Annotated in this window: 56 protein-coding genes, 1 tRNA gene, 2 pseudogenes and 1 riboswitch (2 of these 60 cut by a window edge); of the genes and pseudogenes, 26 read left to right on the top strand and 33 right to left on the bottom strand. The window is 58.5% G+C overall.

What is annotated here, in order from left to right:
• The 3 genes in view from ACOI6Z_RS08200 to ACOI6Z_RS08190 are tightly spaced (at most 21 nt apart) and all read right to left on the bottom strand, a layout consistent with a single transcriptional unit that may run on beyond the window.
• Window positions 1–235 carry the 5' portion of a glycerol dehydratase reactivase beta/small subunit family protein gene (locus tag ACOI6Z_RS08200; protein WP_023291062.1) on the bottom strand. The gene continues 119 nt to the left of window position 1, outside the view, so 235 of the gene's 354 nt are visible here — the first part of the coding sequence; the start codon lies at window positions 233–235; the stop codon falls past the left edge of the window.
• 20 nt (window positions 236–255) lie between these two features.
• A complete protein-coding gene (gene dhaT, locus ACOI6Z_RS08195; protein ID WP_065812755.1) occupies window positions 256–1,419 on the bottom strand; it encodes a 1,3-propanediol dehydrogenase in 1,164 nt (387 codons plus the stop codon).
• A 21-nt stretch (window positions 1,420–1,440) separates the two neighbouring features.
• On the bottom strand, window positions 1,441–1,869 hold the full coding sequence (locus ACOI6Z_RS08190) for a GlcG/HbpS family heme-binding protein (protein ID WP_023291060.1): 429 nt from the start codon (window positions 1,867–1,869) through the stop codon (window positions 1,441–1,443).
• A gap of 415 nt (window positions 1,870–2,284) precedes the next feature.
• On the opposite strand from ACOI6Z_RS08190, the gene ACOI6Z_RS08185 reads away from it, so the two are divergent.
• Genes ACOI6Z_RS08185 through ACOI6Z_RS08165 form a run of 5 tightly spaced genes read left to right on the top strand, consistent with a single transcriptional unit; the run spans window position 2,285 to window position 7,670 of the window.
• Window positions 2,285–3,952, top strand: coding sequence for a propanediol/glycerol family dehydratase large subunit (locus tag ACOI6Z_RS08185; RefSeq protein WP_065812754.1), 1,668 nt, complete (start codon window positions 2,285–2,287; stop codon window positions 3,950–3,952).
• A gap of 12 nt (window positions 3,953–3,964) precedes the next feature.
• Complete coding sequence (locus tag ACOI6Z_RS08180) at window positions 3,965–4,549, top strand: propanediol/glycerol family dehydratase medium subunit (RefSeq protein WP_050533722.1); 585 nt, start codon at window positions 3,965–3,967, stop codon at window positions 4,547–4,549.
• Window positions 4,550–4,551: 2 nt separating this feature from the next.
• Window positions 4,552–4,977, top strand: a complete 426-nt coding sequence (locus ACOI6Z_RS08175; protein WP_065812753.1) for a glycerol dehydratase small subunit DhaB3 — start codon at window positions 4,552–4,554, stop codon at window positions 4,975–4,977.
• 12 nt (window positions 4,978–4,989) lie between these two features.
• The gene (locus tag ACOI6Z_RS08170; RefSeq protein WP_060590413.1) at window positions 4,990–6,813 is read left to right on the top strand and encodes a diol dehydratase reactivase subunit alpha; all 1,824 of its coding nucleotides are present in this window, start codon (window positions 4,990–4,992) and stop codon (window positions 6,811–6,813) included.
• Between the two features lie 53 nt (window positions 6,814–6,866).
• Window positions 6,867–7,670, top strand: a complete 804-nt coding sequence (locus ACOI6Z_RS08165; protein WP_130952677.1) for an MIP/aquaporin family protein — start codon at window positions 6,867–6,869, stop codon at window positions 7,668–7,670.
• A gap of 68 nt (window positions 7,671–7,738) precedes the next feature.
• On the opposite strand, the gene hdeB is transcribed toward ACOI6Z_RS08165, so the two are convergent.
• Window positions 7,739–8,044, bottom strand: a complete 306-nt coding sequence (hdeB, locus tag ACOI6Z_RS08160) for an acid-activated periplasmic chaperone HdeB (protein ID WP_023291054.1) — start codon at window positions 8,042–8,044, stop codon at window positions 7,739–7,741.
• Window positions 8,045–8,070: 26 nt separating this feature from the next.
• On the bottom strand, window positions 8,071–8,646 hold the full coding sequence (locus ACOI6Z_RS08155; protein WP_064155339.1) for an HdeD family acid-resistance protein: 576 nt from the start codon (window positions 8,644–8,646) through the stop codon (window positions 8,071–8,073).
• A gap of 240 nt (window positions 8,647–8,886) precedes the next feature.
• Between ACOI6Z_RS08155 and ACOI6Z_RS08150 the strand changes: the two genes are divergently transcribed.
• Window positions 8,887–9,549 (top strand): YfdX family protein, encoded by a 663-nt coding sequence (locus ACOI6Z_RS08150; RefSeq protein ID WP_072096602.1) that lies wholly within the window; start codon window positions 8,887–8,889, stop codon window positions 9,547–9,549.
• A 90-nt stretch (window positions 9,550–9,639) separates the two neighbouring features.
• Here ACOI6Z_RS08150 and ACOI6Z_RS08145 read toward each other — a convergent pair whose 3' ends face one another.
• Together ACOI6Z_RS08145 and evgA are read right to left on the bottom strand one after the other, a co-directional pair.
• On the bottom strand, window positions 9,640–12,882 hold the full coding sequence (locus tag ACOI6Z_RS08145; RefSeq protein ID WP_420687177.1) for an ATP-binding protein: 3,243 nt from the start codon (window positions 12,880–12,882) through the stop codon (window positions 9,640–9,642).
• Between the two features lie 4 nt (window positions 12,883–12,886).
• Complete coding sequence (evgA, locus tag ACOI6Z_RS08140; RefSeq protein ID WP_420687175.1) at window positions 12,887–13,501, bottom strand: acid-sensing system DNA-binding response regulator EvgA; 615 nt, start codon at window positions 13,499–13,501, stop codon at window positions 12,887–12,889.
• A gap of 301 nt (window positions 13,502–13,802) precedes the next feature.
• On the opposite strand from evgA, the gene ACOI6Z_RS08135 reads away from it, so the two are divergent.
• The gene (locus tag ACOI6Z_RS08135; RefSeq protein ID WP_165455249.1) at window positions 13,803–14,168 is read left to right on the top strand and encodes an HdeA/HdeB family chaperone; all 366 of its coding nucleotides are present in this window, start codon (window positions 13,803–13,805) and stop codon (window positions 14,166–14,168) included.
• On the opposite strand, the gene ACOI6Z_RS08130 is transcribed toward ACOI6Z_RS08135, so the two are convergent.
• Window positions 14,165–14,332, bottom strand: a complete 168-nt coding sequence (locus ACOI6Z_RS08130) for a hypothetical protein (RefSeq protein ID WP_156835173.1) — start codon at window positions 14,330–14,332, stop codon at window positions 14,165–14,167. The genes ACOI6Z_RS08135 and ACOI6Z_RS08130 overlap by 4 nt on opposite strands.
• Window positions 14,333–14,348: 16 nt before the next feature.
• A complete protein-coding gene (locus ACOI6Z_RS08125; RefSeq protein WP_102005898.1) occupies window positions 14,349–15,194 on the bottom strand; it encodes an MBL fold metallo-hydrolase in 846 nt (281 codons plus the stop codon).
• Between the two features lie 750 nt (window positions 15,195–15,944).
• Here ACOI6Z_RS08125 and ACOI6Z_RS08120 point away from each other — a divergent pair.
• The 3 genes from ACOI6Z_RS08120 to ACOI6Z_RS08110 are packed head-to-tail and all read left to right on the top strand — an operon-like array spanning window position 15,945 to window position 18,263.
• Entirely contained in the window at window positions 15,945–16,865 is a 921-nt protein-coding gene (locus tag ACOI6Z_RS08120; protein WP_130952680.1) for a TauD/TfdA family dioxygenase, read from the top strand.
• Between the two features lie 11 nt (window positions 16,866–16,876).
• Entirely contained in the window at window positions 16,877–17,689 is an 813-nt protein-coding gene (locus ACOI6Z_RS08115) for a sulfite exporter TauE/SafE family protein (RefSeq protein ID WP_224359670.1), read from the top strand.
• A gap of 1 nt (window position 17,690) precedes the next feature.
• A complete protein-coding gene (locus ACOI6Z_RS08110) occupies window positions 17,691–18,263 on the top strand; it encodes a GNAT family N-acetyltransferase (RefSeq protein ID WP_064155335.1) in 573 nt (190 codons plus the stop codon).
• Window positions 18,264–18,423: 160 nt separating this feature from the next.
• Here ACOI6Z_RS08110 and ACOI6Z_RS08105 read toward each other — a convergent pair.
• A tRNA-Ile gene (locus ACOI6Z_RS08105) sits at window positions 18,424–18,499 on the bottom strand.
• A 124-nt stretch (window positions 18,500–18,623) separates the two neighbouring features.
• On the opposite strand from ACOI6Z_RS08105, the gene mug reads away from it, so the two are divergent.
• Window positions 18,624–19,130, top strand: a complete 507-nt coding sequence (mug, locus tag ACOI6Z_RS08100; RefSeq protein WP_032418352.1) for a G/U mismatch-specific DNA glycosylase — start codon at window positions 18,624–18,626, stop codon at window positions 19,128–19,130.
• A gap of 86 nt (window positions 19,131–19,216) precedes the next feature.
• Here mug and rpoD read toward each other — a convergent pair whose 3' ends face one another.
• From rpoD to rpsU, 3 genes are all read right to left on the bottom strand, one after another.
• The gene (gene rpoD / locus ACOI6Z_RS08095; protein WP_004174339.1) at window positions 19,217–21,058 is read right to left on the bottom strand and encodes an RNA polymerase sigma factor RpoD; all 1,842 of its coding nucleotides are present in this window, start codon (window positions 21,056–21,058) and stop codon (window positions 19,217–19,219) included.
• Between the two features lie 219 nt (window positions 21,059–21,277).
• Window positions 21,278–23,023, bottom strand: a complete 1,746-nt coding sequence (gene dnaG / locus ACOI6Z_RS08090; protein WP_017899733.1) for a DNA primase — start codon at window positions 23,021–23,023, stop codon at window positions 21,278–21,280.
• A gap of 111 nt (window positions 23,024–23,134) precedes the next feature.
• Window positions 23,135–23,350, bottom strand: coding sequence for a 30S ribosomal protein S21 (rpsU, locus tag ACOI6Z_RS08085; protein WP_001144069.1), 216 nt, complete (start codon window positions 23,348–23,350; stop codon window positions 23,135–23,137).
• A gap of 237 nt (window positions 23,351–23,587) precedes the next feature.
• On the opposite strand from rpsU, the gene tsaD reads away from it, so the two are divergent.
• A complete protein-coding gene (gene tsaD, locus ACOI6Z_RS08080) occupies window positions 23,588–24,601 on the top strand; it encodes a tRNA (adenosine(37)-N6)-threonylcarbamoyltransferase complex transferase subunit TsaD (protein WP_002916879.1) in 1,014 nt (337 codons plus the stop codon).
• 44 nt (window positions 24,602–24,645) lie between these two features.
• Here the strand turns inward: tsaD and ACOI6Z_RS08075 are convergent, their stop codons facing one another.
• The 8 genes from ACOI6Z_RS08075 to ACOI6Z_RS08040 all read right to left on the bottom strand — a co-directional run bounded on the left by ACOI6Z_RS08075 (window position 24,646) and on the right by ACOI6Z_RS08040 (window position 31,356).
• On the bottom strand, window positions 24,646–26,253 hold the full coding sequence (locus tag ACOI6Z_RS08075) for a purine-cytosine permease family protein (protein WP_072413563.1): 1,608 nt from the start codon (window positions 26,251–26,253) through the stop codon (window positions 24,646–24,648).
• Between the two features lie 152 nt (window positions 26,254–26,405).
• Window positions 26,406–27,023, bottom strand: a complete 618-nt coding sequence (gene ureG, locus ACOI6Z_RS08070; RefSeq protein ID WP_023291043.1) for an urease accessory protein UreG — start codon at window positions 27,021–27,023, stop codon at window positions 26,406–26,408.
• 8 nt (window positions 27,024–27,031) lie between these two features.
• Window positions 27,032–27,706 (bottom strand): urease accessory protein UreF, encoded by a 675-nt coding sequence (locus ACOI6Z_RS08065; protein WP_064157985.1) that lies wholly within the window; start codon window positions 27,704–27,706, stop codon window positions 27,032–27,034.
• A 1-nt stretch (window position 27,707) separates the two neighbouring features.
• A complete protein-coding gene (ureE, locus tag ACOI6Z_RS08060; protein WP_017899736.1) occupies window positions 27,708–28,184 on the bottom strand; it encodes an urease accessory protein UreE in 477 nt (158 codons plus the stop codon).
• A gap of 9 nt (window positions 28,185–28,193) precedes the next feature.
• The gene (gene ureC, locus ACOI6Z_RS08055; RefSeq protein WP_023291041.1) at window positions 28,194–29,897 is read right to left on the bottom strand and encodes an urease subunit alpha; all 1,704 of its coding nucleotides are present in this window, start codon (window positions 29,895–29,897) and stop codon (window positions 28,194–28,196) included.
• Entirely contained in the window at window positions 29,890–30,210 is a 321-nt protein-coding gene (locus ACOI6Z_RS08050; protein ID WP_023291040.1) for an urease subunit beta, read from the bottom strand. Before ACOI6Z_RS08050 ends, ureC begins: the two co-directional genes overlap by 8 nt.
• A 9-nt stretch (window positions 30,211–30,219) precedes the next feature.
• The gene (locus ACOI6Z_RS08045) at window positions 30,220–30,522 is read right to left on the bottom strand and encodes an urease subunit gamma (RefSeq protein ID WP_002916871.1); all 303 of its coding nucleotides are present in this window, start codon (window positions 30,520–30,522) and stop codon (window positions 30,220–30,222) included.
• A 9-nt stretch (window positions 30,523–30,531) separates the two neighbouring features.
• Window positions 30,532–31,356 carry an urease accessory protein UreD gene (locus ACOI6Z_RS08040; protein ID WP_032454085.1) on the bottom strand — a complete coding sequence of 275 codons (825 nt, stop codon included), beginning with the start codon at window positions 31,354–31,356 and terminating at the stop codon, window positions 30,532–30,534.
• Here ACOI6Z_RS08040 and ACOI6Z_RS08035 point away from each other — a divergent pair.
• Window positions 31,346–31,492 carry a hypothetical protein gene (locus ACOI6Z_RS08035; protein ID WP_032428993.1) on the top strand — a complete coding sequence of 49 codons (147 nt, stop codon included), beginning with the start codon at window positions 31,346–31,348 and terminating at the stop codon, window positions 31,490–31,492. The genes ACOI6Z_RS08040 and ACOI6Z_RS08035 overlap by 11 nt on opposite strands.
• A gap of 10 nt (window positions 31,493–31,502) precedes the next feature.
• Here ACOI6Z_RS08035 and ACOI6Z_RS08030 read toward each other — a convergent pair.
• Together ACOI6Z_RS08030 and plsY are read right to left on the bottom strand one after the other, a co-directional pair.
• A pseudogene (locus tag ACOI6Z_RS08030) lies at window positions 31,503–31,604 on the bottom strand (hypothetical protein); the annotation flags it as partial.
• A gap of 149 nt (window positions 31,605–31,753) precedes the next feature.
• Window positions 31,754–32,371, bottom strand: a complete 618-nt coding sequence (plsY, locus tag ACOI6Z_RS08025) for a glycerol-3-phosphate 1-O-acyltransferase PlsY (RefSeq protein WP_004205257.1) — start codon at window positions 32,369–32,371, stop codon at window positions 31,754–31,756.
• Window positions 32,372–32,478: 107 nt separating this feature from the next.
• Here plsY and folB point away from each other — a divergent pair, with 107 nt between their 5' ends.
• Window positions 32,479–32,862: a bifunctional dihydroneopterin aldolase/7,8-dihydroneopterin epimerase gene (gene folB, locus ACOI6Z_RS08020; protein WP_004150923.1), complete on the top strand. Its 384-nt coding sequence runs from the start codon at window positions 32,479–32,481 to the stop codon at window positions 32,860–32,862.
• A gap of 198 nt (window positions 32,863–33,060) precedes the next feature.
• Complete coding sequence (bacA, locus tag ACOI6Z_RS08015; RefSeq protein ID WP_023291038.1) at window positions 33,061–33,882, top strand: undecaprenyl-diphosphate phosphatase; 822 nt, start codon at window positions 33,061–33,063, stop codon at window positions 33,880–33,882.
• Between the two features lie 11 nt (window positions 33,883–33,893).
• Here the strand turns inward: bacA and ACOI6Z_RS08010 are convergent, their stop codons facing one another.
• On the bottom strand, window positions 33,894–35,135 hold the full coding sequence (locus tag ACOI6Z_RS08010; protein WP_064155331.1) for a multifunctional CCA addition/repair protein: 1,242 nt from the start codon (window positions 35,133–35,135) through the stop codon (window positions 33,894–33,896).
• A 61-nt stretch (window positions 35,136–35,196) separates the two neighbouring features.
• Window positions 35,197–35,817, bottom strand: a complete 621-nt coding sequence (locus tag ACOI6Z_RS08005) for a TIGR04211 family SH3 domain-containing protein (RefSeq protein ID WP_023291036.1) — start codon at window positions 35,815–35,817, stop codon at window positions 35,197–35,199.
• Between the two features lie 214 nt (window positions 35,818–36,031).
• Here ACOI6Z_RS08005 and ACOI6Z_RS08000 point away from each other — a divergent pair, with 214 nt between their 5' ends.
• From ACOI6Z_RS08000 to hldE, 3 genes are read left to right on the top strand one after another with little or no spacing between them, the layout of a single operon-like run.
• On the top strand, window positions 36,032–37,330 hold the full coding sequence (locus tag ACOI6Z_RS08000) for an inorganic triphosphatase (RefSeq protein WP_044524736.1): 1,299 nt from the start codon (window positions 36,032–36,034) through the stop codon (window positions 37,328–37,330).
• A 20-nt stretch (window positions 37,331–37,350) separates the two neighbouring features.
• Window positions 37,351–40,188, top strand: a complete 2,838-nt coding sequence (gene glnE, locus ACOI6Z_RS07995; protein ID WP_074423639.1) for a bifunctional [glutamate--ammonia ligase]-adenylyl-L-tyrosine phosphorylase/[glutamate--ammonia-ligase] adenylyltransferase — start codon at window positions 37,351–37,353, stop codon at window positions 40,186–40,188.
• Window positions 40,189–40,246: 58 nt separating this feature from the next.
• On the top strand, window positions 40,247–41,680 hold the full coding sequence (hldE, locus tag ACOI6Z_RS07990) for a bifunctional D-glycero-beta-D-manno-heptose-7-phosphate kinase/D-glycero-beta-D-manno-heptose 1-phosphate adenylyltransferase HldE (protein ID WP_048295604.1): 1,434 nt from the start codon (window positions 40,247–40,249) through the stop codon (window positions 41,678–41,680).
• A gap of 80 nt (window positions 41,681–41,760) precedes the next feature.
• On the opposite strand, the pseudogene ACOI6Z_RS07985 reads toward hldE, so the two are convergent.
• Window positions 41,761–41,907, bottom strand: a pseudogene (locus tag ACOI6Z_RS07985) (hypothetical protein); the annotation flags it as partial.
• Between ACOI6Z_RS07985 and glgS the strand changes: the two are divergent.
• Entirely contained in the window at window positions 41,899–42,096 is a 198-nt protein-coding gene (gene glgS, locus ACOI6Z_RS07980) for a cell surface composition regulator GlgS (protein ID WP_004205248.1), read from the top strand. The pseudogene ACOI6Z_RS07985 and the gene glgS overlap by 9 nt on opposite strands.
• 34 nt (window positions 42,097–42,130) lie before the next feature.
• Here the strand turns inward: glgS and ubiK are convergent, their stop codons facing one another.
• Window positions 42,131–42,403 (bottom strand): ubiquinone biosynthesis accessory factor UbiK, encoded by a 273-nt coding sequence (gene ubiK, locus ACOI6Z_RS07975; protein ID WP_004174355.1) that lies wholly within the window; start codon window positions 42,401–42,403, stop codon window positions 42,131–42,133.
• A gap of 120 nt (window positions 42,404–42,523) precedes the next feature.
• A riboswitch (FMN riboswitch) is annotated at window positions 42,524–42,675 on the top strand.
• Between the two features lie 105 nt (window positions 42,676–42,780).
• Here ubiK and ribB point away from each other — a divergent pair.
• Window positions 42,781–43,434, top strand: coding sequence for a 3,4-dihydroxy-2-butanone-4-phosphate synthase (gene ribB / locus ACOI6Z_RS07970; protein ID WP_004205247.1), 654 nt, complete (start codon window positions 42,781–42,783; stop codon window positions 43,432–43,434).
• 63 nt (window positions 43,435–43,497) lie between these two features.
• Here the strand turns inward: ribB and zupT are convergent, their stop codons facing one another.
• Window positions 43,498–44,268, bottom strand: a complete 771-nt coding sequence (gene zupT / locus ACOI6Z_RS07965) for a zinc transporter ZupT (RefSeq protein ID WP_017899746.1) — start codon at window positions 44,266–44,268, stop codon at window positions 43,498–43,500.
• A gap of 186 nt (window positions 44,269–44,454) precedes the next feature.
• Between zupT and ygiD the strand changes: the two genes are divergently transcribed.
• Window positions 44,455–45,246, top strand: coding sequence for a 4,5-DOPA dioxygenase extradiol (gene ygiD / locus ACOI6Z_RS07960; RefSeq protein ID WP_004205244.1), 792 nt, complete (start codon window positions 44,455–44,457; stop codon window positions 45,244–45,246).
• Window positions 45,247–45,290: 44 nt separating this feature from the next.
• On the opposite strand, the gene ACOI6Z_RS07955 is transcribed toward ygiD, so the two are convergent.
• From ACOI6Z_RS07955 to tolC, 3 genes are all read right to left on the bottom strand, one after another.
• Window positions 45,291–46,451, bottom strand: a complete 1,161-nt coding sequence (locus ACOI6Z_RS07955; protein ID WP_017899748.1) for a glutathionylspermidine synthase family protein — start codon at window positions 46,449–46,451, stop codon at window positions 45,291–45,293.
• 5 nt (window positions 46,452–46,456) lie between these two features.
• Window positions 46,457–47,128 (bottom strand): DUF1190 family protein, encoded by a 672-nt coding sequence (locus ACOI6Z_RS07950; RefSeq protein ID WP_002916849.1) that lies wholly within the window; start codon window positions 47,126–47,128, stop codon window positions 46,457–46,459.
• 167 nt (window positions 47,129–47,295) lie between these two features.
• Window positions 47,296–48,756, bottom strand: coding sequence for an outer membrane channel protein TolC (gene tolC, locus ACOI6Z_RS07945; RefSeq protein WP_032454074.1), 1,461 nt, complete (start codon window positions 48,754–48,756; stop codon window positions 47,296–47,298).
• Between the two features lie 196 nt (window positions 48,757–48,952).
• On the opposite strand from tolC, the gene nudF reads away from it, so the two are divergent.
• The 5 genes from nudF to parE are packed head-to-tail and all read left to right on the top strand — an operon-like array spanning window position 48,953 to window position 53,357.
• Window positions 48,953–49,585 (top strand): ADP-ribose diphosphatase, encoded by a 633-nt coding sequence (gene nudF / locus ACOI6Z_RS07940; protein WP_004205241.1) that lies wholly within the window; start codon window positions 48,953–48,955, stop codon window positions 49,583–49,585.
• On the top strand, window positions 49,582–50,004 hold the full coding sequence (locus ACOI6Z_RS07935) for a DUF1249 family protein (protein WP_004205239.1): 423 nt from the start codon (window positions 49,582–49,584) through the stop codon (window positions 50,002–50,004). The genes nudF and ACOI6Z_RS07935 overlap by 4 nt, the downstream gene beginning before the upstream one ends.
• A gap of 24 nt (window positions 50,005–50,028) precedes the next feature.
• Window positions 50,029–50,856: a 3',5'-cyclic-AMP phosphodiesterase gene (gene cpdA / locus ACOI6Z_RS07930; protein WP_004205237.1), complete on the top strand. Its 828-nt coding sequence runs from the start codon at window positions 50,029–50,031 to the stop codon at window positions 50,854–50,856.
• Window positions 50,856–51,431: an esterase YqiA gene (gene yqiA / locus ACOI6Z_RS07925; protein ID WP_065812815.1), complete on the top strand. Its 576-nt coding sequence runs from the start codon at window positions 50,856–50,858 to the stop codon at window positions 51,429–51,431. Before cpdA ends, yqiA begins: the two co-directional genes overlap by 1 nt.
• Window positions 51,432–51,461: 30 nt before the next feature.
• Window positions 51,462–53,357 carry a DNA topoisomerase IV subunit B gene (parE, locus tag ACOI6Z_RS07920; protein WP_004205235.1) on the top strand — a complete coding sequence of 632 codons (1,896 nt, stop codon included), beginning with the start codon at window positions 51,462–51,464 and terminating at the stop codon, window positions 53,355–53,357.
• A gap of 73 nt (window positions 53,358–53,430) precedes the next feature.
• Here parE and ACOI6Z_RS07915 read toward each other — a convergent pair whose 3' ends face one another.
• Both ACOI6Z_RS07915 and ACOI6Z_RS07910 read right to left on the bottom strand, forming a co-directional pair.
• Window positions 53,431–53,745: a putative quinol monooxygenase gene (locus tag ACOI6Z_RS07915; protein WP_023291029.1), complete on the bottom strand. Its 315-nt coding sequence runs from the start codon at window positions 53,743–53,745 to the stop codon at window positions 53,431–53,433.
• A gap of 81 nt (window positions 53,746–53,826) precedes the next feature.
• A protein-coding gene (locus tag ACOI6Z_RS07910) for an NAD(P)H-dependent oxidoreductase (RefSeq protein ID WP_023291028.1) crosses the window boundary here: on the bottom strand, window positions 53,827–54,222 show its 3' portion. The gene runs 186 nt beyond the window's last position; only the last 396 of its 582 coding nucleotides appear in the window; the start codon falls outside the window, past its right edge; its stop codon occupies window positions 53,827–53,829.

The following is a 54,222-nucleotide window of genomic DNA, read 5'->3' as shown; positions in this document are numbered from 1 at the left end:
GCTGGGCATGGGTTAGCGCGATCTCGCCGGCGGCGCTGAGCCCAATGCCCACCCGCAGCGTCGAGCTTCTGGCCGCCAGGGCGCTCAGCGTATCGGCGTCACCGCCTTCGTCGCAGGATACGGTCTGGCAGGGGACCCCCTGCTCCTCCAGCCCCCAGCACAGCTCATTGATGGCGCAGGCATGGTGCCCGCGCGGATCGTAAAACAGGCGTACGCCCGGCGGTGAAAGCGACATGACGGTCCCCTCGTTAACACTCAGAATGCCTGGCGGAAAATCGCGGCAATCTCCTGCTCGTTGCCCTTACGCGGGTTCGAGAACGCGTTGCCGTCTTTCAGGGCCATCTCCGCCATGTACGGGAAGTCGGCCTCTTTCACCCCCAGATCGCGCAGATGCTGCGGAATCCCGATATCCATCGACAGACGCGCGATGGCGGCGATAGCTTTTTCCGCCGCGTCGAGGGTCGACAGTCCGGCGATATTTTCGCCCATCAGTTCGGCGATATCGGCGAATTTTTCCGGGTTGGCTATCAGGTTATAGCGAGCCACGTGCGGCAGCAGGACGGCGTTGGCCACGCCGTGCGGCATGTCGTACAGCCCGCCCAGCTGATGCGCCATGGCGTGCACATAACCGAGGTTGGCGTTATTGAAGGCCATCCCGGCCAGCAGAGAGGCGTAGGCCATGTTTTCCCGCGCCTGAAGATTGCTGCCGAGGGCGACGGCCTGGCGCAGGTTGCGGGCGATGAGGCGGATCGCCTGCATGGCGGCGGCGTCAGTCACCGGGTTGGCGTCTTTAGAGATATAGGCCTCTACGGCGTGGGTCAGGGCATCCATCCCGGTCGCCGCGGTCAGGGCGGCCGGTTTGCCGATCATCAGCAGCGGATCGTTGATGGAGACCGACGGCAGGTTGCGCCAGCTGACGATCACAAACTTCACTTTGGTTTGGGTGTTGGTCAGGACGCAGTGGCGGGTGACCTCGCTGGCGGTGCCGGCGGTGGTGTTGACCGCGACGATGGGCGGCAGCGGGTTGGTCAGGGTCTCAATCCCGGCATACTGATAAAGATCGCCCTCATGGGTGGCGGCGATGCCGATGCCTTTGCCGCAGTCGTGCGGGCTGCCGCCGCCCACGGTGACGATAAGGTCGCACTGCTCGCGGCGAAACACGGCGAGACCGTCGCGCACGTTGGTGTCTTTCGGGTTCGACTCGACGCCGTCAAAGATCGCCACCTCGATACCGGCCTCTCGCAGATAATGCAGAGTTTTATCCACCGCGCCATCTTTTATCGCCCGCAGGCCTTTGTCGGTAACCAGCAGGGCTTTTTTACCCCCCAGCAGCTTGCAGCGTTCACCGACCACGGAAATAGCGTTGGGACCAAAAAAGTTAACGTTTGGCACCAGATAATCAAACATACGATAGCTCATAATATACCTTCTCGCTTCAGGTTATAATGCGGAAAAACAATCCAGGGCGCACTGGGCTAATAATTGATCCTGCTCGACCGTACCGCCGCTAACGCCGACGGCACCAATTACCTGCTGATTTAAAATAACCGGCAGGCCGCCGCCAAAAATAATGATTCGCTGTTGATTGGTCAGCTGCAGACCATACAGAGATTGTCCGGGCTGGACCGCTGGCGTAATTTCATGGGTGCCTTGTTTCAGGCTGCAGGCGCTCCAGGCTTTATTCAGCGAAATATCGCAACTGGAGACAAAGGCTTCGTCCATCCGCTGGACAAGCAGCGTGTTGCCGCCGCGGTCAACCACGGAAAATACCACCGCTACGTTGATCTCATTAGCTTTTTTCTCCACTGCTGCCGCCATTTTCTGGGCGGCGGCCAGGGTGATAGTCTGAATGTGTTGGCTCTTGTTCATGATTATCTCCCGCGCCAGGGTAATGCTGACGCGAATAGTCAGTAGGGGGCGAAAGTAAAAAAACTATCGCCACGCGGTTGGCTTAATTTATTTTTCTCAGCGTTATTTTGTCGCCCGCCATGATTTAGTCAACAGGTCTAAAAAGGCTTCGGAAAAACGCGGTGGCGGGCTTTTTTTATTAATTGATTTATATCAATGCTGGCGATCACATTTTTTATTTTAGCCGTCGCGGCGGGGTTTCATAGTGAAACTGTTTGCCGATTTAACGTGCCAGATTGAAACAAAATTAATTTTATTTTTTTCACCAGTGGCTCCTTTAAAGTTCCGCTATTGCCGGTAATGGCCGGGCGGGCAGCGACGCTGGCCCGGCGTGTTCGCTACCGTCTGCGGATTTCACCTTTTGAGCCCATGAACAATGAAAAGATCAAAACGATTTGCAGTACTGGCCCAGCGCCCCGTCAATCAGGACGGGCTGATTGGCGAGTGGCCTGAAGAGGGACTGATCGCCATGGAAAGCCCCTTTGACCCGGTCTCGTCGGTCAAAGTGGAAAACGGTCGGATCGTCGAGCTGGACGGCAAGCGCCGGGACCAGTTTGACATGATCGACCGGTTTATCGCCGACTACGCGATCAACATTGAGCGCACGGAGCAGGCGATGCGTCTGAAGGCGCTGGAGATAGCCCGCATGCTGGTGGATATCCACGTCAGCCGGGAGGAGATCATCGCCATCACCACCGCCATCACGCCGGCCAAAGCGGTTGAAGTCATGGCGCAGATGAACGTGGTGGAGATGATGATGGCGCTGCAAAAGATGCGCGCCCGCCGAACGCCCTCCAACCAGTGCCATGTCACCAACCTGAAGGATAATCCGGTGCAGATTGCCGCCGACGCCGCCGAGGCCGGGATCCGCGGTTTCTCCGAGCAGGAGACCACGGTCGGTATCGCGCGCTATGCCCCGTTCAACGCCCTGGCGCTGCTGGTCGGCTCGCAGTGCGGCCGCCCCGGCGTGTTGACGCAATGCTCGGTGGAAGAGGCCACCGAGCTGGAGCTGGGCATGCGTGGCTTAACCAGTTACGCCGAGACGGTGTCAGTCTACGGCACCGAGGCGGTATTTACCGACGGCGATGACACCCCATGGTCAAAGGCGTTCCTCGCCTCGGCCTACGCCTCCCGGGGGCTGAAAATGCGCTACACCTCCGGCACCGGCTCCGAAGCGCTGATGGGCTATTCGGAGAGCAAGTCGATGCTCTACCTCGAATCGCGTTGCATCTTCATTACCAAAGGCGCCGGGGTGCAGGGTCTACAGAACGGGGCGGTGAGCTGCATCGGCATGACCGGCGCCGTGCCCTCGGGCATTCGGGCGGTGCTGGCGGAAAATCTGATCGCCTCCATGCTCGACCTCGAAGTGGCCTCGGCCAACGACCAGACCTTCTCCCACTCGGATATCCGCCGCACCGCGCGCACCCTGATGCAGATGCTGCCGGGCACCGACTTTATTTTCTCCGGCTACAGCGCGGTGCCGAACTACGACAACATGTTCGCCGGCTCGAACTTCGATGCGGAAGATTTTGATGATTACAACATCCTGCAGCGCGACCTGATGGTTGACGGTGGACTGCGTCCAGTGACCGAGGCGGAAACCATCGCCATTCGCCAGAAAGCGGCGCGGGCGATCCAGGCGGTCTTTCGCGAGCTGGGGCTGCCGCCGATCGCCGACGAGGAGGTGGAGGCCGCCACCTACGCGCACGGCAGCAACGAGATGCCGCCGCGTAACGTGGTGGAGGACCTGAGCGCGGTGGAAGAGATGATGAAGCGCAATATTACCGGCCTCGATATTGTCGGCGCGCTGAGCCGCAGCGGCTTTGAGGATATCGCCAGCAATATTCTCAATATGCTGCGCCAGCGGGTCACCGGCGATTACCTGCAGACCTCGGCCATTCTCGATCGACAGTTCGAGGTGGTGAGCGCGGTCAACGACATCAATGACTATCAGGGGCCGGGCACCGGCTATCGCATCTCCGCCGAACGCTGGGCTGAGATCAAAAATATTCCGGGCGTGGTCCAGCCCGACACCATTGAATAAGGCGGTATTCCTGTGCAACAGACAACCCAAATTCAGCCCTCTTTTACCCTGAAAACCCGCGAGGGCGGGGCGGCTTCTGCCGAGGAACGCGCCGATGAAGTGGTGATCGGCGTCGGCCCCGCCTTCGATAAACACCAGCATCACACCCTGATCGATATGCCCCATGGCGCGATCCTTAAAGAGCTGATTGCCGGGGTGGAGGAAGAGGGACTTCACGCCCGAGTGGTGCGCATTTTGCGCACGTCCGACGTCTCCTTTATGGCCTGGGATGCGGCGAACCTGAGCGGCTCGGGGATCGGCATCGGTATCCAGTCGAAGGGGACCACGGTCATCCATCAGCGCGATCTGCTGCCGCTCAGCAACCTGGAGCTGTTCTCCCAGGCGCCGCTGCTGACGCTGGAGACCTACCGGCAGATTGGCAAAAACGCCGCGCGCTATGCGCGCAACGAGTCACCTTCACCGGTGCCGGTGGTGAACGACCAGATGGTGCGGCCGAAATTTATGGCCAAAGCCGCCCTGTTTCATATCAAAGAGACCAAACATGTGGTGCAGGACGCCGAGCCCGTCACCCTGCACGTCGACTTAGTAAGGGAGTGACCATGAGCGAGAAAACCATGCGCGTGCTGGATTATCCGTTAGCCACCCGCTGCCCGGAGCATATCCTGACGCCCACCGGCAAACCATTGACCGACATCACCCTCGAGAAAGTGCTCTCTGGCGAGGTGGGCCCGCAGGATGTGCGGATCTCCCGGCAAACCCTTGAGTACCAGGCGCAGATTGCCGAGCAGATGCAGCGCCATGCGGTGGCGCGCAATTTTCGCCGCGCGGCGGAGCTTATCGCCATCCCTGACGAGCGCATTCTGGCTATCTATAACGCGCTGCGCCCGTTCCGCTCCTCGCTGGCGGAGCTGCTGGCGATCGCCGACGAGCTGGAGCACACCTGGCATGCGACGGTGAATGCCGCCTTTGTCCGGGAGGCGGCGGAAGTGTATCAGCAGCGGCATAAGCTGCGTAAAGGAAGCTAAGCGGAGGTCAGCATGCCGTTAATAGCCGGGATTGATATCGGCAACGCCACCACCGAGGTGGCGCTGGCGTCCGACGACCCGCAGGCGAGGACGTTTGTTGCCAGCGGGATCGTCGCGACGACGGGCATGAAAGGGACGCGGGACAATATCGCCGGGACCCTCGCCGCGCTGGAGCAGGCTCTGGCGAAAACGCCATGGTCAATGCGCGATGTGTCTCGCATCTATCTTAACGAAGCCGCGCCGGTCATTGGCGATGTGGCGATGGAGACCATCACCGAGACCATTATCACCGAGTCAACCATGATCGGTCATAACCCGCAGACCCCGGGCGGGGTGGGCGTCGGCGTGGGGACGACCATCGCCCTCGGCCGGCTGGCGACGCTGCCGGCGGCGCAGTATGCCGAGGGGTGGATCGCGCTGATTGACGACGCTGTCGATTTCCTTGACGCCGTGTGGTGGCTCAATGAGGCGATCGACCGCGGGATCAACGTGGTGGCGGCGATCCTCAAAAAGGACGACGGCGTGCTGGTGAACAACCGCCTGCGCAAAACCCTGCCGGTGGTGGATGAAGTGACGCTCCTGGAGCACGTGCCCGAGGGGGTGATGGCGGCGGTGGAGGTGGCCGCGCCGGGGCAGGTGGTGCGGATCCTGTCGAATCCCTACGGCATCGCCACCTTCTTTGGGCTGAGCCCGGAGGAGACCCAGGCCATCGTCCCCATCGCCCGCGCGCTGATTGGCAACCGCTCAGCGGTGGTGCTCAAGACCCCCCAGGGCGATGTGCAGTCGCGGGTGATCCCGGCGGGCAAGATCTACATCAGCGGCGAAAAGCGCCGTGGAGAAGCCGATGTCGCCGAGGGCGCGGAGGCGATCATGCAGGCGATAAGCGCCTGCGCTCCGGTACGCGACATCCGCGGCGAACCGGGCACCCACGCCGGCGGCATGCTCGAGCGGGTGCGCAAGGTGATGGCGTCCCTGACCGGCCATGAGATGAGCGCGATCTACATCCAGGATCTGCTGGCGGTGGATACATTTGTTCCGCGCAAGGTGCAGGGCGGGATGGCTGGGGAGTGCGCCATGGAGAATGCCGTCGGGATAGCGGCGATGGTGAAATCGGATCGTCTGCAGATGCAGGTTATCGCCCGCGAGCTGAGCGCCCGACTCCAGACTGAGGTGGTCGTGGGCGGCGTTGAAGCCAACATGGCCATCGCCGGGGCGTTAACCACGCCGGGCTGTGCGGCGCCGCTGGCGATCCTCGACCTCGGCGCCGGTTCGACGGATGCGGCGATCGTCAGCGCGGAGGGGCAGATCGCCGCGGTGCATCTCGCCGGGGCGGGAAATATGGTCAGCCTGCTGATTAAAACCGAGCTGGGTCTCGAGGATCTTTCGCAGGCGGAAGCGATAAAAAAATACCCGCTGGCCAAAGTGGAAAGCCTGTTCAGTATCCGCCACGAGAATGGCGCAGTGGAGTTCTTCCGGGAAGCCCTCAGCCCGGCGGTGTTCGCCAAAGTGGTGTACATCAAGGAGGGCGAACTGGTGCCGATCGATAACGCCAGCCCGCTGGAAAAAATTCGTCTTGTGCGCCGCCAGGCGAAGGAGAAAGTGTTTGTTACCAACTGTCTGCGCGCGCTGCGCCAGGTCTCCCCCGGCGGTTCCATTCGCGATATCGCCTTTGTGGTGCTGGTGGGCGGCTCATCGCTGGATTTTGAAATCCCGCAGCTGATCACCGACGCCCTGTCGCACTACGGCGTGGTCGCCGGGCAGGGCAACATTCGGGGAACAGAAGGGCCGCGCAATGCGGTCGCCACCGGGCTGGTGCTGGCCGGACATGCCGATTAAGCCGGCGCTCGCGCCAGCCTCTCTCTATAACGTGCTATTTCAGGATGCCAATGATGAACCAGACTTCTAGCTTAACCGGGCAGTGCGTGGCCGAGTTTCTTGGCACCGGACTGCTCATTTTCTTCGGCGCGGGCTGTGTCGCTGCGCTGCGGGTCGCCGGAGCCAGCTTTGGCCAGTGGGAAATCAGTATTATCTGGGGCCTCGGCGTCGCCATGGCCATCTATCTGACGGCTGGCGTCTCCGGCGCGCACCTTAATCCGGCCGTCACCATTGCCCTGTGGCTGTTCGCCTGTTTTGAACGCCGTAAAGTACTGCCGTTTATTGTCGCCCAGACGGCCGGGGCATTCTGCGCCGCCGCCCTGGTGTACGTGCTCTATCGTCAGCTGTTTCTCGATCTTGAACAGAGCCAGCATATCGTTCGCGGTACCGTCGCCAGCCTTAACCTGGCCGGGGTCTTTTCCACCTACCCGCATCCGCATATCACCTTTTGGCAGGCGTTTGCCGTAGAGACCACCATCACGGCGATCCTGATGGCGATGATCATGGCTCTGACCGACGACGGCAATGGCATCCCGCGCGGGCCGCTGGCACCGTTGCTGATTGGCTTGCTGATCGCCGTGATCGGCGCGTCGATGGGGCCGCTAACCGGCTTTGCGCTGAATCCGGCGCGTGATTTTGGCCCTAAACTGTTTACCAGTCTGGCCGGCTGGGGCGCGATGGCCTTTACCGGCGGGCAGTCGATACCCTACTTTTGGGTGCCGCTGCTGGCGCCGGTGGTGGGGGCGATTATGGGAGCGTTTTTATACCGCAAGCTTATCGGCCACCATCTGCCGTGCGAATGCGCTAGCGATGAGTGAGACGGGGCCCGCCGCATCACGGCGGGCAACGAGGTTAACTTCCCCCGGCGAGTCGCCGGGGATCAGGGTTATTTCTTGATGACCGCATTGAGCTCGCCGAGTTTGGCGGCGGGGTTCTTGTGGCACTGCTGCAACATTTTCGGCACCGAAACGGTCTCGACTTCATGCCAGTCGACGTAGTCCCCGCCGCTGAAGTCGGTGTTGCGGTTCACCACCCAGAAGGCCACCGGGGTCATGCTTTTTGGGTTCATATCCATAAACTCCTGACAGGTCATATTCTGCGGTGTGGTTTCCAGAACCGCGAACGCCGGGCTGGTCATCAGACAGAATGTGGTGGCCGCTACGGTCAGTACGAGTGCTTTAGGCAAATTCATTTTCTTCTCCAGTGACAAAATAGGGCTTAAGCCTGGGCGTGCTTCATTTTATTGCGCAGGACCAGCAAGCCGATGGCGCTAAATATCATTTCAACGCCGATAAAGGCGGTAATAAATATCCAGCTTTGCTGCGGATTCATGGCCAGCCACAGACAGGCGATAAGTAAATCCAACAGGCCGATAAAAATATTCCAGCCGGCGCCGCTTTGTTTTCGGGTTTGACATCCGTTGACGATGCGGGAAATACCGCCGAGAACAAATAAAAAGCCGAATAAGAGGGCCAGGCTGCTCATGCCGTTAAGAGGATTAACGACAAAGCTCAGGCCGAGCACGATCCAGGCGATGGCGAAGATCAGCGCCACCAGGCGTGATTTCCAGTGCTGCTGGCGGAAGACGATCAGGCTGTACAGTGAGTAGAAGCCGCAGATCATCAACAACATGCCGGTCACCGTGGCGAGATACCAGCCGGCGACCAGCGGCCAGGCCAGGCAACAGGCCCCGCAGATAAACAGCAGCGCGGCCATCAAGCCGGCATGCCGTTTATATCGAATCAAGACGCGTGGGTTAAACGCATTTAAGGTGTAATGGCTAAACATAAACATAATTGCTCCGCAGATCCCGGTTGCCGGCCTGACGCTGAATAAAATGCGTCATGCTTTATTCAGCGGGCCAAAAGAAAGGTCTGAGGAAAATAGTAGGCCGCGCTATCGGCAGGCGTAAATAAGAGCGCTGAGGTGACTTTATACGCCTTGTCTGACAGCTGTCAGACAAGGCCCGCAATATTCCTTCCGGGCTCTGATTCTCAATGCCCATGATATTTTTTAAGCTGGCTGCGTTTGGTGATGCTTACCGATTTTAATCAGGAGTTAACGATGAAAAAAGTCATTCTGGCGAGCCTGCTGGCAACCATGATGGGTACCTCTCCGGTGTGGGCAGCAGATAGCGCGACGGCAGCGCCAGCCGCGGCAGCCACAGCGCAGGTGCAGAAAGAAGCCGCCGATGTGCTGCAGGTGGCAGTGCAGGGCGCGAACGCGATGCGCGACGTCCAGTTCGCCCGTCTGGCGCTGTTCCATGGCCAGCCGGATAGCGCGAAAAAACTGACTGACGACGCCGCCGCGCTGCTGGCCGCCGATGACGCCAGCTGGGCGAAGTTTGTGAAAACCGATGCTAAAGCCAAAATGATCGCCGATCGCTATGTGGTCATTAACGCCTCTATCGCTCTGTCTGAAGACTATGTAGCCACGCCGGAAAAAGAGAGTGCCATTAAATCCGCTAACGAAAAACTGGCGAAAGGCGATCAGAAAGGGGCTATCGATACCCTCCGTCTGGCCGGTATTGGCGTAATTGAGAACCAGTATCTGATGCCGCTCAACCAGACCCGTAAGGCGGTGGCGCAGGCGCAAGACCTGCTGAAAGCTGGAAAATATTACGAAGCGAATCTGGTGCTGAAAGGCGCTGAAGAGGGCATCGTGGTGGACAGCGAGATGCTGGTGGCAGGCAACTGATACCTGTTCCACCCTGAGAGAGCGCAGAGGGAGAAACTGACAAGGATGTCCCCTTAACGGTCGGGCAGGCGGACTGCCCGACCGGAACGGCTAGCGACCGATCAGGGCGTCGATTTCGCCATCGATCTCGCGCATGACGCCGGTGATGCGCTGTACCACCTCCAGACAGCTTGCCGGCGTTAGCGAGTCAGGCCGCTTCGCCTCAAAAGGGGCGCACAGCGCTTGCAGCGCAGTAATCCCCAGAATTTGCGCTGAACCGTGCAGACGGTGCAGCGCTCGCAGAAAGATCTGCGGCTTATGCCGGGCGATTGCCTGTCCGGCAGCCTGTAAATCCGCGGCCGACGCATCGCGGAACGTCTCCAGCATCTCAGTCATCAGCGCCTGGTCTCCCCCGGTATTTTCGGTCAGCACGCTGAGCCGCAGGTGTCGGGTGACGTTTGGCGATGCGTGGCCCACCGCTAAACGGCTGAGCTCGTGGCTCAGCGTCTGAACCGACACCGGCTTAAACAGACACATATTCATGCCGCTGGCCAGACAGGCCTCCCGCGACTGCGGCAGCGCGCTGGCGGTCACCCCCCAAATCATCAGGTCCGGGTAGCGCCGACGTAGCGACGCCGCCAGCGCCAGGCCATCTTTCTTCGGCATATTGAGGTCCGTGATCAGCAGATCGTAATGTTTGCCAGCGAGCTTATTCTCCGCCTCTTCACCGTCGCAGGCTTCATCGACGCTATAGCCGATAGTGCTGAGCTGGCGCTTGAGCAGCAGCCGGTTGGTGGGATGGTCGTCGGCTATCAATATCGACAGCCCGGGCAAGGCCTGCTGCCTGGCCGGCAACACCTTCGGCGCGCGAACGGCGCAGCGACTCACCTTGACTGGCAGGGTGATGGTGAAGGTGGTCCCCACGCCAGGATGGCTAACCATCTCCAGTCGGCCCTGCATGAGTGCGACCAGCTCCTGGCAAATGACCAGACCCAGGCCGGAACCGGTCTGTTTGCGCCCCTGGCGCGCCTGCGCATAACGGTGAAAGAGAGTGGTCTGCTCTTCTTCACCGATCCCGCAGCCGCTGTCGCTAATGATGAGGGTCAGCTCCCCCTGCGTCTCATCCGCTTGCGTCAGCCGGCAGTCGACCTGAATCGCGCCCTCGGTGGTAAACTTCAGCGCATTGCCGATGAGATTATTGAGGATTTGCCGCAGCGCCTGCGGGTCGATCCACAGCATGGTCCCTTCCTGTAGCGCGTTATGGTCGTGGAGCGCGATCCCCTTTTGCTGCGCCAGCGCGCCGAAGGTGTGACACTGCTGCGACACGACCTGTGCGACATCGCTCCACTGCGGGGTGATCTGGTATTTTCCCGACTCAATCTTGTCGATATCGAGAATATTACCGATCAGCCCCAGCAGGGTTTGCGCCGTCGACCCCGCCAGCTCGATCGCCTCTTTACGCTGACCGACGTTCAGCTCCGGTTTCGCCAGCAGTTCCAGAAAGCCGACGATGGCGCTCACCGGCGTGCGCAGCTCGTGGCTCATGCTGGCCAGAAAGCGACTCTTGGCTTTTGTCGCCTGAATCGCTTTGTCTTTTTCCCGCTCCAGGGCGCAGGAGAGGGCCTCCTTCTGCGCCAGCTCCTCCTCCAGCCGCTGCTGAGAGTCTTTACGTTTGCGCACTTCCCGGCACAGGGAGAGTCCCCACCCGAGGCTGATGGCGATCAGCACCAGCGCGAAGGCGATCAGCTGGTAAAACTGGCGGCTGTACTGGCTCCAGTTCTCTATTTGCTGGCTGGAAATTTTCGACCACTTCTCGGTCATCTGCAGAATATCCCGCGGCGGAATGGCCTGCAGCGCTTTGCTGAGGATGGCGGCCAGCACCGGCTCATCGCGCGGGATCGCCAGCCGAATGGCGGCGACCGGGAGTCCGTCGATGCGGGCGTAGTGCAGACCCTGTGGATAATAGTGGTCGATCATATAGCGGGCGGAAAGCTCCGACGCTACCGCGGCATCCACCTCGCCTTCCTCCACCATCTTCATCGCGACGCCAACGTTATCCGTCTCCACCCAGTCAACCTGTGGAAAGCGCGCTTTCAGGTCGTGGGCGGCGATTGGCCCCACTGGCAGGGCGATCCGCGCCGGGCGGGCCAGCAGATGTGGGTCGGGGGCGCTGCCGCGGGCGACCAGCACAAAAGCGACGTTAATCAGCGGGTCGCTGAGGGTGACGTAGGCCTGCGGCTGTGGGGTCAGGGTCGCGGCGGGCATGATCGCCCAGTCCTCTTTTTCCATCCGCTTTGCCAGATCCTGACGGTTGCGCACCAGGATGGGGTCAAACTGCAGCCCGGTCTGTAGCGAGAAAATATTCAGCATATCGGCCATAATGCCGCGCAGCTCGTCCTCGTCATCCACCAGAGTAAAAGGCGGAAAGTAGGGGTTGACCAGCAGGCGGACGCGACGATGCTTCTGTAGCCAGCGCTGCTCTTCGGCGCTAAAGGATAGCGGCGTATTGAGAAATGACAGATCGCCGCGGTTGAGCCAGTTTTGCATGATCCGCATCGCGGTATCGCTGTCGATAGCGTGGATAAAATGGTCAAGGAGCTGGTGCAGCGCCGGTCGATCCTCGCGGGTGACAAAGCGGTTGTGCTGCTCCTGCTGACGAAAATAGTGCGCGATGACCAGCGATTGCGAGAAATATTTCGAGATGCAGTGGCCGGTGGTGATGTTGTTGCCGATGAAATACTGATTCTCGCCGCTGACCACCGAGGCGAGAGCCTGATAGTCGCTATCGTAAAGGGTGATTTTGGCGTTGGGAAACGCCTGCTGAATGATATCGAAAAAGGCGCAATCGCGGGTGCAGGCCAGCGTGACGCGGCGGTCGGTGGTCAGCGGCGGCAGGGGGGATTTTAGCGAGGTGACCAGCGTCGGCCAGGTTTTGATCAGCGGTGCGGTGTGCGTCAGTCCCGGGGCGAGCGCATCCCGGTGCGCCACCTGAGTGAGCAGGGTATCCACCTGGCGGTCGGCCAGGGCGGCCAGCGCCTGCTGCTCGGTGTCATATTGGCGGATAACCACCTTCAACCCGAGGCTGTGCGCCATTAGCGCCAGATAGTCGGCGTTAATCCCCTGATAGCTCTCCTCGTCGCTGTCGTAGACGATAGGCGTCATCTCAGGCAGCCAGGTGCCGACGGTCAGCGTCGGCCGGGCGGCCAGCCAGACCTTTTCCGTATCGTTAAGCGGAATGTCGATTGCCGCAATGTGGGCATGGCTTTTCAGCTCCAGTTGCTTCATGGCAAACGCGGCGGGGGAGTGGCTTAGCGCCAGTCCGACAATCAGGGATAAAATAAGACGAACAACCATGGCATCACCCTATTTTATTGCGTTGCGCAAAGTCATAAAGCTCAAGCAGGGAGCTGCAGCCTAATTTATCCATCAGACGGACCTTATAGGTGCTGACCGTCTTATTGCTGATATTCATTTTGCTGCCGATGGTGGTGTAGTCGACGCCGCTGAGGATATAGCGGAAGACTTTCATCTCCTGCGTTGACAGCGTATCCAGCCGGTCCTGATCGGTGATGCCGTGGGTGCAGAAGCGCTCCAGTGAAAAGGGGAAATAGCTGTAGCCATTATTGGCCGCCTCGATCGCGGCGAGGATATTATTCATTCCCTCTTTTTTACTCACAAAACCATTGGCCCCGCAGTCGGCGCTGCGTTTGCCGTAGAACCGTTCATTTTTGGCGGAAATGACGATAATTTTTCCCTGGTAGCGGCGTTTGCGCAGCTGCTCAAGAACGTCGATGCCGCTGAGCTCCGGAATATCGACGTCAACGATCAGCAGGTCAGGCTGCATCGTTTCGGCGGCCTGCACCGCATGAGCGCCGCTGTCGAGCTCTGCCGCGACGGTAATACTGTTGGTATCGAGTAGGTTGCGAATGGCGATACGTGCCAATGGATGATCGTCAATGATTATCGCATTCATGGGGGCGTAAATCCTGATATGAAAAAGAAGGGCGATGTCTGGTGCAGGTGCGGCGGGGGTTATTTTTATCGATGCCGTAATAAGGCGCAATTGTAACACAAATCGTTTTCGCCCGGGGAAGATATTCTGGGCGAACCCTCGCTGAATATATTTGCATATCTGGATGACAGCTGTAGGAACAGGCGTTCGCTTACTTCAGCGCTGTCTGGTATTAAAAAAAATGCAAACGATTAATCTGCTCTTTTTAAGGTGAGTTGCCGGGAATATCGTCCGGTGACAACTGGCAGGTAAAATAATAACAATGGCAAAAGTGAAGCTCGCCCTTTGGCAAAAATGGGTTTGGAAACGTCTAATGGCAGGAATAATACTCTTGGCAATGAGTAGCGCCGCGGTGGGAAAGGACGCCTCGCCCGCTGAGGCGCGGACGCGCGATATGATGCGCTGTCAGGATTATCTGCAGATGGATCCGCGCACCTGGACGCCGATGGTGATCTGGCTGATGAACGATCCTTTTTCCCTGCAGCCGCCGGAGTGGACCGACTTCCATGAAGCCGAGCTGGTGCTGACGCCGATCCTCACCGAAATCTGCCGTCAGGAGCCAGATGCCTGGCTGACTTCGCTGCGTGAACGGCTCAATTCCTACCAGCAGGTGCGGTCGCTAAATTAAGCGACCGCGATAAAGCGGCAGAAAAAGTGACTAAATGTGCAGTTAGCAGCCCATTCCTGCGCCGGGGATCGGCAGCGGTCCGCTTTTTGCGACAGGGCGTCGCAGGCCTTGCTCGCTGGCGTCGGGTTGGCGCCGGCGCAGATGGCATCCAGAGGCGCTGTCATCTGCGCGCTTTCACATTTATTTCCCGGCGGCAGAAAAATTCAGCGTTAATCCAACGCCGACCTCGTTAATTTTGATAAAACGCGCCAGGCTAACCTTCGCCGCAAGATCGGTACAATGGCATGGATAGACGGAGCCCGGTGACAATGCTTTAAGGTAATCCCCTGTCTGTGTGAGGCGATCTTCATCAGCATTTTGCAAATGGAACCCGCCAATGACCGAAACAATGTGATGTTCTCCGGTAACCTGTTTCGCATATTCAATAATGTTAGCTATTCCCGCGTGAGAACAGCCTGTGACTACCACCAGTCCATCTTCTGTCTTTATTGCCAGCGCAGAATCATCCATAACGTAATCATCAGTCATTTCGCCTTTCTCATCCACCGTTTGGCCTACCGGTGTCAGCATCTCGAATTTATTGTCCCTTGGTATTTGACCAAGGAAGATGATGTTTTCAGTGAGTGGATAAGGTTTTTGGCTGCAAATTTTGTTGAAGAAGAGATCATTTTTATCGAATCTGTAGTTTATCCCTATAGATTTTTCATCAAAATACTTTGGGCTTAATGCATCTGGATGGCAGATTAAGTTTATCTTTTTCTCGGGAGTGAAGTTGAGTCGATCATAATATTGGGTTAAATGATTGAGGCCCCAGGTATGATCGTTATGGCCATGGGATAACACGATACTATCGATACTGGTCAAATCTATTTTCAACATTTGCGCATTTTGCAGGAAAACATCTGAATATCCCGTATCGAAAAGGATTTTTTGACCATCATACTCAATCAGATAAGACACACCAGGTTCACCGATAAGGTACCTGTCAATGAATGTATTATTATCAACCAGAACCGTTAATTGCATCAATAAATCCTCGATGTGGCGCCAACAATATAAAAAACGACATCTTTCTATTCTGGACTGGTGTTATGCCACAGTCATTGCGGATAAGCAATTCACCAACATTTGTCATGCATGCCAGGGCTGACCAGATGCCGCCGGGAAAAAGGATGAGCTTAACTAAAAAATTTGCATCGTGCCGTTTCTCGCTTGCGTTAGCCATGTATGCAATCGCGGCCATGCTCATCGCAAGGGAGATGGTAGTTATGCAATCGCTGTTTTTTATCCCTGACAACACAACCGGTCTATGGGGATACCGATATCGCGCCACGCCCTGATGGTCGACCAATCGAACGCTACCGTAAAGTCGGGCCGTTCGACATGAACGATCCTGAGGGCAGCAGGGATAGGAATGCGCAGTTGCCCGCATCGCTGACCTGACTTGAGAAACGTCGTATCCAGTAGAATTGCTAATATTGATATATCTTATTTCTATTTGTTATTAATGAATCATTGACAGTATTTAGCTGAACTGATTCAGCTAATGGCTCACAGGATAATATTTTGTAAAAATTATGTGATTAAAATTTAAAGGTTTGTAGTCAGCGCTAAAGATAGAAAGATCGTCTGGATTTTATCCGCTACCTTGAAGGGATTAATAAATCTGCGTTATAAATTAACCGCACTATTTAGAATGAAATGGAAATATCTGAATGAACAATTCAGAGAAATAGTGAAATAAATCTTATTATACTGGTAGCTTCAGGACAGGGTATGTTTATGAAGAATGGAATTATTCTATCAATCGCCGACCGTATCAAAGATGCGCTTCCCATACCAACAGACGAATTCAGGAAAAGGCTTGAAGAGGACTGTTATGTAATATGGAAACTGCCACACTTTGGTGCACAAGAAATCACTCAAACCCCCGTCGTTCCCTCTTATGCTGATTATGTCGAGTCAAAAAATGCAGCGTTACATGGCGCTTATCTTTCTGCACATTTTCAGGCCGGCCTATGGCCCGTCGTCTATCAGGGCGAAAATAACGGACATCTTATAAGGCATGTCTGCCCGATGCTCCAGGCAGAAGAGAAAATAAGTTCTCAGGGGGCTAAGTATGACTTTTACCCGCATGTCGATAATCCCGATCTGTACATTACCGGCGAGACGCCGTCTAACCGACTTGGCGGCTGTCCTGACACTCTGAGTTTGTTGTGTCTCAGGAAAGAGGAAGGCGTTCACACCAGTCTGTTAAAACTGGATCAGATTCTGAAGAGACTTTCTGATAAGGATATCGCTATTCTTGCCAGCCCCGCCTTCAGGATTAAACGGCCAGCCAGCTTTACAGAGGGATCCAGTATTGAGAAGGTGCCGATTATTGTGAGCGACAACGGTGTCTGGTATTCACGATTTGACTGGCACAATACTCAAGGTATGACTCTCGAAGCCGAAGCCGCGCTGGAAAAAATGCGATTTATCACCCTGGAACATGACCTGTGGTTCAATGTTCCGCTGGAGCCAGGCTATGCAGTGACTTTTTTAAACCAAAGAACAATGCATACCAGAAATGCTTTTGAACCTCGTTTTGATGGCACGGACAGGTGGTTATTGCGGGTTTTTGCTATGAAACACAGACCAACTGATACGCAGCTTGTCGATTCTTCACTTTGTCTCCACCACCTGCGCACACTATAACGGAACAAAAAATGTCAGATTTAGTTAATCACTCAATGTTCATTGAGGGAAGCGTTATTGCTCATTACCTTATTCTCGGGGTGATCCTGCTGGTTATTGCATCATTTATCGCGGGCTATATTGATGCGATTGCGGGCGGTGCTGGACTCGTGTTAATTCCAGCCTTTATCCTGACAGGGCTACCACCTCAGCTTGCGCTGGGACAGGAAAAACTGGTCAGTACTATAGGCACCATCGCTGCCATTAAGAACTTTGTTAAAAATAAGTCTGTTATCTGGCGCGTTATCCCTGCGGGATTAATTTCTGCCCTGGCGGGAGCCTATGTGGGCGCGAAGGTGATATTACTTTTGCCTGTGGAGACCTTATCGATCGTCATTGTGGTGCTATTACCCGTTGGTTTACTCGCAGCAACGATTAAGGGAAAAATTAAAGAGTCCGCAGACGACTCTGCCAGGACTCACTTTCTGGCAATCTTTGTAGTGTGTTTTATCGTGGGTTTTTATGATGGTTTTTTTGGCCCTGGGACCGGTAGCCTTTTCATCATTGCATTAACGGTTATTAATAAGTTTGGACTGCTGCAGGCATCCGCGACCAGCAAAATCTTTAATTTTGCATCCAATATAGGGGCGTTTGTTGCCTTTGCGATTGCCGGTAAGATGGCCTATTTAATCGGCATTCCGATGATTATTGCCAGCCTGGCTGGTAATCACATTGGAAGTCTGCATGCCATTAAAACCAATGGTGAAATTATCCGCAAAGTTCTCTTTGTCACCGTGGGTGCGATGATGGTGACGCTTTCAGTAAAATATTTTACAGGAGTGTGAAATGGCAATGGGCAATGAAAATATCGTCGTGCGGCTGGCGCAAGACTCTGACATTCCAGAGGTGAAACAACTGCTGGAGCGCTATCACGCAAAAAATCTTGCGGGAGAGCAACGGGCGAATGGATTTGTCACCACCGATATGACGGAGCAGCAGTTAAATGAACTGCGTTCAGCCGAAAGTGGTGTGGTGATTGCGGTTGATAGTACATGCGACAAGGTCATTGGCCTGTTGCTTGGTGGATCGTGGGAATTTCTCAGCCCCTGGCCCATGTTTAAATACATGGCAAGTATTCTCAATGAATATCACTACCAGGGAAAAAATCTGGATGCGGTTAGCTCATACCAGTATGGCCCCATCTGTGTCGCAGAAGAGTATCGTGGCCAGGGCGTAGGCGAGATGCTGCTTGAGTATCAACGCAAGGTGTTTGCACCGCGTTATCCCGTCATCGTTACCTTTGTCAATGTGCTGAACCCGCGCTCGTATGCATTTCATACCCGCAACCAGTTTGAGGACGTCGGTTTCTTTCACTTCAATGGCAATAAGTACCACATGATGGCGTTACCGACCTCCTGAGAGGTGGGCTGATACATTGCGGCAGACCCGGCGGGCGTCTTCGGCGCCTGCCGGCATAAGCGAAGGTCCGGGTTTGGCCGGTGGCTAACCGAATTCTGCTCTTTTCAGAGGCGTCTGGAAAAGGAAAAGGGCCTACGTTTTCACGTAAGCCCTTGATATCTGGTGGCCCCTGTTGGGTTTGAACCAACGACCAAGCGATTATGAGTCGCCTGCTCTAACCACTGAGCTAAGGGGCCGTGGCGAGGGATTATAAAGTAACTGACGGTTGCAATCCAGCGTAAAGCGCGCAGCTGCTGTTTTTATAAACAATGCATTTTCAATCCTTTATAATCATGTTTTAGCCATACAGCCGGAGAAAACATGATTAGCGATATCCTTGCGCCGGGCCTGCGCGTTGTCTTTTGCGGTATCAACCCGGGGAAGTCCTCCGCCCATACCGGCTTTCATTTTGCCCATCCTGGCAATCGCTTCTGGAAGGTCATCCATCAGGCCGGGTTTACCGACCGACAGCTCAGGCCGGAAGAGGAGCTGCAGCTGCTGGATACGCGCTGCGGCATCACCATGCTGGTTGAGCGTCCGACGGTGCAGGCCAGCGAGGTCGCCCTGCAGGAACTGCGCAGCGGCGGCCGTGAGCTGGTGAGGAAGATTGAGGAGTATCAGCCGCAGGCGCTGGCGGTGCTTGGCAAGCAGGCCTTCGAGCTGGCCTTTAACCAGCGCGGCGCGAAGTGGGGGAAACAGGCCATGAGCATCGGCACGACCCAGGTGTGGGTGCTGCCCAATCCCAGCGGCTTAAACCGGGCGACGCTCGACAAGCTGGTGGCGGCCTATCGTGAACTGGATGATGCCCTGGCGACCCGCGGCCAGTAGCGGAGAGGGGCGACTTTCCCCGAGCGACCAGCGAAACGCCATAAAAAAAGCTCCCCGCAGGGAGCTTTTTAATCGGCTGGCGACGATTAATCGTCGAGGAAGCTACGCAGCACTTCAGAACGGCTCGGGTGGCGCAATTTACGCAGCGCCTTCGCTTCGATCTGACGGATACGTTCGCGAGTCACGTCGAACTGTTTACCCACTTCTTCCAGCGTGTGGTCGGTGTTCATGTCGATACCGAAACGCATACGCAGGACTTTCGCTTCACGAGCGGTAAGGCCGGCCAGCACGTCGTGCGTTGCCGCGCGCAGGCTCTCGGTGGTCGCGGAATCCAGCGGCAGCTCGAGGGTGGTATCCTCGATGAAATCCCCCAGATGCGAATCTTCATCGTCGCCGATCGGCGTTTCCATGGAGATAGGCTCTTTGGCGATCTTCAGCACTTTACGGATCTTGTCTTCCGGCATCAGCATGCGCTCAGCCAGCTCTTCCGGGGTCGGTTCACGGCCCATCTCCTGCAGCATCTGGCGGGAGATACGGTTGAGCTTGTTGATGGTCTCAATCATATGCACCGGAATACGGATGGTGCGCGCCTGATCCGCGATGGAGCGGGTAATGGCCTGACGGATCCACCAGGTGGCGTAGGTCGAGAACTTATAGCCGCGACGGTATTCGAACTTATCAACCGCTTTCATCAGACCGATGTTGCCTTCCTGAATCAGGTCGAGGAACTGCAGACCGCGGTTGGTGTATTTCTTGGCGATCGAGATAACCAGACGCAGGTTCGCTTCCACCATCTCTTTCTTCGCCCGGCGGGCTTTCGCTTCACCGATGGACATGCGACGGTTGATATCCTTCACCTGCTCGATGGTCAGGCCGGTCTCTTCTTCGATCTGCTGCAGCTTCTGCAGGCCGCGCTGCACGTCTTCTTTCACTTCCAGCAGCTTCTCGGACCACGGCTTGTTCATCGCCACCGCGGCGTTGAACCAGGTTTCGCTGGTTTCGTTGCCGGTGAACAGAGTGATGAAGTTTTTCTTCGGCATTTTGCACTGCTCAACGCACAGCTTCATGATGATACGTTCCTGAGTACGAACGCGATCCATCATGCTGCGCATGCTGTTGACCAGGTAATCGAACTGCTTCGGCACCAGGCGGAACTGCTTGAAGACTTCAGACAGCTTCAGGATCTCTTCCTGGGCGGCGGCATGGCTACGACCTTTGGCTTTGATGGTGTCGCGCGTCAGCTCGTACTGGGTACGCAGCTCGGCGAACTTCTCACGGGCCAGCTCAGGGTCGATGCTGTTGTCGTCATCGCTGTTGTCGTCGGCGTCTTCATCTTCGTCTTCGTCTTCGTCGTCATCCATCTCTTCCTGAGACAGCTCGGAGCCAACGTGGGTGGCGGTCGGCGCCATATCTTCTTCGGCGTTCGGATCGACGAAACCGGTGATCAGATCGGACAGACGGGCTTCTTCCGCTTCAACGCGGTCGTACTGCTCAAGCAGGTAGGTGATCGCTTCCGGGTATTCGGCAACGGAGCACTGCACCTGGTTGATGCCGTCTTCGATGCGTTTGGCGATGTCGATTTCGCCTTCACGGGTCAGCAGCTCTACGGTACCCATTTCACGCATGTACATGCGCACCGGGTCGGTCGTGCGCCCGATTTCGGATTCCACGCTGGAGAGCACCTGCGCGGCGGCTTCGGCAGCATCTTCATCCGCGGTGTTTTCGGCAAGCATCAGATCATCGGCATCCGGTGCTTCTTCCATCACCTGAATGCCCATGTCGTTGATCATTTGGATGATGTCTTCGATCTGATCGGAATCGACGATATCTTCCGGCAGATGGTCATTGACCTCGGCATAGGTCAGATAGCCTTGCTCCTTACCACGTTGGACAAGAAGCTTCAGCTGTGACTGCGGGTTTTGCTCCATAAGACGGTATCCACACTTAATTCGTTTGATTGGTGTCGGCAGGCGGGCTGTCGACATTTAAAGCGAGGGCGTACTTATATTATTGCCGCTGCGCCTCTGCGCGGCTGTCGGGGGCTTCCCGATCGATACTCGGCACTTAAGCCGTTAAATACGGTGTCCTTCACGTTGCTCTGCGTTCTGCTGCTGCATCAATGCAACGTGAATGACTGAGTCTGTCATTTATTTCTTCGCCAGCTCCTGGCTGATGGTCCAGAGCTCCCGGCGTTCCTCACTGCTTAAACCGTGTGTGCGATCGCGAGCTATCAACTCTTCCTGTCGCAGTTCCAGCAGTGAATCAAACATATGGTTGAGCGAGTCGGTGAAGGTTTGTTCAGCGATATCTTTATCTGCTATATCGTCCCACATCGACAGTTTTTCAAGGGTTGCGGCCTCTTTTGTGCCGCGATATTGCTCTAAAAGTTGCCCGGTTGTCAGACCAGGCTGCGCCAGACAGCTTTTCACCAGCTCGCCGAACAGGCTCAGCCCCGGCATTTTGCGCGAGTCCAGCCCTTCCAGCGGTGGGACTAACGGCGCCAGATCCGGGTTTTGCACCAGCAGTCCTATCAGTATACGCATGGTCGTGCGTTTTAGCTGTGGTGCGGGGCGCGGCGCGCCATTTTCCGCCTGTTTTGGCATTAAACGTTCAAGCTGGGCGTCATCTAAAATGCCCAGCTTGTTGCCCAGCTCCTGACGCAAATAGATGCGCAGGGTTTCGCCCGGCACCTGGGTTATCAGCGGCAGCGCCAGCGTGCTCAGCTGCGCGCGCCCGTCCGGCGTGCTGAGGTCGACCTGCGGCAGCAGGCTGTTAAACAAGAACGTGGAGAGCGGCTGAGCCTGCTCCATCCGCGCCTCGAACGCCGCTTTGCCCTCTTTACGCACCAGCGTATCCGGGTCTTCGCCGTCAGGCAGAAACATAAAGCGCAGCTGGCGACCATCGGTCATGTACGGCAGCGCCGTCTCCAGCGCGCGCCAGGCGGCATCGCGGCCGGCCCGGTCGCCGTCGTAGCAGCAGATGACGTTATTGGTCACCCGGAACAGCAGCTGGATATGGTCGGCCGTGGTCGAGGTACCCAGCGAGGCGACAGCATAGTTGATGTCGTACTGCGCCAGCGCCACGACGTCCATATAGCCTTCGACAACCAGCAACCGCGGTGGTTCGGGGTTGTCCTGCTGCGCTTCATACAGGCCATACAGCTGACGGCCTTTATGGAATATGTCGGTTTCCGGGGAGTTGAGATACTTCGGCAGGGCATCGCCCAGCACCCGTCCGCCAAACCCAATCACCCGGCCTCGCTTATCGCGGATGGGAAACATTACCCGTTCGCGGAAGCGGTCGTAACTGCGTCCCTGATCGTTGGTGACCAGCATGCCGGCATCAATAAGCGACTGGCGGTTTTCCTGATTGCCGCCAAAACGTTTTAAAACGTTATCCCAACCTGGGGGAGCATAGCCGATGGCAAAGCGCGTAATCACCTCGCTGCTTAACCCCCGTTTTGCCAGGTACTGGCGCGCAGGGTCGGCGGCGGGCTGCATCAGAGACTGTTGATAAAACGTATTCAGACCATCCAGTAACTGGTAGAGGTTCTGCCGTTGATGGCGCTCTATCTGGCTGGGTCCGTTGCCTGCTTCATAAGGCACTTCGAGGTTGTGCATGGCGGCCAGCTCTTCGACCGTTTCCACGAACTCGAGCTTGTCGTAGTTCATCAGGAAATCGATAGCATTGCCGTGCGCCCCGCAGCCGAAGCAGTGGTAAAACTGTTTTTCACCGTTGACGGTGAAAGAGGGGGTTTTTTCGTTATGGAACGGACAGCACGCGTGAAAATTTTTGCCCTGCTTTTTCAGCTTTACCCGCGCATCGATCAGATCGACGATGTCGGTTCTGGCAAGCAAATCGCTAATAAATACACGTGGAATTCGTCCAGCCATAAGCCCCGTTATTTCTGATGACTATAAACGAAAATAAGCCGCGCATTCCTTTCGGAAGCACGGCCTTACAACTACAACTCGGTCTGAATTGAGAGCGTCGCTCTCAACAGATTAGTACAGACGAGTACGGCGTGCGTTTTCGCGAGCCAGTTTCTTCGCGTGACGTTTCACTGCAGAAGCTTTAGCGCGCTTACGTTCGGTAGTCGGTTTTTCATAGAACTCACGACGACGAACTTCCGCCAGAACACCTGCTTTTTCGCAGGAACGCTTGAAGCGACGCAGAGCTACGTCGAACGGCTCGTTTTCACGTACTTTAATTACCGGCATGTGCCTCTCACCTTTGATTAATTCGGTTTGCCGCTGGCCGCAATGCCAGCTTATTTCAAAATGGTGCGGAATTTTACTGCAACTACTGCTGCTTTGTAAAGCACCGGCGCCTTTTTTGAAAGGGACTTTTATAAGGGTGAGGAGTATACACGAAGAGAGCACCAGGGGTGAGCAAAGTTTTACATCGCCGGTCATTGGACCTACACTGCGCGGTATTGAAGCGAGGTAAAACAACTCATGCGTGTACTGGGCATTGAAACATCCTGCGATGAAACCGGCATCGCGATTTATGACGACCAGCAAGGTCTGTTAGCCAACCAACTGTATAGTCAGGTGAAACTGCATGCGGACTACGGCGGCGTGGTGCCGGAGCTGGCATCGCGCGACCACGTGCGCAAAACGGTGCCGCTTATCCAGGCGGCGCTGAAAGAGGCCGGTCTGACGGCGAAAGATATCGATGCCGTCGCCTATACGGCGGGTCCTGGCCTGGTGGGGGCGCTGCTGGTCGGCGCCACCGTGGGCCGGTCGCTGGCCTTCGCCTGGAACGTGCCGGCGATTCCGGTACACCATATGGAAGGGCACCTGCTGGCGCCGATGCTGGAAGATAACCCGCCAGCGTTCCCGTTCGTCGCGCTGCTGGTCTCCGGCGGTCATACTCAGCTGATCAGCGTCACCGGCATCGGCCAGTACGAGCTGCTGGGCGAGTCGATTGACGATGCGGCGGGCGAAGCCTTTGATAAAACCGCGAAACTGCTGGGGCTGGATTATCCCGGCGGGCCGATGCTGTCGAAAATGGCGTCCCAGGGTACTGAAGGCCGCTTCGTCTTCCCGCGTCCGATGACCGACCGTCCGGGGCTGGACTTCAGCTTCTCCGGTCTGAAAACCTTCGCCGCCAATACCATTCGCAGCAACGGCGACGATGAGCAAACCCGCGCCGACATCGCCCGCGCGTTTGAGGATGCGGTCGTCGATACGCTAATGATTAAATGTCGCCGCGCGCTGGAGCAAACCGGCTTTAAGCGTCTGGTGATGGCGGGAGGCGTGAGCGCCAACCGCACCCTGCGGGCGAAGCTGGCGGAGATGATGCAAAAACGCGGCGGCGAGGTGTTCTACGCCCGCCCTGAGTTCTGTACCGATAACGGCGCGATGATCGCCTACGCCGGCATGGTGCGTCTGCAAACCGGCGCCAAAGCCGAGCTCGGCGTGACGGTCCGCCCGCGCTGGCCGCTGGCCGAGCTGCCTGCCGCCTAAAGCGTCCTGACACAGGCCGACGTCACGTCGGCCTGCCTTCCTGACTACTCCATACTTTTACACAGCGAGCAGATGGCGCCCTGATGCTTATGCGAGTGCATCACGTCCGGGCGCTCGTACTCTTCCTCACAGCTAACGCATTGATATACGGTGGTCGAGGCGTTCCCCGCCGCGTCATAGCGCGGTTCGGCGATCCCGTCATCTCTCTGCTTAATGTAGTAGCGCCCGCGGGTGAGGATCCCCATCAGCGGGGTCATGACAAAGGCGACGACCAGCGCAATCAGCGGCGAGAAGGGCGCCAGCGTCGCCCCCAGCAGGCCGAAGAAGGCGCAGATCGACAGCCCGGCGGCCAGGCCAAAGGAGACTACGCCCACCGGGTTCACGTTGTAGATCATGCCGCGACGATACTCCGGCTGCGCCGGCGCCAGCTTGAGCAAGCCTTTATTAAAGGTGATGTCGGTCGCCACCACCACGACCCAGGCGATGGCGAAGTTGGAGTAAAAGCCGAGGATCCACGACAGGGCGCTGAACATATCGCCTTCCATCAGCGCCAGGGCAATCGCCAGGTTGACCACCACAAAAATAATCCGCCCCGGATAGCGTTTGGTGGTGCGGGTCCAGGCGCTGGTCCACGCCAGCGAGCCGGAATAGGCATTGGTGACGTTAATTTTGATCTGCGAGATCACCACCAGCACCACCGCCAGCGTCAGAGCCAGCCAGCCGGGCACCAGGTTATCGAAGACGCTGACGAACTGCTGCACCGGTTCGGTATTGTGTACCGCCGGGAAACGGGTCAACAGATAGAAGCCGAGGAAAGCGCCGATAATCTGTTTGATCGCGCCTAGCACCACCCAGCCCGGGCCGGCGGAAAAGACCGCCAGCCACCAGGCTTTACGGTTCTCAGCGGTTTTAGGCGGCATAAAGCGCAGGTAATCAATTTGCTCGCCAATCTGCATGATCAGCGACAGGCATACCCCGGCGCCGAGCATGATGGCGGTGATATCCACCGTCGACGCGCTGTTTTTACCGGCGAAATGCAGGAAGCCGTCCACCAGCTGCGGATCTTTGACAATCAGCCACACCACCGGCACCACCATCAGCACCAGCCACAGCGGAGTGGTCCACACCTGCAGGCGGGTCAGGGCTTTCATGCCATAGACCACCAGCGGGAGCACCATCAGGGTGGCGATCAGATACCCCATCCACAGTGGGATCCCGAGGCCCACCAGCAGCCCCTGGGCCATGATCGAGCCTTCGAGGGCGAAGAAGATAAAGGTGAAGCCGGCAAAAATAATGCTGGTGATCACCGAGCCGAAATAGCCGAAGCCGGCGCTGCGGGTGATCAGGTCAAGGTCAATGTTGTAGCGCGCGGCGGTGATCGCCAACGGAATGCCGGTGAGGAAGATCACCAGCGCCGCCACCAGGATCGAATAGATGGCGTTGCTGGTGCCCCAGGCCATACCGATGCTGGCGCCGATGGAAAAGTCCGCCAGATAGGCGATGCCGCCCAGCGCCGTGACCGCGACGACGCCCGGTCCCCAGCGGCGGAAGCTCAGCGGGGCGTAACGTAAGGTGTAATCTTCTAAGGTTTCCCGGGAGCCGGAAGTCCGCGCGGTCGCGGGTAATTCAGGGTTGAGATCCAGTGATGACATAGTCATTCCTTAATGGTTAGGCATGACTTGAATTAGCAAACCTTATGCCATATTGCAGGGCAGGCGTGGCGGGGAGGGTGGTGCAGGGTGACAGAAGAGAGGGCATGAGCTGCACCATCCGGACGCGCTTGCGCCCGGCTGGTGCAAAAGGCCTATTTGCCGAGCATGCCTTTGTCTTCGAGGAAGGCAATAATGGTGCTCAGGCCGTCGCCACGCTTCAGGTTGGTGAAGGTCCATGGGCGATCGCCGCGCATACGCTGGGTATCGCTCGCCATCACCTCCAGTGAAGCGCCCACATAGGGGGCAAGGTCGGTTTTATTGATCACCAGAAAATCGGATTTGGTGATCCCCGGCCCGCCTTTGCGCGGGATCTTCTCCCCTTCGGCCACGTCGATAACATAGATGGTCAGATCCGCCAGCTCCGGGCTGAAGGTGGCGCTCAGGTTATCGCCGCCGCTTTCCACGAAGATAAGGTCGAGGTTACCGAACTTTTCACTCAGCGCTTCCACCGCGGCGAGGTTCATCGAGGCATCTTCACGGATCGCCGTGTGCGGGCAGCCGCCGGTTTCCACCCCGACAATGCGTTCAGGCGCCAGCGCGCCCGCTTCAGTGAGGATGCGCTGATCTTCTTTGGTGTAGATGTCGTTGGTGACCACCGCCAGCTGCCAGGTATCGCGCATCGCTTTGCACAGCGCTTCCAGCAGGGCGGTTTTACCGGAGCCGACCGGGCCGCCAACGCCGACGCGCAGCGGGTGTTTATAAGAATTCATGGCTTCTCCTAGGAACGGAATAATCGGGAGTATTGGGTTTCATGCCGGGCAGAGGCGATGGCGGCGAGCGGCGTGGCCGATCCGATATCGCCGTCCGGCGCGGCCAGCGCGCGGGGCATCGCCGCCGCGTAGTGGTCGCAAAGACGTAAAATCAGCTGTTGAGCGGCCTGCTGGCCGAAGGGCACCAGCTTAACGCCGGCCATCACGGCGCTCTCAATCCAGCTGTAGCCCAGGCTTAGGGCCATCTCGGGCAGCGAGATGCGCCAGCGCACGCCGAGCCAGGCCATCCCGGCGAGCTGGCTTTGCTGGCACAGCGTGCGCCACGGCGGTGGACAGTCCGGCTGCCAGTCGCCAAGCAGGCGGGCAAACGCCGCGCCGCGGTTGCGCTCTTCCTCCCGCAGTTCACGGGTCTCCCGGCAGGCCAGCAGATAAGCCGTCCAGCGCCGGGCCGCGGCGATATCGCCTTGTTCGCAGGCGCGGTACAGGCGGGCGAACAGCGGCAGGTCGACGGTAAAAAAGCCTTCCGTCATCTGCCGTCGCTGCCAGTGCTCGAAGGCCGCGACGTCCGGCACCCATCCGGCTTCCACAGCCCACTCCAGCCCCTGGGACCAGCTGTAACCCCCTACCGGCAGGTTGCTGCTGGCCAGCTGCATCAGCCGCAGACGTTGTTCCGCTGTCGACATGCTAGTGGCTGTGAGCGTGGTGGTCATGATGAGCATGATGATGACCGTGGCTTTCGCTGGCGTAAGCGCCGGCTTCCGGCTCGAACGGCAGCTGGCCAAAGGTCACCGTCAGGCCGAACTGGCGCAGCATATCGTCCAGCACGTGATCGTGATGGTAGCGCAGCTCGCCCGGCATAATCTGCAGCGGTACGTGACGATTGCCGAGGTGGTAGCAGGCCTTCGCCAGCATAAACGGATCGTCGCAGCGCACCACCGACACTCCTTCATCAGCGGCAATCACCTGCACAAATTCGGTGCCGTCTTCGTTGCTGAGCACATCGCCGCCGCGCAGCAGCAGCCCGCGGGGCAGCAGCAGGCCAGCTTCCCGGCCATCGTTGAGGGTGACTTTTACCCGGCTTTTGACGCGAACATCAATCGGCAGCGTAACGCTGGCGGTCGCGGCGGCGGGGGTCTCCAGACGTTGAGTTAAATAAAGCATCCGCTCTCCTTAAAACAGAAAATAACGTTGCGCCATCGGCAGAACCTCTGCCGGCTCGCTGGTGATGAGTTCGCCATCCACCCGCACCTCATAAGTCTGCGCGTCGACGGTGATGTTAGGCTGCAGGCTGTTGTGCACCATGTCGGCTTTCTGCACCGTACGGCAGCCTTTCACCACGGCGATCGCGCTGCGCAGGTTCAGCCGCTCGGCTACGCCGTTGTCCGCCGCCGCCTGCGACAGGAAGGTGAGGCGGCAGTGATGGCGGGCGCTGCCCAGCGCGCCAAACATCGGACGGTAGTGCACCGGCTGCGGGGTTGGAATAGAGGCATTGATATCGCCCATCGGCGCGATGGCGATCATGCCGCCTTTGATCACGGTGGCCGGTTTCACGCCGAAGAAGGCAGGCGACCAGACCACAAGGTCCGCCAGCTTACCCACCTCAATGGAGCCGACTTCGTGTGCGATGCCGTGGGTCAGCGCCGGGTTGATGGTGTATTTGGCGATGTAGCGCTTCACGCGAAAGTTGTCGTTATCCCCGGTCTCCTCCGCCAGCGCTCCGCGCTGCACCTTCATGCGGTGCGCCACCTGCCAGGTGCGGAGAACCACTTCCCCGACGCGGCCCATGGCCTGCGAATCCGAGGAGGTGAGCGAGAAGGCGCCAAGGTCGTGCAGCACGTCTTCCGCAGCGATGGTTTCCCGGCGAATGCGCGACTCGGCAAAGGCCACGTCCTCGGCGATGTCCGGGTCCAGATGGTGGCAGACCATCAGCATATCGAGATGTTCATCGATGGTGTTAAGGGTGTAGGGCAGCGTTGGGTTGGTGGAGGACGGCAAAATGTTCGGGTGGGCGCAGGCGGTGATGATATCCGGCGCATGGCCGCCGCCGGCCCCTTCGGTATGGAAGGTGTGAATGGTGCGCCCGCCGATGGCGGCGAGGGTATCTTCCACAAAACCGGACTCATTGAGCGTGTCGCTGTGCAGCGCGACCTGAATATCCATCTCATCGGCGACGGTTAACGCGCAGTCGATCGCCGCCGGGGTGGCGCCCCAGTCCTCATGGATCTTCAGGCCAATAACGCCCGCCGCCACCTGCTCGCGCAGAGCGTCCGGCTGAGAAACGTTGCCCTTGCCCAGCAGGCCGATATTGACCGGCAGGCTGTCGGCCGCCTGCAGCATGCGTGAGATATACCATGGCCCCGGGGTGCAGGTGGTGGCATGGGTACCCGCCGCCGGGCCGGTGCCGCCGCCGACCATGGTGGTCACGCCGGAGACCAGCGCCTCTTCCGCCTGCTGCGGACAGATCCAGTGAATATGGGTATCGATCCCGCCGGCGGTGACGATTTTTCCTTCGGCGGCAATGACTTCCGTCGCGGCGCCGATGGGGATGGTGACGTTGGGCTGAATGTCGGGGTTGCCGGCTTTGCCGATGGCGAAGATCCGACCGTCCTTCACACCGATATCGGCCTTAACGATCCCCCAGTGATCGACGATCAGCGCATTGGTGAGCACCAGGTCGACACAGTCGGCGGCCAGCATCTGTCCCTGACCCATCCCGTCGCGGATCACTTTGCCGCCGCCGAATTTGACCTCTTCCCCGTAGGTGGTCAAATCGTCCTCCACCTCTATCCACAGCTCGGTATCGGCCAGGCGCACCTTGTCGCCAATGGTGGGGCCGAACATGTCGGCATAGGCCTGGCGTGAAATATTACTCATCGTTTGCCTCCAGAGGGCCCATGACCTCGCCGCGGAAGCCGAAAACGGCGCGGTGACCGGCGAAGGCCACCAGCTCAACCTCGCGTTTCTGGCCAGGTTCAAAGCGTACCGCCGTGCCGGCCGGGATATTCAGGCGATAGCCGGTGGCCTGCTGACGGTTGAACTTCAGCGCCGGGTTGACCTCGGCGAAATGGTAGTGCGAACCGACCTGAATCGGCCGATCGCCGTGGTTTTCAACGACCACGCGACAGGTCGCCCGGCCGGTGTTGAGGGCTATCTGGCCGGGCTTAACGTGATATTCACCGGGGATCATGGCGCTACCTCAGATAATCGGGTTGTGAACGGTGACCAGCTTCGAGCCGTCCGGGAAGGTGGCTTCGACCTGGATATCCGGGATCATTTCCGGGACGCCCTCCATCACCTGCTCGCGGGTCAGGACGTGACGGCCTTCCTCCATCAGCGAGGCCACGCTTTTGCCGTCGCGGGCGCCTTCCATAATAAAGGCGCTGATCAGGGCCACGGACTCCGGATAGTTGAGCTTCAGTCCGCGGGCCAGGCGGCGTTCCGCCACCAGCGCGGCGGTAAACAGCAACAGCTTGTCTTTTTCTCGGGGGGTCAGTTCCATAACGTTCTCTTAAGTCAGCCAGATTCGGGGAAGTACGGGGGATTTGCCGGTGAGATGAGGGCGCAGAAACTGCCAGACGTCGCGCATCACCTGCTGGCAAACCAGATTATCGTCACTGAGGAAGCGCACCGTCAGCAGGCGGTCGGTCAGGCTGGCGCCGGCGTAGAGGCCGAGCGGCGCCAGCGCGTCGCGCACCCCGTCGAGCAGGGCATCGGTTGCCGGATAGCACAGCAGCGTGCCGACCCAGGGGCGTCCGGCGACGCTGGACAGCTCTCCCTCCTGCAGGTGCAGGCGCTCGACCAGCAGCGGCTCATCGTCCACCCATACCTCCAGCCGGTTGCTGAGGGTGCCGTGGCTGAAGGTTTCGCCAATCACCGGGCGGCCAAGGCAGAGCAGATCCCAGGCCAGCAGCGTGCTGGAGGCACAAAGGTGAAAGGTGGTGGACAGCCGGGCGTTCGCCCCGGGAAAGAAGATGGCATCCTGCGGGAGCCACTCCAGGGTCGCCTGCGGGGCGAGGGTCAACTGCTGGCGCAAAAGCGCTTGCGCGCCGCTGCTGCGGTAAAACTTGCTGGCGCCAGGCATGGTTATCAGGGTATGGCAGCCGGGATCAAGGTGGGCGCTAATCGTCAGCTCATCACCGCCGACGATGCCGCCGGGGGGATGAAGCAGATAGAGATGACAGGTCTCTTCTTCCGGGTAAAACGGGCGCTGGACGGTCAGCGGGCCGACGTGTTGGGCGCTGGCGAGAACGGTCTTGCCGCCGGCCTGCTGAAAGCGCAGATCCAGCGTGGCCTGCCAGCCTTTTTTGAGTGGTGGTAACACGGTGCCGTGCAATGTTGCGCCCCTGCAAAATCAAGATAAAACAGCAGCAATGAGTATTGATCGGCGGGAGATTATCCCGGTCATACGAAACGCTTATGTCATTTGTTACCCGGAGCGTCGCATCGGGCGCGAGGGGAAAGCGGCATAACCGCTCCGGATTATTCACCCGGATAATCATTGCCGTCAATATCCTGAACCGTTGCCTGGCCGCGGCGGAAAAGGCGTCAGCGCGGGTCACGCCGCGCCGCCGGTCGCTGGCGCGATTTTTGCTGTGGGTCGCCGCTAACGCATTGTTACAAAAGGGGGATGTGGCGATGATCGCCAATCATGATGACGTAAGGCGAAAGAGCGGGTGAGACCGCTAAATAGAATCGGGGATCCCGCCGGCTGGCGTGGCCGGGAGGGGAGATTACTTCTCTTCTGGCGTTTTTTTCTTCTTCACCCGCGTCCAGATTTTGCTCTCCTGGCGGCGCCACAGACGCTGAATGTTGTCGTGATGGCGCAGCAGGATCAGGCAGGAGAGCATCGACACCGGGAAGGTGTACTGCGGTTTGAACCACCAGACGTAGAACGGAGCGATCAGCGCGCTGACGATAGCGCCAAGGGAAGAGTAACCGCTGAGCAGGATGGTCAGCAGCCAGGTCCCGGCCATCACGCCGGTCAGGTCGAGGCCGATGGGGGCGATAGCGCCGAAGGCCGTGGCGACGCCTTTACCGCCGCGGAAATGAAAGAAGACTGGCCAGATGTGGCCCACGCAGGCGGCAATCGCCACTAAACCCAGCCAGAACGGCGTCAGGCCCAGCGCCCAGGCGCCCCATACCGGCAGCATGCCCTTCAGCACATCAAAAATAAGTACCGCTACGGCCGCCCCTTTTCCGCCGATTCGTAGTACGTTAGTGGCCCCGGGGTTGCCTGAGCCGCTGTCGCGTGGGTCGGGCAGGCCAGCAAGGCGACATACCAGAATGGCGCTGGAAATGGAGCCGCAGAGGTAGGCGAGGAGTACCAGTCCAGGCGCGATTGCACTCATAACGCTGTTCCGTTTTGAAAATGTCGTTGTATTCTCTGCATCTGTGGATAATACGCATAATTCGCCGGAAGTGGTATCCGGTTTAGCTAAAAAGCAGGCAGGGCGTGATGGATATTGTATTTATAGAGCAACTTTCGGTAATCACCACCATTGGTGTTTATGACTGGGAACAAACCATTGAACAGAAGCTGGTGTTCGATATCGAAATTGCATGGGATAACCGCAAGGCGGCCGCCAGCGATGATGTCAGCGATTGCCTTAGCTATGCTGATATTAGCGAGCGCGTCATCGCGCATGTTGAGGGGGGAAAATTCGCGTTAGTGGAGCGGGTGGCGGAAGAGGTGGCCGACCTGCTGCTGGAGACATTCCAGTCGCCATGGGTGCGCATTAAAGTCAGCAAACCTGGCGCCGTGGCTCGCGCGGCAAACGTCGGGGTGATTATTGAACGTGGCCTTAATCTGAAACAAAACTTTTCAGGTCATACTTGTTAAACAAATTGCGTTTATACCGGTCATAGCATCCGGTCATCAGGCAATTTTACTGGCGATCTCCTACCAGAACGGCAGGTGAATCCTTGTGTACGCCGTGTACGCTGCGGATTGCGCGCCCTCTGGCAGCCGGGTTATGCCTGTTGAACGATACCGTGTTCCTGGTTTTTTTCATTTTACTTTTTTAAAGGGTTTAATTGGATGAGCGATATACACTCGCTGCTGGTGGCGGCAATATTGGGTGTGGTTGAGGGGTTAACAGAATTTTTACCTGTTTCCAGTACCGGTCATATGATTATTGTTGGTCACCTGCTGGGGTTTGAAGGTGATACGGCAAATACCTTTGAAGTGGTTATTCAGCTAGGCTCGATACTCGCCGTGGTGGTGATGTTCTGGCGTCGCCTGTTCGGCCTGATCGGCATCCATTTCGGCAAGCCGCCGGCGCATGAAGGCAAGGGCAGCGGTCGCTTATCGCTTATCCATATCCTTCTCGGTATGATCCCCGCGGTGGTGATGGGGCTTATTTTCCACGACACCATTAAGTCCTTGTTTAACCCGGTAAATGTGATGTACGCCCTGATTGTCGGCGGTGTGCTGTTAATTGCGGCGGAAGTGCTGAAGCCGAAACAGCCGCGCGCGGTCGGGATTGACGATATGACCTATCGTCAGGCATTCGTTATCGGCTGCTTCCAGTGCCTGGCGCTGTGGCCGGGTTTCTCCCGCTCAGGGGCGACCATCTCCGGCGGCATGCTGATGGGCGTCAGCCGCTACGCGGCGTCGGAGTTCTCATTCCTGCTGGCGGTACCGATGATGATGGGCGCCACGGTGCTGGACGTCTACAAGAGCATCGGCTTCCTCAACATGGGCGATGTTCCGATGTTTGCCGTCGGCTTCGTGATGGCGTTTATCGTGGCGCTGATTGCGATTAAAACCTTCCTGCAACTGATCAAACGGATCTCGTTCATTCCGTTCGCTATCTACCGCTTTATCGTCGCGGCAGCGGTTTACGTGGTCTTTTTCTAAGGCCTGCGCCCTCAGCCTTGCGGCTGGGGGCAACGCTGTTCCTTCCACTGCGCCACCGCCGCAATTCTCCGCCGCGTCAGCTCCTCGCGAATTTCCGCCCCTTTAAAGCCCGCCGCTACCACCTCTTTGGTGGAGACCGACTGCGCCACTTCCCAGGCTTCCAGCAGCAGGCGCCCCTGCGGATAATCGCTGGCCTCAAAGCCGGTGCGCCCGCGGACGTCGGCTTCGCTGGTGAGGGCGATCTGTTGCACGCGCTGCGGTTTACGCCAGGCGTCAATGTTGTCGAAGAGTTTAACGAGGGTTTTTGGCTGCAGGATCGGCAGGGTGTGGATCAGATCATGGTACTCCGCCACCAGTTTCGCGAGATCGCGGATATCGTTCGGCACCCGCAGACGCGCGCAGAGCTGCTCCACCAGCTTGACTCCCGCCGGGCCATGGCCGTGGTGACGCGGCCAGAGCGCTTTCGGCGTCAGCCCTTTGCCGAGGTCATGGCACAGGGTGGCGAAGCGCACCTCGACGTCCGGCGATAGCATCGCGGCCATCGTGACGGTCATCAGGGTGTGCAGGCCGGTATCGATTTCCGGGTGCCATTTGGCCGGGGCCGGCACGCCGTACAGGGCGTCAATCTCCGGGAACAGCACCTTGAGGGCCTGGCAGTCGCGCAGCGTCTGGAAAAAGACCTGCGGGTTGCGGGTGGTCAACGCGCTTTCCGTCTCTTTCCACACCCGCTCCGGCGTTAAATGGGCCAGTTCGCCGGCCTCAACCATGGCGGCCATCAGGGTCTGGGTCTCTTCGGCGATGCGAAAACCGAGATGGGCATAGCGGGCGGCAAAGCGCGCCACGCGCAGCACGCGCAGCGGGTCTTCGCTAAAGGCGGGAGAGACATGGCGCAGCAGGCGCTGGCGGAGATCGTTTTGTCCGCCGTAGGGGTCGATAATCGTGCCGTCGGCATCCTGGGCGAGGGCGTTGACCGTCAGGTCGCGGCGCAGCAGATCCGCTTCAAGAGTGACGTCCGGGGCGGCATAGCAGGTAAAACCGGTATATCCTGCGCCGGATTTGCGCTCGGTGCGGGCCAGGGCATACTCTTCCCGGCTTTGCGGATGAAGGAACACGGGAAAGTCGCGGCCTACCTGCTGATAGCCCGCGTCAAGCATCTGTTGCGGGGTGGCGCCCACCACCACCCAGTCTCGGTCTTTGACCGGCAGTCCTAACAGCGCGTCGCGCACCGCACCACCGACCAGATAACTCTTCACGCCTGATTCTCCCGTATCTGTTTTTCGCAAGATGATACGTAAGTCTGGCAGAGAAGACGAATTAGTTCATCCACCGGTCTTTACGTTTGCGGCTTGGCACCAGATGCGGCAGCACCAGACCCAGCAGCAAACCGACGCCCAGCACGCCGCCGCCGTACATAAACCACTGCATGATAATGGTGCGCTGTTTATCATCAAGCTGCAGATTCGCCGCATTCACCTTCTTCTGCGCGACAACCAGCTCGTTTTTCAACTTTTGGTTCTCGTCTTTCAACGCGTTGATCACGCTGTCGCTGCCGGCGACTTTCTTCTGCATATCCGCCGTGCGCTGGTTCCAGGTGGCGTCGATATTATTCAGCTTATCGGTCAGCGTTTTGACCTGGTTTTCCAGATCCGGGACGCGGGTGCGCAGGCTGGGCTCGTTGCTCAGCTCTTTCAGCGGGATCCAGGCGGTACGCCCATTCGCGTCGCGGATCTGCGCGTAACTGGTGCTGTCGTTGGTTTGCAGCACCGACACTTCTTCCCCGGCGTTGATGGTGCCGACCAGACGATAATTATCGCCCGGGCCGCTGCGAACCCAGGTGTTCAGCTCATCGGAAACGTAGCGCTTTTCTTCTGCGTGAACCGCCGTGGCGGCGCTAAGCGCGAGCAAAGTAAAAGTAATCAGGCGTAATTTTGGCATCAGGTCATCGTTTGGTCATAAAAAGTGGAACGATAGTAGAGGCATCGCCAGAGCGACGCAAAGTTTTCCACCACAATCGGAATCATCCAGGAGGTGGCCCGGCAAAAAGCGCGTTGCATGGCGATTCGCCGCAAAATACTATCTACTGACAAAAAATATCGTCGTAAGTTCGCCGCAATTTGTCGGCGCAGCACAGAAGCGGAAGAATTCAGTCATGGCTCAAGAAATCGAACTTAAGTTTATCGTCGCTCAGGATGGGGTAGAGACGCTGCGCGAGCAGCTCAATGCGCTCGAGGCGAAACATACGCCCGCGGGCCAGTTGCTGAACATTTACTATGAAACCGCCGATAACTGGCTGCGTCGTCACGACATGGGGCTGCGCATTCGCGGCGACCAGGGGCGTTATGAGATGACGCTGAAAATCGCCGGTCGGGTGGTGGGCGGCCTGCACCAGCGACCGGAATACAATATTCCACTGGATAAACCGGAGCTGGCGCTTGAGCGCCTGCCGGCGGAGGTCTGGCCGCAAGGGGAACTTCCAGCCGCGCTGGCGGAGCATGTGCAACCGCTGTTCAGCACCGACTTTGCCCGTGAACGCTGGGTGATCCAGGAAGGAAAGAGTGAAATTGAGATTGCCCTCGATCGCGGCGAAGTGAAGGCGGGCGAGCATCAGGAGCCGATCTGCGAGCTGGAGCTGGAGCTGCTCGCCGGGGAGACCGCCGATCTGCTGCGTCTCGCGCAGCGTTTGCTGGAGAGCGGCGTCCTGCGTCAGGGGAGCCTGAGCAAAGCCGCGCGCGGGTATCATCTGGCGCAAGGCAACGACGAGCGCCCGGTAACCCGGCTGGCGGTGCTGCCGGTGGCGGCGAAGGCCAGCGTGGAGCAGGGGCTGGAGGCGGCGCTGGAGAGCGCCCTGGCGCACTGGCTGTATCACGATGAGGTCTGGCTGCGCGGCAACGCGAAAGCCAAAGCGGAAATCCTGCTGGCGATAGCCCGCGTGCGCCATGCGCTGGTGCTGTTCGGCGGCATCGTGCCGCGGAAGGCGACCACCCACCTCCGCGCGTTGCTGAACGACGCCGAAGCGGCGCTGCTGGCCGCGGACACCGCCGATGAGACGTTATTCCGCACCGAGGTCGTCGCCGCCAAACTGGCGCTGACCGAATGGCTGGTCCAGCGCGGCTGGCGTCCGTTCCTCAACGAGGCGGGAGAGAAAAAAATAGCCGGATCGTTCAAACGGTTTGCCGATATTCACCTTTCCCGGGCGGCGGCTGAGCTGCGCGGCGCCGTGCAGCACCTGGCGGTGGAGGATGCCGCCGACCAGCTGCCGAAGCTGGCGCGCGACATCGACAGCGTCCAGTTGCTGGCGGGCGCCTATGGCGACGCCGTCGCGCCGTGGCTGGAGAACTGGCAGGAACTACAGCGTGCGATAGAGCATGACGACCGCAGCGTCTTTGAATATTTCCGTCGCCAGGCGCTGGCTGCCGAGCCGTTCTGGCTGCATAGTGGAAAACGATAATTACAGGCCAGGGAGCCCCTATGATGCCGCTTTCTTCGCAGTTACAGCAGCACTGGCAGACGGTCGCTGACCGCCTGCCAGCGTATTTCCCCGTCGCCGAACTGAGCCCGCAGGCCAGGTCGGTGATGGCGTTCAGTGATTTTGTCGAACAGAGTGTGATCGCCCAGCCTGGCTGGCTGAACGAGCTTGCCCAGTCTTCACCGGAGGCGGAAGAGTGGCGGCATTATGAGACCTGGCTGCAGGAACGCCTGCAGGCGGTGGCTGACGAAGCGGGGTTGATGCGAGAGCTGCGTCTTTTCCGCCGTCATATGATGGTCCGCATCGCCTGGGCGCAGGCGCTGTCGCTGGTAAGCGAAGAAGAGACGCTGCAGCAGTTGAGCGTCCTGGCGGAGACCCTGATTGTCGCCGCCCGCGACTGGCTGTACGCCGCCTGCTGTAAAGAGTGGGGAACGCCCTGCAATGCCGAGGGCCAGCCGCAGCCGCTGCTGATCCTCGGGATGGGAAAGCTGGGCGGCGGAGAGCTGAACTTCTCTTCCGATATCGATCTGATTTTTGCCTGGCCCGAGCATGGCGCCACCCGCGGCGGCCGCCGCGAGCTGGATAACGCCCAGTTCTTTACCCGCCTGGGGCAGCGGCTTATCAAGGCGCTCGACCAGCCGACGCAGGACGGCTTTGTTTATCGGGTGGACATGCGCCTGCGGCCGTTTGGCGACAGCGGGCCGCTGGTGCTCAGCTTTGCGGCGCTGGAGGATTATTACCAGGAGCAGGGCCGGGACTGGGAACGCTACGCGATGGTGAAAGCGCGGATCATGGGCGATAACGACGACGCCTACGCCAGCGAGCTGCGCGCGATGCTTCGCCCCTTCGTCTTCCGCCGCTATATCGACTTCAGCGTGATCCAGTCGCTGCGTAACATGAAAGGCATGATCGCTCGCGAAGTGCGGCGTCGCGGGCTGAAAGACAACATCAAGCTCGGCGCCGGCGGGATCCGTGAAATTGAGTTTATCGTGCAGGTCTTTCAGCTGATCCGCGGCGGTCGCGAACCTGCGCTGCAGCAGCGGGCGCTGCTGCCGACGCTGGCGGCGATTGATGAGCTGCATCTGCTGCCGGAAGGCGACGCGACGCTGCTGCGCGCGGCCTATCTGTTCCTGCGCCGGCTGGAAAATCTGCTGCAGAGCATCAACGATGAGCAGACTCAGACTCTGCCGCAGGATGAACTGAACCGCGCCAGGCTGGCGTGGGGGATGCATACCGACGACTGGGAGACGCTGAGCGCGCAGCTGGCGAGCCATATGGCCAGCGTGCGGCGGGTGTTTAATGAGCTGATCGGCGATGATGAGGCCCAGTCGCCGGATGAGCAGCTGGCGGAGTACTGGCGCGAACTGTGGCAGGATGCGCTGGAAGAAGATGACGCCAGCCCGGCGCTGGCGCATTTAAACGACGCCGACCGCCGCAGCGTGCTGGCGCTGATTGCTGATTTCCGTAAAGAGCTGGATCGGCGCACCATCGGCCCGCGAGGCCGCCAGGTGCTGGATCAACTGATGCCGCATCTGCTGAGCGAAATCTGCTCGCGCGCCGATGCGCCTCTGCCTCTGGCGCGGATCACGCCGCTGTTGACCGGGATCGTCACTCGCACCACCTATCTTGAGCTACTGAGCGAATTCCCCGGCGCGCTGAAGCACCTGATTACGCTCTGCGCGGCGTCGCCGATGGTCGCCAGCCAGCTGGCGCGCCACCCGCTGCTGCTTGATGAACTGCTGGATCCCAACACCCTCTATCAGCCGACGGCGACCGATGCCTATCGCGACGAGCTGCGCCAGTATCTGCTGCGCGTGCCGGAAGAGGATGAAGAGCAGCAGCTGGAGGCATTGCGCCAGTTCAAGCAGGCGCAGCAGCTGCATATCGCCGCGGCGGATATCGCCGGCACGCTGCCGGTGATGAAGGTCAGCGATCACTTAACCTGGCTTGCCGAAGCGATCCTCGACGCGGTGGTGCAGCAGGCATGGGGACAGATGGTGGCCCGCTACGGCCAGCCGACCCACCTGCACGATCGCCAGGGGCGCGGCTTCGCCGTCGTCGGCTACGGCAAGCTCGGCGGCTGGGAGCTGGGCTACAGTTCCGATCTCGACCTGGTGTTCCTCCATGACTGCCCGGCGGAGGTGATGACCGACGGCGAGCGGGAGATCGACGGCCGTCAGTTCTACCTGCGGCTGGCTCAGCGGATCATGCATCTGTTCAGCACCCGCACCTCGTCCGGTATTCTCTACGAAGTTGACGCCCGGCTGCGCCCTTCCGGCGCGGCGGGGATGCTGGTCACCACCGCCGACGCGTTTGCCGACTATCAGCAGAACGAAGCCTGGACATGGGAGCATCAGGCGCTGGTGCGCGCTCGCGTGGTCTATGGCGACCCGGCGCTGCAAGCGCGATTTGACGCCATTCGTCGCGATATCCTGACCACCGAGCGGGATGGCGCGACCCTGCAGACCGAAGTTCGCGAGATGCGTGAGAAGATGCGCGCCCACCTCGGCAATAAACATGCCGATCGTTTTGATATCAAAGCCGATGCCGGTGGGATCACGGATATTGAATTTATTACCCAGTATCTGGTCCTACGCTATGCCAGCGACAAGCCGAAGTTGACCCGCTGGTCTGATAACGTGCGTATTCTCGAGCTGCTGGCGCAGAACGACATCATGGACGAGGAGGAAGCGCGAGCCTTAACGCACGCGTACACCACCTTGCGTGATGCGCTCCATCACCTGGCCCTGCAGGAGCTGCCGGGACACGTGGCGCCAGAGGCATTCAGCCGGGAGCGTGAGCAGGTCAGCGCCAGCTGGCAGAAGTGGCTGATGGCTTAACTATAAAATCGGGTGTGCTATTATCGCGCGCAAAGTTTGCGTCTCGCAGGAGAGAGTCATGAAAGTAACGCTGCCGGAGTTTGAACGTGCAGGAGTGTTGGTGGTGGGTGATGTGATGCTGGACCGCTACTGGTACGGCCCCACCAGTCGTATTTCCCCGGAAGCCCCGGTGCCGGTGGTGAAGGTGGAAAATATCGAAGAACGTCCTGGCGGCGCGGCAAACGTAGCGATGAACATCGCCTCCCTGGGGGCGACGTCGCGCCTGGTGGGATTGACCGGGATTGATGACGCCGCCCGCGCGCTGAGCCAGGCGCTGGCCAACGTCAATGTGAAGTGCGACTTTGTCTCCGTCCCGACACACCCGACCATCACCAAGCTGCGGGTGCTGTCGCGCAACCAGCAGCTGATCCGCCTCGACTTTGAAGAGGGCTTTTCCGGCGTTGATCCGCAGCCGATGCACGAGCGCATTCAGCAGGCGCTGGGCTCGATTGGCGCGCTGGTTCTCTCGGACTACGCTAAAGGGGCGCTGACCAGCGTCCAGACGATGATCAAGCTCGCCCGTGAAGCAGGCGTGCCGGTGCTGATCGATCCGAAAGGCACCGATTTCGAACGCTATCGCGGCGCGACGCTGCTCACCCCGAACCTCTCTGAGTTTGAAGCGGTGGTGGGCAAGTGCCAGGATGAAGCGGAGATCGTTGAGCGCGGCATGAAGCTTATCGCCGAATTCGAACTGTCAGCGCTGCTGGTGACGCGCTCTGAGCAGGGGATGACGCTGCTGCAGCCGGGGCGTCCGCCGCTGCATATGCCGACCCAGGCTCAGGAAGTGTACGATGTCACCGGCGCCGGCGACACGGTGATTGGCGTGCTGGCGGCGACCCTGGCCTCCGGCAACACCCTGGAAGAGGCCTGCTATTTCGCCAACGCTGCGGCGGGCGTGGTGGTTGGTAAGCTGGGGACCTCCACCGTTTCTCCGGTCGAACTGGAAAATGCGGTTCGCGGCCGGGCTGAGACCGGCTTCGGCGTGATGAGCGAAGCGGAACTCAAACAGGCGGTAGCGGCCGCGCGCAAGCGCGGCGAGAAAGTGGTCATGACCAATGGCGTCTTCGACATTCTGCACGCCGGCCATGTCTCCTATCTGGCGAATGCGCGCAAACTGGGCGACCGTCTGATCGTGGCGGTCAACAGCGATGCCTCCACCAAACGACTGAAAGGCGAAACCCGCCCGGTGAACCCGCTGGAGCAGCGGATGATCGTACTGGGGGCGCTGGAGGCGGTCGACTGGGTGGTCTCCTTCGAAGAAGATACACCGCAGCGCCTGATTGCCGGGATCCTGCCGGATCTGCTGGTGAAAGGCGGCGACTACAAACCGGAGCAGATCGCCGGCAGTGAAGAGGTCTGGGCGAACGGTGGCGAAGTGCTGGTGCTCAACTTTGAAGATGGTTGCTCAACCACCAACATTATTAAGAAAATACAAAAAGATAGCGAAAAATAACCGTTTCGCTATTCCCCCGCCATAACGGTGCGGCATCACGGCCTGCGATAGCGATATCGCGGGCCGTTTTTATTTAATGATGTGGAAAATGATTTGGCGCAATAAATAATCATATTAAGCGCATTTTTCGTACAAATGGCGTTAAGGTAAGCGTAAATACTGAAGTGAGTAAAAGGCATATGACTGATCAGAACATCCACCGCTGAAGGAGTATGCGCATGAACCATAACGACATGTATTCAATGAAGAATTTTGATTTTTTGGCACGGAGTTTCGCCAGAATGCACGCCCAGGGCCAGCCAGTTGATCTTCAGGCCATTGTCGGCAATATGGATGAAGAACATCGTGAATGGTTTTGCCAGCGCTATGAACTGTACTGCCGTCAGGTCAACAGCCCGGCGGAAGCCGCACACTAAGCCAACGCAAACGGGCCCCTGAGGGCCCGTTTTTTTACTGCTGCTCTTCGCTGCCAGGCGTCGTCGCCGGGCGGTTTTCGAGGTCATTCAGGCGCTGTTCCAGCAGCGCCAGTTTTTCGCGGGTCCGCAGCAGAACCTGAGTCTGCACGTCAAACTCTTCGCGGCTAACCAGGTCCAGACGGGTCAGCTGCGACTGCAGCGCCTGGCGGATTTTCTTTTCAACATCCTCACCCAGATCGCGAAGTCCTTTTGGCATCGACTCATGGACCTGGCGGGCGATTTGTTCAATTTTTTTCGGGTCAATCATGGTGGTTTCCTGCTCGGGTCGGATGATTGATCATTGTAGTGCGAACCAGGCCGCCTATAAACCAGAAATGTTTGAAGCTTATGCATTGCCGAGGATAGTCAATAGCGTTATAGTTATCTCGCTTATTCTCAGGGCGGGGCGAAATTCCCCACCGGCGGTAAATCAACCATGGCGTTGAAAGCCCGCGAGCGCTTCCCGTGACTACGGGAAGGTCAGCAGATCCGGTGTAATTCCGGGGCCGACGGTTAAAGTCCGGATGGGAGAGAGTAACGGCACAGTCGGGCCCAGGCCCGCTCGCGTTGACTTTTGCCGCTAAACCGGCGCTCCTAAGACTGCCCTGATTCTGGTAACCATAATTTTAATGAGGTTTTTTTACCATGAATCAGACGCTCCTTTCTTCTTTTGGTACCGCTTTTGAACGTGTGGAACACGCTTTGGACGCCCTGCGCGAAGGCCGCGGCGTGATGGTGCTTGACGATGAAGACCGTGAAAACGAAGGCGATATGATCTTCGCCGCCGAAACCATGACCGTAGAGCAGATGGCGCTGACCATTCGTCACGGCAGCGGCATTGTGTGCCTGTGCCTGACCGAAGATCGCCGCAAACAGCTGGATCTGCCGATGATGGTGGAGAACAACACCAGCGCCTACGGCACCGGCTTTACCGTCACCATCGAAGCGGCGAAAGGCGTGACCACCGGCGTTTCCGCTGCTGACCGCGTGACCACCGTCCGCGCGGCGATTGCCGACGGAGCGAAACCTTCCGATCTCAACCGTCCTGGCCACGTTTTCCCGCTGCGGGCGCAGCCGGGCGGCGTACTGACCCGCGGCGGCCACACCGAAGCCACTATTGACCTCGTGACCCTCGCTGGCTTCAAACCGGCAGGCGTGCTGTGCGAGCTGACCAATGACGATGGCACCATGGCGCGCGCGCCGGAGTGCATCGCGTTCGCTCAGCAGCACAATATGGCGGTGGTCACGATTGAAGATCTGGTGGCCTATCGTCGCGAACATGAGCGTAAAGCCAGCTAATCAGCGGCTCACAACGCCAGTGAAAACAGCCCGCTTATTAGTGGGCTGTTTTGTTTCTGTGCCTTAACCGATGCCCATCGTCTGGAGCACCACCAGACTCAGCCCCATCACCGACATCCCGCACAGGACGCCATAGCTCGGGTTGCTTTGCGGATCGATCTCTTTCGCCAGCGGCATCAGTTCATCGACCGACAGCGCCACCATAATCCCGGCGACGGCGGCCATGATTGCGCCCATGACCATCGGCGAGACCAGGCTACCCAGAATCAGCCACGCCAGCACGCCGCCCAAAATCTCCGCCATGCCGGAAAGACCGGCCCAGAGCACCGCCTTACTGCGCGATCCGGTGGCGGCATATACCGGCCCGGCAACGGCCAGTCCTTCAGGAATATTGTGCAGGGCGACGGCAAGCGCCACACCCATGCCAAGCTCGAGGTTGTTGCTGGCCGTGACATAGGTGGCGATCCCTTCCGGAAAGTTATGCAGGCTGATACCCAACGTCAGCAGAATGGCGGTGCGGCGTAAATTGCGCGGGCGCGGCGCGGCGGGGGTCATCAAATCCTGCGGGTGGGCATGCGGCAGCAGGCGATCGAGACCAAAGTAGCCCAGCAGGCCGAAAACAAACATTCCGTAGCCGAGCAGCGGCGACATGTCCTCGGCGGCCAGCGCGGCAGGCAGCATTTCCATCAACGAAATCAACAGCATGATCCCGGCGGCAAAGCCGAGGGAGAAGCCCAGCAGGCGGTTAGAAGGTTTCTGGCCAATCACGCCGAAAATGGCGCCTATAAAGGTTGCGCTACCGGCTAACAGCGTCAATATTAAGGGTGATGACATCGCTTCTCTCCCTGCGAAAATAAGTGCATAGGAGTATATTGCCTGAGGATGCGCGTACGGGACAGCTCCCTTTACCGCGAATTACATTCAAATTTTCTGACGATCATCATCATGGTTATCTGAGTTTATCCTGGCGCAAAAGCGCGTAATGTGAGCACATCACATTGACACCCTAAGGATATCATCATGTCCCGTACCCGAATGCCCGCGTTGTTTCTCGGCCATGGCAGCCCAATGAACGTGCTGGAAGACAACCGCTATACCCGCGCCTGGGCTCACCTGGGCGAAACCCTGCCGCGTCCGAAAGCGATCGTGGTGGTCTCTGCGCACTGGTTCACGCGCGGTACGGGCGTGACGGCGATGGAGGCCCCGAAGACCATTCACGACTTTGGCGGTTTCCCGCAGGCGCTGTATGACACCCATTACCCGGCGCCGGGCTCCCCGGCGCTGGCGCAACGGCTGGTGGAGCTGCTCTCGCCGGTGCCGGTCACTCTCGATAAAGAAGCCTGGGGATTTGACCATGGCTCGTGGGGCGTGCTGATCAAGATGTATCCGCAGGCGGATATCCCGATGGTTCAGCTGAGCATCGACAGCACCAAACCGCCGGCCTGGCATCTCGAAATGGGGCGAAAGCTGGCCTCGCTGCGTGATGAAGGGATTATGCTGGTGGCCAGCGGCAACGTGGTGCACAACCTGCGTACCGCCCGCTGGCATGGCGAGAACACGCCGTATCCGTGGGCGGAGTCCTTCAACAACTACGTGAAGGCGAATCTGCAGTGGCAGGGCCCGGACGATCAGCACCCGCTGGTTAACTACCTGGCACACGAAGGGGGCTCGCTCTCCAACCCAACGGCGGAGCATTTCCTGCCGCTGTTATACGTGCTGGGGGCATGGGATGGCGTTGAGGCGATTTCGACCCCGGTCGATGGCATCGAGATGGGTTCGCTGAGTATGCTGTCGGTGGTGGTTGGCGCCTGATAAAAATTGAGCTCCGGCGGCGGTATCGTCGCCGGAGCGCGACATTATTCGACGAAAATGTGCGGATAGAAACGCGACAGATCCTGGGTAATCAGCGCCCGGTCTTCACGAATGCCGATCCCGGCGGGCTGATCGTTGATGAGCCAGCTGCCAATCAGCGTGTAGCTGTCACCAAACTTCGGCAGCGGGTAAAATTCCTGCACGATAGTGCCTTCTTCCCCATACGGACCTTCCACCGACTCCACCACCTTGCCCTGTTCAACGATCGACACGTTGGCGCCTTCGCGGGAGAAGATTGGCTTAATGACGTACTTCTCCATCTCCGGATGGGCATCTTCGCTGAAGTAAGCCGCCAGCAGATTCGGATGATTAGGGAACATTTCCCACAGCATCGGCAGCAGCGCTTTGTTGGAGATGATGCTCTTCCACGCCGGCTCCAGCCAGCGGACGCCGGCGTCTTCCAGCTTGGTGGAAAACATCTCCCGCAGCATAAACTCCCACGGATAGAGCTTGAACAGGTTGCCAATCACCTGATCCTGGAGATCGGTAAACTGGCCTTTTTCACCCAGACCAATATCTTCGATGTAGAGGAATTCCGTCGCCAGCCCCGCCTCGGCGGCGCAGTCCTGCAGATATTGCACGGTGCCGCGATCTTCAACGGTATCGCGGCAGCAGGCCATATGCAGCAGCTGGAAGCCAAACTGCTCGCGCAGCTCACCGAAGCGATCGATTAGCTTTTCCTGCAGGCTGTTGAACTGATCGCTGCCCGCCGGCAGCTTGCCGGCGTTGAGCTGGTCTTCCAGCCAGATCCACTGGAAGAAGGCCGCTTCATACAGCGAGGTCGGCGTGTCGGCATTGTTCTCCAGCAGCTTCGGCTCGCCGACGCCATCCCAGGCCAGGTCGAGACGTGAGTAGAGTGACGGCTGGTTGGTTTTCCACGACTGGCGCACAAAGCCCCAGGTGTGTTTAGGGATGCGGAATTTGGCCATCAGCTCATCGCTGGCGATCACTTTTTCCACCACCTGAAGACACATCTGATGCAGCTCGGCGGTGACCTCCTCCAGCTTTTCCACCTGGGCGAGGCTCAGCTTGTAATAAGCCTCTTCGCTCCAGTAGGGCTCGCCGTACATGGTGTGGAAGTTGAAGCCGTATTCGGTCGCTTTCTCGCGCCAGTCCGGGCGCTCGGTAATGCTGACTCTTTCCATGTTGCTTAGCCGCCCATTGAGCGAGAAGAGGAGGTGGAGCCTGCGGCGCTACGCTGCATGGTCGACTGCTTCGCCACCGACTCGCCGAAGCCCCCGCGGGTGACGGTGGTGGTGGTCGCTGGCTTCGGCGCCATCGCGGTTTTCGGCACGTTCATGGTGCGGCCCGGCTGGGCGGCGCCATAGCTCTTGCCGCTGGCGTCAGTGTACTGACCGTAGGCCGGGCTGGCCGGGTTTTTGGAGCTGAACAGCGGCTGCTGTTGCGCCATGCCGCCGCCCATCAGGCGGCCCATCATGTAGCCGGCCATCAGCGGCATCCAGAAGCTGCCGCTGCTTTGCGCCTGCGCCTGGTTTTCCGGGGCGACGCCCGCCTGGGCAGGCGTTTGCTGGCACTGGCCTTCGCCAAACTCGGCGACGCAGTCTTCGCGGGTGGCATATTTCGGCGCGGTGCGCTCTGCCTCTTTCACCGCGTTGGTGTAGGCCGTGGTGCATTCGGCTGCTTTGCCCGGGTTGGCGGCGGAGCAGTCATCGGCGTTCTGGTACAGCGAGACCGTTTCGTCGCTTTTTTCACAACCGGCAAGCATAAAGACCGCGGTGACGGCCAGGGCGACCGGCGTCAGGTGGCGTGCGCTCCAGCTTTTGCGGAACGACGAATGATTAATATTTTTTGTCCGTTTCATATTTGTCTTCCAGGACCCAGTGGTATGGCGTGTGTTAACGCTCAGGATAGAGGATGAGTGGTGGAAAATGAAGCGAAGAGGGGCGCTAAGCGGGGGATCTTTACGTTGCCTTACGTTTAACGCATCGCCTGTCCGGCGGACAGGCGATGCGCGTCACAGTATGAGAATTACTGACGGAACGGATTGCTGCCGCTGCTTTGGGTCGTCGTCCGTGCAGACGCCGGCTTCACGGCCGCGGTCGTGTTGCCGTAACCGTCGGCAGTGGCATCCTGCTGCGGATTTTCCGGCGCGACGCTGTCCGCGGAGGTGGAGATCGGTTTGCCCAGGGTGTTGTTCAGGGCGACCAGATCCTGCTCGTTCAGCGTACCTAACGCCGACTTGATGTTCAGCTCGTTGATCAGGTAGTTGTAGCGCGCATTCGAGAGCTGCTGTTTGGCGTTATACAGCGTGGTGGTGGCGTCGAGGACGTCAACGATAGTACGGGTACCCACCGAGTAGCCTGCTTCCATCGCATCCAGGGAGCTTTGCGCAGAGACCACCGCCTGTTTGTAGGCGTTGATGCTGCTGATAGAGGCATTCACGTTGTTAAACGAAGAACGCACGGTCTGGACCACGCTGCGGTGAGCGCTTTCCAGCTGCTCGCTGGCGCCGACGAAGTTGTACTGCGCCTGTTTAACCTGCGAGTTAACCATCCCGCCCTGATACAGCGGCATGGAGAAGCTCAGGCCGATTTTGTTCTGACCGATATCAGCATCTTGCGCGATGCTGTTTGAGCCGCTGTAGCGGTTGTTGGAAACGCCCGACGAGGCATTCAAATCCAGGGTCGGTAAATGGCCGTCCTGCGCCTGGCGAATCTGCTCGCGGGCCAGATCCTGGCTCAGACGCGCCTGCAGCAGCGACAGGTTGCGGTTCTCCGCTTCCTTCAGCAGGGCGTTCACCGCCTGCGGTTTGCTGGTTTTGAAGCCGTCTACGTTCAGGGAGGCCAGCTCCGGGTAGTAGTTGCCGGTAACCTGGCGCAGCTCTTCCACGGCGTTGTCGAGATCGTTACGCGCGGTCACTTCGTTCGCCAGCACGGCGTCGTATTGTGAACGGGCGTTCTGCACGTCGGTGATCGCCACCAGACCGACGTTAAAGCGCTGGGTGGTTTGATCCAACTGGCGGTAAATAGCCTGTTTCTGCGCTTCGGTATAAGAGAGCGTGTCGATGGCGGCCAGCACTTTGAAGTAGGCCGTCGCGGTATTCAGAATCAGCGTTTGCTGATCGGTCTGATACGTGACATCCTGAATGCCTGCCGTTTTTTCCTGCAGCGTCAGGGCGCGCCATTTCGACATATCAAACAGAACCTGCGTTAACTGCAGCGAGCCGCTGGTGACGTTAGAATTCTGGTCTTTATAATCACGGAAGCCGCTGGTATAGGTATAATCCGCTCCCAGCCCGAGCTGAGGCAGTAATGGACTGCGCGCTTCGTTGATCTTTTCGAACGCGGCGTCACGATCGGCTGCCGATTTACGCAGATCGGGGTTGCTGATGCGCGCCTGCTGGTAAACCTGAAGCAGGTTTTCCGCCTGGCTCATGGCGCTGAACCCGGTCAGGCTCAGGCCGATAAGAATGGGGAGCAATTTCTTCATTTGCATTCCTTGTTGTGAAGCATTTAGCGCTGGTCTAATTCTAAGAAAAATTCCGCTGATTGTATCGATTCTGCCGCCGTAAAAAGTTGGCGTTACGTGCCATCCGGCGGTAATTTGCACCAATCTAACATACGGACCGTAAAACGGTAGCCAAACGGTCTGGAAATCCCTCATTTCGGATTAGCAGGACATGACAATGAGCAAACCCATTCACCAGGGAATTACCTTCTCCAAAAATGATGTAGAAATTATTGCACGCGAAACGCTGTATCGTGGTTTTTTTTCGCTCGATTTATACCGTTTTCGCCACCGTCTGTTTAACGGCGGCATGAGCGGCGAAGTCACCCGTGAAATTTTTGAGCGCGGGCATGCCGCCGTCTTGCTACCCTTTGACCCGGTGCGGGACGAAGTGGTGCTGGTCGAACAAATCCGTATCGCCGCCTATGATACCAGCGAGAGCCCTTGGCTGCTGGAAATGGTCGCCGGCATGATCGAGGCGGGTGAGACGGTAGAAGATGTCGCCCGTCGGGAAGCGCTGGAGGAGGCCGGCCTTGAAGTTGGGCGGACGAAACCAATATTAAGCTATCTGGCCAGTCCTGGCGGCACCAGCGAACGGTTATCGATCCTGGTGGGCGAAGTTGATGCATCGACGGCAAAAGGCATTCACGGCCTGGCCGAGGAAAATGAGGATATTCGGGTGCATGTGGTGAGCCGGGAGCAGGCTTACCAGTGGGTAGAAGAGGGGAAAATCGACAACGCAGCCTCTGTCATCGCCTTGCAATGGCTGCAATTGCATTATCACAATTTACGAAACGAGTGGACAAAATGAAGCGTTATACACCTGACTTCCCTGAGATGATGCGCCTGTGCGAGACCAATTTCGCCCAGTTGCGCCGCCTGTTGCCGCGAACGGATGCAGCGGGTGAGAAGGTGAGCTATCAGGTGGGAAGCGCGCAATATCGGTTAACGATAACGGAATCAACCCGCTACACTACACTGGTGGCGATAGAGCAGACTCTGCCAGCGGTGAGCTACTGGAGTCTGCCGTCGATGACCGTTCGCCTCTACCATGACGCCATGGTGGCCGAAGTGTGTTCGAGTCAGCAGATCTTTCGCTTCAAAGCGCGATATGATTATCCTAATAAAAAGTTGCATCAACGCGACGAAAAGCATCAAATTAACCAGTTTCTGGCCGACTGGCTGCGTTACTGTTTAGCACATGGAGCGATGGCGATTCCGGTTTGTTAGCGTCGTTAAACCTAAGGACACCATTTGGAAAGCCTGTTAAACCTACCTCTGGCTGGTGAGGCCAGAGTCAGGATCTTACAAATTACTGATACTCACCTGTTTGCTGAAAAACATGAAACGTTGTTAGGCATCAATACCTGGGAAAGCTATCAGGCCGTACTGTCGGCCATTCATGCCTCACAGCGTCCATGCGATTTGATTGTCGCAACAGGCGATTTGGCGCAGGATCACTCCTCCGCGGCCTACCAGCATTTTGCTGAGGGCATCGCGAGTTTCGCTGCACCCTGCGTCTGGCTACCGGGCAACCATGATTTCCAGCCGGCGATGTACAGCACCCTGCAGGAGTCGGGCATTTCCCCCGCCAAGCGCGTGTTTCTCGGCGACCACTGGCAGATCCTGCTGCTGGACAGCCAGGTGTTTGGCGTTCCCCATGGCGAGCTGAGCGACTTCCAGCTGGAATGGCTCGAACATAAGCTGGCGGAGGCGCCGGAGCGTTATACCTTACTCCTGCTGCATCATCATCCGCTGCCGGCCGGCTGCAGCTGGCTGGATCAACACAGTCTGCGCAACGCCGGCGCGCTGGACAGCGCGCTGAGCGCCTGGCCGCGGGTGAAGCATCTGCTGTGCGGCCATATTCATCAGGAGCTGGATCTCGACTGGAATGGCCGACGTATGATGGCGACGCCGTCGACCTGCGTTCAGTTCAAACCGCACTGCGCCAATTTCACCCTCGATACGGTGTCGCCGGGCTGGCGCTGGCTGGAGCTTCACCCTGACGGAACGCTGACCACCGAAGTGTGCCGCCTGGAAGGCGCGGCGTTTCATCCGGATATTGCTTCAGAAGGCTACTGATGGCGACGCTCCTTTATCTGCACGGCTTTAACAGTTCTCCGCGCTCGGCGAAGGCGACGGCGTTAAAGACCTGGCTGGCGCAGCACTATCCTGAGATCGCCATGGTGGTGCCGGAGCTGCCGCCTTACCCGGCGGAAACGGCGGAGCTGCTGGAGTCCATCGTGCTGGAGCACGGCGGCGAGCCGCTGGGGGTCGTAGGGTCGTCGCTGGGCGGCTACTACGCGACCTGGCTGTCGCAGTGCTTTATGCTGCCAGCGGTAGTGGTTAACCCGGCGGTGCGGCCGTTTGAGCTGCTGAACAATTTTCTCGGCCACAATGAGAATCCGTACACCGGGCAGCAATATGTGCTAGAGTCTCGCCATATTTACGATCTCAAAGTCATGCAAATCGACCCGCTCGAAGCGCCGGATTTACTCTGGCTGCTGCAGCAGACCGGGGATGAAGTGCTTGATTACCGCCAGGCCGTTCATTACTACGCCTCCTGCCGGCAGACGGTGGAGGAGGGCGGTAATCACGCATTTGTCGGCTTTGACGATCATTTCACTCAGATTATCGAATTTCTCGGCTTGTGCTAAACGGCCCTGAACGACCTACGAATACACACCATGACGCAATCTTCATATAACGCTGATGCCATTGAGGTACTCACCGGGCTAGAGCCGGTGCGCCGCCGTCCGGGCATGTATACCGACACCACCCGTCCTAACCATCTTGGTCAGGAAGTGATTGATAACAGTGTGGACGAAGCGCTGGCAGGCCATGCTAAACGCGTGGAAGTGATCCTGCACGCCGACCAGTCCCTCGAGGTGATTGACGACGGGCGCGGGATGCCGGTCGACATTCACCCGGAAGAGGGGGTGCCGGCGGTTGAACTGATCCTCTGCCGGCTGCACGCGGGCGGTAAGTTTTCCAACAAAAATTACCAGTTTTCCGGCGGTCTGCACGGGGTGGGGATTTCGGTGGTCAACGCCCTGTCAAAACGCGTGGAGGTCAACGTGCGTCGCGACGGTCAGGTCTACAGCATCGCCTTTGAGAATGGTGAGAAAGTAGAGGACCTGCACGTCACCGGCACCTGCGGTAAACGCAACACCGGGACCAGCGTCCATTTCTGGCCGGACGAAAGCTTCTTCGATAGCCCGCGCTTCTCCGTTTCGCGTTTGACCCACTTGTTAAAAGCGAAAGCGGTGCTGTGCCCGGGCGTGGAAATTGTTTTCCGCGACCAGGTCAACAACAGCGAGCAGAGCTGGTGCTATGCCGATGGCCTTAACGACTACCTGAGCGAAGCGGTGAACGGCCTGCCGCTGCTGCCGGAAAAACCCTTCGTCGGCACCTTCTCCGGCGAGACGGAAGCGGTGGACTGGGCGCTGCTGTGGCTGCCGGAAGGCGGCGAGCTGCTGACCGAGAGCTACGTCAACCTGATCCCGACCATGCAGGGCGGGACGCACGTCAACGGCCTGCGTCAGGGGCTGCTGGACGCGATGCGTGAGTTCTGCGAGTACCGTAATATCCTGCCGCGCGGGGTGAAACTGTCGGCGGAAGATATCTGGGATCGCTGCGCCTACGTGCTGTCGGTGAAGATGCAGGATCCGCAGTTCGCCGGGCAAACCAAAGAGCGCCTGTCGTCGCGCCAGTGCGCGGCGTTCGTCTCCGGCGTGGTGAAAGACGCCTTCAGCCTGTGGCTGAACCAGAACGTGCAGGCCGCGGAGCTGCTGGCGGAGATGGCCATTTCCAGCGCCCAGCGCCGTCTGCGCGCCGCCAAGAAAGTGGTGCGCAAAAAGCTGACCAGCGGTCCGGCGCTGCCGGGTAAGCTGGCCGACTGCACCGCCCAGGATCTGAACCGTACCGAGCTGTTCCTCGTCGAAGGGGATTCGGCGGGCGGTTCCGCCAAGCAGGCGCGCGATCGTGAATATCAGGCGATCATGCCGCTGAAAGGCAAGATCCTGAATACCTGGGAAGTCTCTTCCGATGAAGTGTTAGCTTCGCAAGAAGTACACGACATTTCGGTGGCGATTGGGATTGACCCGGATAGCGATGATTTAAGCCAGCTGCGCTACGGCAAAATTTGTATTCTGGCGGATGCGGACTCCGATGGTCTGCACATCGCCACGCTGCTGTGCGCGCTGTTTGTGAGACATTTCCGTACCCTGGTGAAAGAGGGGCACGTCTACGTGGCGCTGCCGCCGCTGTACCGTATCGACCTCGGCAAAGAGGTCTACTACGCGCTGACGGAAGAAGAAAAAACCGGTGTGCTGGAGCAGCTGAAGCGTAAGAAGGGCAAGCCAAACGTCCAGCGCTTTAAAGGTCTCGGCGAGATGAACCCGATGCAGCTGCGGGAAACCACCCTCGACCCGAATACCCGCCGCCTGGTGCAGCTGGTGATCAGCGATGAGGATGAGCAGCAGACCACGGCGATGATGGATATGCTGCTGGCCAAGAAGCGTTCCGAAGATCGTCGTAACTGGCTGCAGGAGAAGGGCGATATGGCGGACCTGGAAGTGTAAGACCGCGCGCTGCGCCAGACGTAAAAGGGAGCCTCAGGCTCCCTTTTCTTATTTCGTTTCTGCGTCAGCGGGCTTAGACGCCGGCCTGCAGGATACGGATGTTGGTCTCCAGCACATCGCCTTTGACCGCTTCCGACCAGGCTTTCATGTGCGGGGTCTGCAGGTGCGCTTCAAGATGCGCGACGCTTTCCCACTGTTCCACCATGACGATAGAGTCAGGAGCGGTGGTCTGGAAGCTGACGCCAGCGGCATGATCCACCATGGGCGCATAGCCGTGGCAGCCTGCTTCCTGCAAAACGGTCGGAATAATTTTCGCGAACTGATCGAGAACCGCCTGGCGGTGGTGCTGGCCCGGGCGGGTACGGATTTCTGCAATCACTGTTAACATGGTTAACTCAACTCCTTCTGTGTGGATCTTGTCATACTCCAGGTTCGAATAACTCGAAATATGTAGAGCATAGACCCCTAGTTAACCAAAAATTTCCGCCAGATGCTTGCGATATTCTGCGATATAGCGTGGGACATCAGGCATTTTAATCACGTCGTTGGCGATAAAGGTTGGCAGCGCCTCCATACCCAGGAACTGGTTGGCTTTATGGAACGGCAGGTAAACGCCGTCAACGCCGACGCCGTGGAAGAACTGTTCTTCGTCGGTGAAGGCTTCCATCGGCGCGTTCCAGGTCAGGGAGAGCATATATTTTTTCCCTTGCACCAGGCCGCCGGAGCCATATTTTTTGCTGGCGTCGGAGCGGGTACGGCCGTCGCTGGCGTACAGTGAGCCGTGGCCTTCGGTAAAGACGTCATCCATATATTTTTTCACCGTCCACGGGGCGCCCATCCACCAGCCCGGCATCTGCCAGATCAC

The organism is Klebsiella sp. C239 (assembly GCF_048822715.1).
Taxonomy (GTDB): Bacteria; Pseudomonadota; Gammaproteobacteria; order Enterobacterales; family Enterobacteriaceae; genus Klebsiella; species Klebsiella quasipneumoniae.
This window is presented reverse-complemented; position numbering and strand designations above follow the sequence as displayed.

What these genes read in the sequence shown, in the direction of transcription:
- dhaT (WP_065812755.1), bottom strand. Translation starts at nt 1,419, where the DNA reads ATGAGCTATCGTATGTTTGATTATCTGGTGCCAAACGTTAACTTTTTT.
- ACOI6Z_RS08190 (WP_023291060.1), bottom strand. Translation starts at nt 1,869, where the DNA reads ATGAACAAGAGCCAACACATTCAGACTATCACCCTGGCCGCCGCCCAG.
- ACOI6Z_RS08185 (WP_065812754.1), top strand. Translation starts at nt 2,285, where the DNA reads ATGAAAAGATCAAAACGATTTGCAGTACTGGCCCAGCGCCCCGTCAAT.
- ACOI6Z_RS08175 (WP_065812753.1), top strand. Translation starts at nt 4,552, where the DNA reads ATGAGCGAGAAAACCATGCGCGTGCTGGATTATCCGTTAGCCACCCGC.
- ACOI6Z_RS08170 (WP_060590413.1), top strand. Translation starts at nt 4,990, where the DNA reads ATGCCGTTAATAGCCGGGATTGATATCGGCAACGCCACCACCGAGGTG.
- ACOI6Z_RS08165 (WP_130952677.1), top strand. Translation starts at nt 6,867, where the DNA reads ATGAACCAGACTTCTAGCTTAACCGGGCAGTGCGTGGCCGAGTTTCTT.
- hdeB (WP_023291054.1), bottom strand. Translation starts at nt 8,044, where the DNA reads ATGAATTTGCCTAAAGCACTCGTACTGACCGTAGCGGCCACCACATTC.
- ACOI6Z_RS08155 (WP_064155339.1), bottom strand. Translation starts at nt 8,646, where the DNA reads ATGTTTATGTTTAGCCATTACACCTTAAATGCGTTTAACCCACGCGTC.
- ACOI6Z_RS08150 (WP_072096602.1), top strand. Translation starts at nt 8,887, where the DNA reads ATGCTTACCGATTTTAATCAGGAGTTAACGATGAAAAAAGTCATTCTG.
- ACOI6Z_RS08145 (WP_420687177.1), bottom strand. Translation starts at nt 12,882, where the DNA reads ATGGTTGTTCGTCTTATTTTATCCCTGATTGTCGGACTGGCGCTAAGC.
- evgA (WP_420687175.1), bottom strand. Translation starts at nt 13,501, where the DNA reads ATGAATGCGATAATCATTGACGATCATCCATTGGCACGTATCGCCATT.
- ACOI6Z_RS08135 (WP_165455249.1), top strand. Translation starts at nt 13,803, where the DNA reads ATGGCAAAAGTGAAGCTCGCCCTTTGGCAAAAATGGGTTTGGAAACGT.
- ACOI6Z_RS08130 (WP_156835173.1), bottom strand. Translation starts at nt 14,332, where the DNA reads ATGACAGCGCCTCTGGATGCCATCTGCGCCGGCGCCAACCCGACGCCA.
- ACOI6Z_RS08125 (WP_102005898.1), bottom strand. Translation starts at nt 15,194, where the DNA reads ATGCAATTAACGGTTCTGGTTGATAATAATACATTCATTGACAGGTAC.
- ACOI6Z_RS08120 (WP_130952680.1), top strand. Translation starts at nt 15,945, where the DNA reads ATGTTTATGAAGAATGGAATTATTCTATCAATCGCCGACCGTATCAAA.
- ACOI6Z_RS08115 (WP_224359670.1), top strand. Translation starts at nt 16,877, where the DNA reads ATGTCAGATTTAGTTAATCACTCAATGTTCATTGAGGGAAGCGTTATT.
- ACOI6Z_RS08110 (WP_064155335.1), top strand. Translation starts at nt 17,691, where the DNA reads ATGGCAATGGGCAATGAAAATATCGTCGTGCGGCTGGCGCAAGACTCT.
- mug (WP_032418352.1), top strand. Translation starts at nt 18,624, where the DNA reads ATGATTAGCGATATCCTTGCGCCGGGCCTGCGCGTTGTCTTTTGCGGT.
- rpoD (WP_004174339.1), bottom strand. Translation starts at nt 21,058, where the DNA reads ATGGAGCAAAACCCGCAGTCACAGCTGAAGCTTCTTGTCCAACGTGGT.
- dnaG (WP_017899733.1), bottom strand. Translation starts at nt 23,023, where the DNA reads ATGGCTGGACGAATTCCACGTGTATTTATTAGCGATTTGCTTGCCAGA.
- rpsU (WP_001144069.1), bottom strand. Translation starts at nt 23,350, where the DNA reads ATGCCGGTAATTAAAGTACGTGAAAACGAGCCGTTCGACGTAGCTCTG.
- tsaD (WP_002916879.1), top strand. Translation starts at nt 23,588, where the DNA reads ATGCGTGTACTGGGCATTGAAACATCCTGCGATGAAACCGGCATCGCG.
- ACOI6Z_RS08075 (WP_072413563.1), bottom strand. Translation starts at nt 26,253, where the DNA reads ATGTCATCACTGGATCTCAACCCTGAATTACCCGCGACCGCGCGGACT.
- ureG (WP_023291043.1), bottom strand. Translation starts at nt 27,023, where the DNA reads ATGAATTCTTATAAACACCCGCTGCGCGTCGGCGTTGGCGGCCCGGTC.
- ACOI6Z_RS08065 (WP_064157985.1), bottom strand. Translation starts at nt 27,706, where the DNA reads ATGTCGACAGCGGAACAACGTCTGCGGCTGATGCAGCTGGCCAGCAGC.
- ureE (WP_017899736.1), bottom strand. Translation starts at nt 28,184, where the DNA reads ATGCTTTATTTAACTCAACGTCTGGAGACCCCCGCCGCCGCGACCGCC.
- ureC (WP_023291041.1), bottom strand. Translation starts at nt 29,897, where the DNA reads ATGAGTAATATTTCACGCCAGGCCTATGCCGACATGTTCGGCCCCACC.
- ACOI6Z_RS08050 (WP_023291040.1), bottom strand. Translation starts at nt 30,210, where the DNA reads ATGATCCCCGGTGAATATCACGTTAAGCCCGGCCAGATAGCCCTCAAC.
- ACOI6Z_RS08045 (WP_002916871.1), bottom strand. Translation starts at nt 30,522, where the DNA reads ATGGAACTGACCCCCCGAGAAAAAGACAAGCTGTTGCTGTTTACCGCC.
- plsY (WP_004205257.1), bottom strand. Translation starts at nt 32,371, where the DNA reads ATGAGTGCAATCGCGCCTGGACTGGTACTCCTCGCCTACCTCTGCGGC.
- folB (WP_004150923.1), top strand. Translation starts at nt 32,479, where the DNA reads ATGGATATTGTATTTATAGAGCAACTTTCGGTAATCACCACCATTGGT.
- bacA (WP_023291038.1), top strand. Translation starts at nt 33,061, where the DNA reads ATGAGCGATATACACTCGCTGCTGGTGGCGGCAATATTGGGTGTGGTT.
- ACOI6Z_RS08005 (WP_023291036.1), bottom strand. Translation starts at nt 35,817, where the DNA reads ATGCCAAAATTACGCCTGATTACTTTTACTTTGCTCGCGCTTAGCGCC.
- ACOI6Z_RS08000 (WP_044524736.1), top strand. Translation starts at nt 36,032, where the DNA reads ATGGCTCAAGAAATCGAACTTAAGTTTATCGTCGCTCAGGATGGGGTA.
- glnE (WP_074423639.1), top strand. Translation starts at nt 37,351, where the DNA reads ATGATGCCGCTTTCTTCGCAGTTACAGCAGCACTGGCAGACGGTCGCT.
- hldE (WP_048295604.1), top strand. Translation starts at nt 40,247, where the DNA reads ATGAAAGTAACGCTGCCGGAGTTTGAACGTGCAGGAGTGTTGGTGGTG.
- glgS (WP_004205248.1), top strand. Translation starts at nt 41,899, where the DNA reads ATGAACCATAACGACATGTATTCAATGAAGAATTTTGATTTTTTGGCA.
- ubiK (WP_004174355.1), bottom strand. Translation starts at nt 42,403, where the DNA reads ATGATTGACCCGAAAAAAATTGAACAAATCGCCCGCCAGGTCCATGAG.
- ribB (WP_004205247.1), top strand. Translation starts at nt 42,781, where the DNA reads ATGAATCAGACGCTCCTTTCTTCTTTTGGTACCGCTTTTGAACGTGTG.
- zupT (WP_017899746.1), bottom strand. Translation starts at nt 44,268, where the DNA reads ATGTCATCACCCTTAATATTGACGCTGTTAGCCGGTAGCGCAACCTTT.
- ygiD (WP_004205244.1), top strand. Translation starts at nt 44,455, where the DNA reads ATGTCCCGTACCCGAATGCCCGCGTTGTTTCTCGGCCATGGCAGCCCA.
- ACOI6Z_RS07955 (WP_017899748.1), bottom strand. Translation starts at nt 46,451, where the DNA reads ATGGAAAGAGTCAGCATTACCGAGCGCCCGGACTGGCGCGAGAAAGCG.
- ACOI6Z_RS07950 (WP_002916849.1), bottom strand. Translation starts at nt 47,128, where the DNA reads ATGAAACGGACAAAAAATATTAATCATTCGTCGTTCCGCAAAAGCTGG.
- tolC (WP_032454074.1), bottom strand. Translation starts at nt 48,756, where the DNA reads ATGAAGAAATTGCTCCCCATTCTTATCGGCCTGAGCCTGACCGGGTTC.
- nudF (WP_004205241.1), top strand. Translation starts at nt 48,953, where the DNA reads ATGAGCAAACCCATTCACCAGGGAATTACCTTCTCCAAAAATGATGTA.
- ACOI6Z_RS07935 (WP_004205239.1), top strand. Translation starts at nt 49,582, where the DNA reads ATGAAGCGTTATACACCTGACTTCCCTGAGATGATGCGCCTGTGCGAG.
- yqiA (WP_065812815.1), top strand. Translation starts at nt 50,856, where the DNA reads ATGGCGACGCTCCTTTATCTGCACGGCTTTAACAGTTCTCCGCGCTCG.
- parE (WP_004205235.1), top strand. Translation starts at nt 51,462, where the DNA reads ATGACGCAATCTTCATATAACGCTGATGCCATTGAGGTACTCACCGGG.
- ACOI6Z_RS07915 (WP_023291029.1), bottom strand. Translation starts at nt 53,745, where the DNA reads ATGTTAACAGTGATTGCAGAAATCCGTACCCGCCCGGGCCAGCACCAC.